Raw genomic sequence first — 57,187 nt, 5'->3', positions numbered from 1 at the left:
TTCCCAGACCAGAACCAAAAACACCACCATTACTGATCGCATAGTACGAATTAACTAACTGACTTCCAGATCCAGAAGCATTACCGAATGGATTCAGAAAAGCAACAAATCGTGCCATCCGATAACCATGAATTAAGCCACTTTCAACCGCCTTTTCAACTAATAGGTAGCACATAATAGGAATAATAAGCAAGACGCTAATCCCAAAACTCCAGCGAAAATCACAGGCAAGAAAAAGAACGGCAACAATCATCACATTAATTGCCATCCCCCCGATATCCGGTTGGAGAACAATTAAGAGCAAGCAAAGAGCAACTACCAGCCAGGGACCACCCCCAGAACTAATAAAGTGATCATTTCGAGCCCGAACCCGTGCCATCCGATCAGAAAGATATAAGATAAAATAAATCTTACAAATTTCCACTGGTTGAATGTTAATCACACCAAGGTTAATCCACCCCTTGGCCCCATTGACCGCATGACTCAGCACAAGAACAAACAAGAGCATCCCAACCATCACAAGTGTTGAATCACGTAAAAAACGTGGCGTTCGGTAATGCCTTAGGGGATAGTTAGCCCCAAAAATTAAGCAGCCGATCCCCATAATTACATAGATCGTTTGCTTAATCAGGTAGGAAGTTGGGTTTCCTCCATTCTGCATTTCAATTGCTGAACTAGCAGAATACACCATGACAATTCCAATCATACATAAAACTAAGTAGGGGACCATTAAATAGTAATCCCAGTAATGAAAGTTCTTTCTGATCTGAGAAATATGAATTTTATGAATATGTTTAACTTTCACTATTGCACCTACCTAATTGAAAAAATCCTCTTTTATTATACACCAAAAAGAAAAATAGTCCTGCAGATGATGTAGAGACTACCAACTGCAGCACTATTCTTAAAATAATATTATTAATTACTTCCGCGAAGCAGCACGACGACGCTTAGCTTCCTTTTCACGAGCATTAGTATTCAAGATCTTCTTCCGCAGACGAATGTTTTCTGGAGTAACTTCACAGTATTCATCTTCATTCAAGAATTCAAGTGATTCTTCAAGGGAGAAGTGAGTAGGTGTCTTGATATGGGCCATTTCATCGGAACCAGCGGCACGAACGTTAGTCAAGTTCTTACCCTTAGTGATGTTAACCGTAATATCATTTTCACGGCTATTTTCACCAACGATCATTCCTTCATAAACTTCAGTACCTGGATCAATCAATAATTGACCACGACTTTCAATTCCCATCATAGCATAGGTAGTTGCCTTACCAGCATTCATGGAAACAAGAGTACCCTTTTGCCGACCAGGGTTCCAGTTTTTAATAACTGGAGCATACTTTTCAAAGGTATGACTCATAATTCCGTAACCACGGGTCATTGTCATAAATTCGGTGGAGTAACCAATCAATCCACGTGATGGTGCTAAGAAGATCAACCGTGTTTGACCATTCTCACCTGGTTCCATATTCTTCATTTCACCCTTCCGCTTAGAAAGGCTATCAATAACTGAACCGGTGTATTCGTCTGGAGTATCAATTTGAACTTCTTCGAATGGTTCGCACATTACACCATCAATTTCACGATAAATAACTTCTGGACGTGATACTGATAATTCATACCCTTCACGACGCAAGGTTTCAATTAAAATTGAAAGGTGCAATTCCCCACGACCTGAAACAGTCCAGGCACCTGGATCATCTGTATCTTCAACCTTTAATGAAACATCAGTCTGCATTTCACGCTTCAACCGGTCTTCAAGTTGACGGGCAGTAACAAACTTACCTTCACGACCAGCAAATGGTGAGTCATTAGTCCGGAAAGTCATCCGTAATGTCGGTGGATCAATCCGTAATGGTGTAATTGCTTCTGGATGTTCTGGATCCGTTACGGTTTCACCAACATTAATGTCTTCCATCCCTGAAACAGCGATCAAGTCACCTGCTTCAGCTTCCTTAATTTCCAACCGCTTCAATCCGAAGAAACCGAATAGCTTAGTAACCCGGAAATTCTTCTTTGAGCCGTCAAGCTTCATTAAGGTAACATTATCACCGACCTTGATCTTGCCACGGAAGACCCGACCAATACCAATTCGACCAACGAAGTCATTGTAATCCAAGATCGCAACTTGGAATTGGAGAGGTTCATCAGAGTTATCAATTGGTGCAGGAATAGTCTTGATAATGGTATCAAACAATGGCTTCATAGTATGTTCTTGAGTAGAAATATCAGAATCATAGCTTGAAGTACCATTCATTGCTGAAGTGTAAACAACAGGGAAGTCAAGTTGATCTTCATCAGCCCCTAATTCAATAAAGAGGTCAAGGACTTCATCAACAACTTCTTCAGGACGGGCCCCCTTACGGTCAACCTTGTTGATAACAACGATTGGTGTAAGGTGTTGTTCAAGAGCCTTCTTCAAAACGAACCGTGTTTGAGGCATAGTTCCTTCAAAGGCATCAACAACCAAAAGAACACCGTCAACCATCTTCATAACCCGTTCAACTTCACCACCGAAGTCAGCGTGTCCTGGAGTATCAAGGATGTTAATTTGGTACTTACCATATTTAACAGCAGTATTCTTCGATAGGATGGTAATACCACGTTCACGTTCAATAGCGTTAGTATCCATTGCCCGATCTTCAATGGAAAAGTGTTCTGGCAAGGTATCTGATTGTTTAAGCATTTCGTTAACTAAGGTAGTCTTACCGTGGTCAACGTGGGCAATAATCGCAATGTTCCGAATGTCGTCACGAGATTTCAAGATTCAATCTTCCTTTCATCTTAACTCTACTCTAACAAGTTCAGTATACACTGTCCCGCGAGTGATTTCATAAAAAAACTGCGACAAATTAGTCACAGCTTCGACAACTATTTAGTAATCTGCCAGATGTCCTGACAAACTTTTTTCGTTGCTACTAATACAGTGTTTGATGATAGCACATTAAGCGGCTGGTCGTCAATTGTTTTCACTAGCAAACCTAGTTCTTCTGCAATCACTCTTCCGGCAGCAATATCCCACGGCTTTAATCTCGATGTATATCCGCCAAGCTGGCCATTTAGCACGTGGATTATTTCAATCCCCGCGCTTCCATACATTCGCAGTCCAGCAGCCTGCTGGGCAATTTCTTGTTGATGACAATTATTCTTAATTAATTGCCAGCCATTAATTGCAATTAAACTATCTGCTAAAGAAGAATTAGCTGGCGTACTTAACCGCTGTTCGTTGACATATGCTCCATGTCCTCGCCAAGCATGGTATAAGCGTTTATTCATCACATCCATAATGTAGCCTAAAGTTGGCGTCCCATCACAATACAAGGCTACCATAATAGCAAAATGATCCCGTTGCTTAACAAAGTTTAATGTTCCATCAATCGGGTCAATAATCCAGACGTTACCATTTAAATCCGGATTGATCTTTTGGTTAAAACTCTCTTCTTCACCAACAATTCGTGCTGATGGGTCAATTTCTAAAAGACGGTTCCTAATCAATCGTTCATTCTGTCGATCAACATTTGTCACTAAATCATTGGCTGACGACTTAGTATCAACCTTAAGCGGTGTGTTCATTAGTCCGATTGTCTGCTCCCGAACACTCCACAAAAGTTCCTGAACTTTCTGATCAAGTCTTTCTAGTATTTCACTATTTATCATCCCGATTCACCCGGATCTTCCCTGCTGCTTTTTCTTTTGTCATTTGCATTACTTGATATAAGGAATAGCCTGAAACATCCTCAAAACGCTTCCCTAACTGCTTTTCATAAGCCTTTGAGTTTGCCACCTGCTTGAATTTCTTGTATTGATCAATAATTGCCTGCCGGTCAATACCAATCTCATACGCATCTTCCACTACCCGAAACATCCCAATCACTGCCTTCATTTCATCAATTGTCCAATCAGGATCAATCGGATAGGAATAATTATTCTCCTTGATTGCCATTAACCATCACACCCTTTCATTACATTATTAACTACTACCATTTATTTTAGCTTTAAACCCACAAAACACGCTACCAAAATGATAGCGTGTTCTGAGGATTATGGATGTTTTCCGACATTCTAAATGTGAGTTGGGAAACCAAGAGCAACATCAGCTGCTTCTTGAATTGGTTCATTCAAAGTTGGGTGTGGGTGAATTGTCAAAGCAACATCTTCAACATTCATTCCACAGTTAACAATTAATGAAAGTTCCCCAGCTAACGTACTTGCTTCTGGGCCAACTACTTGTGCACCAACAACGTTCTTCTTATCCTTAGTGTAGATAAAACGAACAAATCCTTCTGGTTCATCAAGTGAAACGGCACGTGCATTACCAGCAAATGGGAATTGTGCTGTAGCAACTTCGATTCCCTTTTCCTTAGCTTGGTCAGCATTCATACCAACTTCAGCTAATTCTGGGTCTGCAAAGCAAACTGCAGGAACACCAACCCAATCATTAGCGGTATTCTTACCAGCAATTGCACCAGCAGCAGTCTTTCCTTCGAAGAATGCCTTATGTGCTAAAGCGGGACCTGGAACAATGTCACCAATAGCATAGATATGATCAACTGAGGTCTTACCCTGCTTGTCAACAACAACCTTACCATGGTCATCCAACTTAACACTGGTCATTTCAAGACCAAAGTTATCAGTGTTTGGCTTCCGACCTACTGAAACCATGCAGTAGTCAGCCGTCAATGATTGTTCTTTGCCATCTACTTCATAGTTAACGGTAACACTCTTGTCATCCTGTGAAGAACTCTTTGCCATTGCATTTGTAACAATGTCAATTCCTTTCTTCTTCAGGTTCTTTTCAACAACCTTGACCATATCCTTGTCAAAGCCATTCAAAATTGAACCGGTTCCTTCAAGAATTGTTACGTGTGAACCAAGGTCAGCATATGCACCAGCCAATTCAGTACCGATGTAACCACCACCGATAACAACGAATTCTTTTGGAATTTCAGGAAGGTTTAAGCCACCGGTAGAATCAATAACCCGGCCATCAAACTTGAAGCCCCTGATTTCAACTGGACGTGAACCAGTAGCAAGAATTAAGTTATTCCACTTAATTACCCGGCCATTATCATTGTCCATGAATTGCTTAGGACCAGTCTTCATAACCCGAAGTTGTGAGTCATTGTCCATAACAGCTTCACCATCAATGATTTCAACCTTGTGCTTCTTTAAGAGCATCTCAACACCACGGGTCATCCGGTCGACAACCTTGTGTTGCTTCCAATCTTGAGTCTTTGCAAAGTCGATTGAAGCATCGGTCTTTGAAATTCCGTATGTTGAGGAATCCTTTGCTTGTTGCAAACGGTGACCAGCAGCAATTAATGCCTTGGATGGAACACAACCAACATTAAGACATACACCACCGAGTCCTGGTTCACCCTTTTCAATCAAGGTAACCTTTTGACCCAATTCTGAGGCACGAATGGCGGCAACATAACCACCAGGACCTCCACCTACAATAACAGTATCTTTTTGTTCAACATCAGCCATACTAATTAGCCCTCCATCATCAATAATTCTGGATCTTCAAGGAGCTTCTTCAAGTAGTTCAAAGCTTCTGTAGCAAGGGCACCATCAATCAAACGGTGATCAACGGTTAATGACAACTTCATGTTGTGACCAACGACAATTTCACCATCTGCATTAACAACTGGTTCAGTTGCAATTGTTCCCATACCAAGAATGGCTACTTCAGGTTGGTTGATAATTGGTGTGAACCAGCCACCACGCATTGAGCCAATGTTAGAAATGGTAATGCAACCATGAGCCATACTTTCTGGGCTAAGCTTGTTGTCTTCAGCAGCTTGAGCGTTATCAGAAATTTCCTTAGCAATTTCAAACATGCTCTTTGAGTCTGCATTCTTAATGTTAGGGTTGTAAAGGCCGTGATCAGTACTTGTAGCAATACCAATGTTGTAATAGTGCTTTTGAACAAGCTCTTGAGTACTATCATCAATTGAACTGTTGAATTCTGGGTACTTCTTCATCATTGCAATCAAAGCCTTAACAACATAAGGCAAGAATGTTAGGTGAATTCCTTGGTCAGCAGCAACAGCCTTGTACTTCTTCCGGTTAGCCATCATCTTTGAAACTTCAGCATTTGCAAAGACAGTAACCATTGGACTGATATTTGCAGATTCACGCATGTTCTTAGCGATAATTTGACGCATCTTGGACAATGGTTCACGAGTTTCGGCATCTTTGCCAGCACCTTCATAAGGCTTGATAGTGTTACCTGCAGCAGGTGCACTAGCAGCAGGAGTTGCAGTATTAGCAGCAGGAGCTGAAGCGGCAGCACCGTTAAAGTTATCAATATCTTCTTTTAATACTTGACCGTGATTACCACTTGGTTGAACCAATGAAATGTCAACACCCTTGTCACGAGCATATTGACGTACAGATGGCATTGCCATAACAAGCTTATTTGGTTCAGCTAATGGTGCTACTCCACCTTGCTTTGGAGCAGGTGCAGGTTCACTAGAAGCAGCTGGAGTTTCGCTTTCAGCTGGAGCACTTGATTCTTCAGCGGCTGTGTCGTTTGCGCTGTCATCAGCATCTTCGGCGTCTTCACTATCAACGTTTGTGCTTACACCGTCCTTGCCATCATCGATCAATACAAGGTCATTACCCTTTTCAACATGATCGTCTTCCTTTGCTTCGATCTTCTTAATTGTCCCGGCAACAGGAGAAACAAGTTGGGTGGTTGATTTATCTGTTTGAATTTCTACTAATGGGTCACCATCTTTGACTTGGTCGCCTTCCTTAACTAAGAAAGAAGCGATGTCCCCTTCAGTCAAACCTTCACCCATTTCAGGTAGTCTAAATTTATAAGCCATATCGATTTAACTTCCTTTCTTAATCAGTGGTGTATGCACCGTGATTAATAATTAACAGCTTGTGTTGCGGCATCTTCAATGTCATCAGCACCAGGAAGCCATACATTTTCTGCTTGTGGGAATGGGTAAACAGAGTTTGGAGCAGCTACACGAATAACTGGAGCATCCAAGTACATGATGGCACCTTCTGAAATAGCAGAAGCTACTTGTGCACCAACACCGGCCATCTTTTGTGCTTCTTGAACAATTACTACACGGTGAGTCTTCTTGATAGATTCAAAGATAGTATCTGTGTCAAGTGGGTAAAGTGAACGGAGATCGATAATTTCTGCTGAGATATTCTTCTTAGCAAGCTTCTTAGCAGCCTTTTGAGCTTCTGAAACTTCACCACCATAAGCAATGATTGTTACATCGTTACCTTCTTCAACGACATTTGCCTTGTCCAAAGGAACAGTGTACTTGTCATCAGGAACTTCGCCCTTAACTGAACGGTAGAGACGAAGGTTTTCAAGGAAGAGAACTGGGTCATTATTTTCAATAGCAGAAATAACAAGTCCCTTAGCATCATAAGCTGAACTTGGTGTAACAACACGAAGACCTGGAATACCTACAAAGAAGTTTTCAAGATCGTCCCCGTGTAATTCAGCAGTATGAGTACCACCACCGTATGGAGTACGGATAGTGATTGGCATGTTCTTAGTACCATCATATTGGAAACGTACACGTGACATTTGTCCAGCAATTGAGTCCATTGCTTCAAAAGTGAAGCCCATGAATTGAATTTCTGGAACTGGACGCCAACCAGTAGCGGCTAAACCAATTGATAGACCTAAAATACCAGATTCAGCTAATGGTGTACTAAATACACGGTCCTTACCGTACTTTTCTTGTAAGCCGTTAGTAGCACGGAAGACACCACCGTTTTTACCAACATCTTCACCGAAGACCAAGGTCTTTGGATCTTCAGCCAAAGCAATGTCAATACCTTCAGTAATAGCTTTGATATAAGTCTTTTTAGCCATGATTACTTCGACTCCTTTGCTTCGTACTTCTTAATTTGTTCTTTGATATCTGGGGTTGGAACTTCAAAGGTCCGCTTAAGCATATCTGTAACCTTTTCTGGTTCTACAGAGTCAGCTTCCTTCATAGCCTTCTTGAAGTCTTCCTTGCATTCATCAGCATACTTGTTTTCTTCGTCTTCAGACCAGAGACCCTTCTTAGTCAAGTACTTACGAAGCCGAATTAATGGATCCTTGTCGAACCATGGCTTTTCTTCTTCCTTAGTACGGTAACGACTAGGATCGTCACCGGCAGAACTGTGAGCACCAAACCGGTACGTTAAGGTTTCGATTAATACTGGGCCATTGCCGGCAGCAGCGAATTCACGAGCTTCCTTAGCAACTTCATAACATGCCAAGATATCCATTCCATCAACTTGAACACCTGGAATACCAGCTGCAACACCCTTTTGAGCAATGGTTTGAGCATAAGTTTGAAGCTTCCGTGGGTATGAAATTGCCCAGCCGTTGTTTTGAATAATGAATACGGCAGGAGCTTGGAAGGCACCAGCAAAGTTCATTCCTTCGTAGGTGTCACCTTGTGATGAACCACCTTCACCGGTATAAGCATAAGCAACGGCATCTTTTTCACCGTTCTTCTTAATACCAAGAGCACCACCGGCCATTTCAACCATTTGGGCACCAATGATAATTTGTGGACGTAATGCACGAGCGTCAAACATGTTACCTTTGAGGTGACCCTTTGACCAAAGGTACATTTGAGCAACAGTTGCACCGTGTTGAATCAATTGAGGTAAGTCACGATATGCAGGGAATAAGAAGTCATTCTTCTTAAATGCAGCCGCGGTCCCCATTTCTGAGGCCTCTTCACCCCAAGTTGGGGCATAAAATCCTAAACGACCTTGCTTGGAGAAACTCATGGTTTGTTCGTGAAGTGCACGTTCCCAAACCATCTTCTTCATTAAGTCAACTAACAGATCATCACTGAAGTTAGCCATTAAATCCTTGTTAACGACATTCCCATCATTATCGAGAATTTGAACAGGCTTTGCATATGGAGCGCCTTCTTCAGCTTTAATCTTTGCAAAGTCAACAGCTTTGGTATTGGCCATTATAAAACATCCCTTTCCAAATCCAATTAACATCATCGTAAGCGATTACTTACCTTACTTACATTATTTAGTATACCTCTCTTTAAACATAATACAAGCGCTTTCATAGACTTATTTTGATTAATTCGACTAATATTTTCTTAAGTTGTATACGTTTTCAACAAAAATGGTTGTTTGTTCTTTATTTTTTTACTTTTCTTTGTTTTTACCGTTATTTTTATTCAATTTCAGTTTGTGATAAACTACTATTTGTTTGAACAATCAACTTTAAACGATCAATAATGTAGATTAGTTTTTTATTTGGAGGATGATCATTGTGTATTTAATGAAAGATATTGTTCGCGATGGTGACCCTGTCTTACGGAAGCGTGCTGCAAAAGTAACATTTCCACTTTCAGAAGAAGATCAAGAATTTGCCAAGCGTGCTATGGAATATCTTGAAGTGAGCCAGGATCCAGAACTATGTAAAAAATATAAGCTCCGTGCAGGTGTCGGGCTGGCCGCTCCACAAGTTGGTATTTCAAAGCAAATGGCTGCTGTCTTGGTTCCATCCCTAGACGAAGATGACGATCAACCTTCATTCAAAGATGTTATTATTAATCCGGTAATTGTCAGTGAATCTGTGCAATATGGAGCACTCACTGAAGGCGAAGGTTGTCTTTCAGTTGATAAGGATGTTCCCGGATATGTTCCTCGTCATGACCGCATCACTTTACGCTATCAGGATGTTAAGGGTGAGACTCATCAAGTTCGGTTGAAAAATTACCCAGCAATCGTTTGTCAACATGAAATCGATCATCTTCACGGTGTTCTGTTCTACGATCATATTAATAATGATGATCCATTTAAGGCCCCTGATGATACAATCATGATTAGCTAAACTTACTTATAAAAAATGCTCCAGTATTCGGTAACTACTGAACACTGGAGCATCTTTTGGTTATAAGGGACTCGATTTTCGTAAAAGGTTATTTTTTGCTTTTTTGATCATGCTGATCCAACCGGCGAAGATCTGCAATATATTCTCGTGTAGCCTCATTTAAGACATACGCAACATCAATATGCAGAACATTCTCATACGTCCACCAATCGGTTACTTTAAAGACCGTTGAACTTTTCTCAAAGGATTGGATCTGGTTTTGCTTAGCATAGTCAGTTAGTTCTTTTTCAAGATCCGCCCTGCTAAACTGCTTGTCTGTAAGATGGTATTGCATCGGAGTAAAGTGAAACTCAAATGCTAAAACACCTTTCCCCCAAACGTCCGCAACGATTTCGGAAGATAGTGAAAAAGAGTGACCGGTTAGCTGAGTAAGACAATAATTTACTGCCCGATCGGTTATTGATTGGGCCTGATTCTTTAACATTAGTGTTGCACGATTAATCAATAGGCGATGAACGGCAACATAAATAAGAATAACAACAATAACCGCTAAGAGAACTAGCCAAAAGAACGACATAGGCTCATCCCATTTCTTAATTATATTTAACTTAATCATACCATTTTACAATTTTAAGTAACACAGTTGATTAGATGTGCTAAAATAATTTAAGTAACTAAAGTTTAAATAACATAATAAGGAGCATTTTACAGTATGACTTTCAAGGTATACTACCAACCCGATGCAACTAAACGACCGGTTCGTGAAAATACTCAATCATTGTATATTGAAGCTGATTCAGAGGCTCAAGCATTATTATTGGTTGAAGAAAATACTGACTACAACATTGAATTTGTTGAACAATTAGATGACAAAGCTTTGGAATATGAAAAGCAAAATCCAAACTTTAAGATTACTAAGTTCTAATTGCCAATTAAGACAGTCGGGAAGGAAATCTCTCGACTGTCTTTTACTTGATCCTAGGGAGGTCTAATTATGCATTACGAGATAATCCTAAATCCAACTGCAGGAAATGGAAAAGCTCAAAAAACTTGGAACATTCTCCGTCCAGTTATTGAAGGACAGTTAGATTATTCCCTCCACAAAACTGATTATGCTAATCATGAAGCTTTCTTTGCCAAGCGAATTGCTAAAGCCTACCCTCACAATTCGGATACCGTTGTAATTGTGATCGGTGGCGATGGAACCCTTCACAACGTCCTAAATGGATTAATAAAAGCCGGTTCCGCCCTTCCACTATCATATATTCCTGCAGGAACCGGCAATGACTTTGCTCGTGGCTATGGGATCTCGTTAAATCCAGAAAAAGCTCTCCAGCAAATAATTTCCACAGCCAAGGCACGTACCATTACAATTGGTCATTACACCGAGTCGATTAAGAATGAAGAAGGTTATTTTCTCAACAACATTGGAATTGGCTTTGATGCCGCAATTGTTAGCCGAACCAACTCGTCAAAGACTAAAAAGGGGCTCAATAAATTACGGTTAGGGAACTTTTCCTACCTCAGCAAGGCATTCGGTGTTATTTATGATCAGCAGCCGTTCCAACTCACCCTTCAGGAACAAGGTCACCATTATATTTTTGCTAATGCCTTTATTGTAGTAGCAACAAATCACCCATATATTGGTGGCGGCTTTCAAATTGATCGTTCAGCCAGTGTTAATGATGATGCAATCAATATGGTCATTGCTGAACGAAAAAATTGGCTTCTTACCCTTTGGGAGGTTATTCAGTTTGGTCGCGGTAAATTAGCGGAATCACGATTTGCCCACCGTTTTCATGCTAAAGCTCTCCATTATTCCACAACTTCACTGGAATTTGGTCAAATTGATGGCGAAAACATGGGAAATCGGTTTTATGATTTAAATGTTGATACTAGTCATTACCAATTTTGGCAGGAGCCGCACAATTAAATACAATAATCAAAAATGGACCGGGAACTTAATGTCTCAGTCCATTTTACTATTTATTGGTACGTTAATTATCTTTAGGATAGCCTACCAAGTGTAGTTTTCCGTGAATATATTCACCGAGATAAATGTCATTAATACTCTCAAACCCGGCTCTTCTCACCTGTTCAGTAATCCAGTTTTCATCATGATGAATCAATTCCAGAACATCCGTGTTAATTTGACCATCATTAATTAAGGGAAACCGGATATTCTCATCACTATTTTCAATTACCACCAATTGACCATTCTGCTCCAGAATACCGCTTTTAACTTTAGCAATTTCATAAATGCCATGACTTCGCAAGCGGAACATTAACTCATTGGCAGTCATCCCTGCTCGCATACAATTATCCACCAGTAACTGACCATCCTTAATTAATAGTCGCGGACGACCGTCAATAATATTTTGAATTGTCGCGTTATGCTCCTTAGCGTATTTAACGATAAACACAATCAATGTCCAGATTAACAGAACCATGACGAATTGGAGCACTGTAATGTCTTGGTTGTAAATGATCCCACCAATAATTCCCCCAAGAACATAGTTTTGTACTTGGTCGATTGCGGATGTCGGTGCTAAATTTCCTTTTCCTAGAATATTAATCTGGAAAATAAGGCAGATCATCCCTAAAACAAATTTAATCGTAATTAAACCGTAATCCATAACCGTCCCCCCCTCTATTTTTGAATAATTACCCGATGATCAACAACATGTGCCCGAGTAAGCGTATAGTTATCGCCACTTGGACTCAAATTTACCCGATAATCTTTTTTATCGAAGCGGACAATAATTCCATCAGTTAGGGTTGTCGAATTAACAACAACTTTATTTGGACTAATACCATGATCTTTAGCAACTGCGCGTATAAAGGGGCGCATCTGTAATGATTGTGACTGTTGTGAGTATGTCTTTTCCAAATTAGTAACTTGCAATCCCGCAAAAATTAACAAAAGAAGAAAGAAGATAATTCCTAAGTCACGATAACGAGTTTGTAATTGATGGCGAAAATAACGAAAAGAGTTAATTAAAACTAATAATATCAATACCAGAATTACAGCATAGTTCACTAAGCTATTAAACTGCTGTTGGTGCATAAAGTAACTCTCTGTATAAAAAGTCATCAATTCTGCCTCTCTATTTAATATAAACTACAAAAACAACCCAAGACTAGTTCACAGTGAGAATAATCTTAGGTTGTTTTATTTTACCGTCCTTAATGTTTACTTAACTGTACCAGCGAAACTTGGTTTAAAGTATGAGCTTAAGTTATATACAGCAACATTTGTTCCAGGCTTAGCAGCAGCAGCGTATTGGTTGTTCCCCATATAAATTCCTACATGGTATGAGCTTCCTTGGTTTCCCCAGAAGAGAAGGTCTCCCGATTGAGCCTGGTTAACTGGTTTAGTATTAACGTAGCTTTCCATAGCAACGGTGTTATGTGGTAATTGCTTTCCTTCAGCATTTGCATATACGTATTGAACAAACCCTGAGCAATCCATTCCACTTAATGAGTTTCCGCCCCATTGATATGGAACACTGTTAGAACTAGCAATCTTACTTGCTAAACTAACGACTGAACCAGATTGCAAGTTAGCATTAGTTTGACTTGGAGCTTGTTGGCTAGTTGCTTGCTGAGCAACTTGGCTTTGTTGAACTTGTGATTGTTGCGTCGGTTGAGATGCAGCAGAACTAGTAGCTACTTGTTGACTCTGTACTGCAGTTTGGTTAGTTGCGGCTGCCCGTGAAGCTGTACTATAAGCTACTGCTTGAGTACTATTAGCAGAAACAGGTTGTTGACTATTTACCTGTTGATCATCTGCTACAGCAACTGCAGAACTTTGTTGACTCGGAGCAGCAGAATTATAAGCAGCTGCATTTACTGTACTTGTATATGCTGAACCAACCATCTGTGATGATTGCCCTTGTTGATTAACTGCTTGTTGAACTGTGTTTCCCATTGCTTGTGGTTGAGCGGCTCCACTAACAGCTCCTTGAACAACTTGCGGTTGAGACTGTTGAACATTTCCTGTAACGGTAAATGATTGTGGTTGAGCAACTGGGGCAGTACTCGATTGGGCTACTGCTGAATTAACGTTTTCCCCGTTAATTGATAATTGTTGACCAACATAAATCAAGTCTGGATTCTGAATATGATTCCAAGCAACAAGATCATTAAGACTAACGTTAAATTGAACAGCTAGTTCACTTAAAGTATCGCCACTCTTAACCACATAGATACCATTCTTAGCAGCTGAAGCCGACTTAGAAGAAGCTGATGATGATTGAATTGGTGCTAATGATAACTGACCGCTATTCCGAACCGCATTAGCAGAAGAACTCATTGATGCTGGCTGTTCAGCATGATTAGAACTCTTTGCCTTTGCTTCAACAGTATTATTAGCTTGGGTAGTCAGTGCAAAAACACTTAATGCTCCTAGCGTTCCAGCAACTAATCTTGTTGATGAACTATACTTACGTACTTTCTTTACCATACAGAAACATCCTCTCCAAATAAACGAAAAAATAATTGCTAATTACTTAATTGATAAACTCAAATCTTCTTTACCATATCATTTTTTTAGAAATTCTTGTACTAATTTTAACATTTTTAAAGATTTTATTTTTTTATCAAGGAAAAACGGCCTAAAGAAAGTTACAAAAAGATTATTTTGCTTAAATTTTATTAAAGACAGGTCAGGATTGAGACTGTTAATTTCATTTCATTGATAAAATAAAATTAGTTATAGGAGGAAGTGATCGCATGATTTGTATATACTACCACACTAACGATCCTTCAAAACGGAAGGCAGTTAAGTGGCTTACCGCTCACCAACTAACGGTTCATGAACGGAACATCGAAAAACAGCCATTAACTAAAACAGAAATTCTTGAGCTGCTAAGCAAATCGATTAACGGGACTGCCGACTTGATTTCTACCCGTTCTCGAGATACTAAAGCACTTCAGTTAACTTCTGAAACCATAACAATTAACCAGTTAGTAAAAGCAATTCAGAAGAGTCCTCACGTTTTGAAAAATCCAATTATCTGTGATGAGAGCAAGTTAGTAACTGGCTTTGATCAAGAAAAAATGGGAATTTTTATTTCACAACAAGAGCGAAAAGACGAATTGGCAGATCTATTACTGAAGCAGGATATTCAAACAAGTCATTTTGCATTTCCCATCTAAAGCAGATCGTTTTACTATGCAATTATAATTATTATCTTAATGAAAAACGCCAGACTAAGTTAAAGTAATCGTTAGTCCTGGCGTTATCTTTATTACATTCAAAAAAGCAGGAAACTATTAGGAAGAGTAGTAATTCTTAATAGTCTCCTGTTTTTCATTTAATGCTTAAATAATTCATGAATTGATTGGTGATTGTGGACCCGAATAATTGCCTCTTTTAACAATTCCGCTACGGAAAGTCGATGAAGTTTATTAAATTCCTTTTCAGTAGGTAGTTTAATTGTATCGGTTACCCACATTTCTTCAAGCGGCGAGTCCTCTAGTACTTGAGGAGCATTGCCAGACAGAACTGCATGGGTTGCAACCCCGTAAATTCTTTTGGCACCAAATTTTTGTAGTGCCTTAGCGGATAAGCTCATTCGTACACCAGTATCAACAATGTCATCAACGATAATGGCAACTTTATCCTTAACGTCCCCAATAACGTATTCTGGAACTTCTTGACTACTCCGTTCACGAACTTCATCGTTCCGGTTATCAACGATTGCAATTGGTGCTTTAATTTGTTCTGCAAAGCGGCGGGCTAAGCTAACCCCTGCATGATCAGGCGAAACGACAACAATATCGTTACCAAGATCACGTTCCTCTACATACTTAGCAAATAATGGTGTAGCTTGAAGGTGATCAACTGGAATATCAAAGAAACCTTGAACCTGAGCAGCGTGAAGATCGATTGTAATTAGTCGATCGATCTTATCCATTTCAAGTAAATTAGCGATCAACTTGGCAGTGATTGGTTCCCGACTCCGTGCTTTTCGATCCTGCCGTGCATACCCATAGTATGGCATTACAACATTAATCTTGGCTGCACTTGCCCGCCGTAAAGCATCAACCATAATCAATAATTCCATCAAATTAGTATTAACGGGATCAGATACTGACTGGATTATATAGGTTTCACAACCACGAACACTTTCGTCAATCGTTACCTTAATTTCCCCATCTGCAAAATGACTAACTGAAGCCTTACTGAGTGGGAGACCGATCTTATCAGCAACACTCTCCGCAAGAGGCTCATTAGAGTTCAAGGCAAATAGGCGAACATTTTTCGCATCTTTTATTTCAGTCATTGTTATTCTCCTCAAGATAAAATCAACAATACACAGTTATTATCGCAAGTTTTCCTATTTGGTGCAAGTTGAACTATTTTTTAAAATCAGTTGGCCGAACTCCTTCCATCCCGATCATCGGATCGATTTCTCCAGATTTAACCAATGCAGGAGTTAGAATCGTTTGTTTATCTTTAACTAACTTATCCCCCGAGGCGTCCCGATCACTAGTATGTTCTTCAATATTATCCGGTTCAAACTGCCCTTCTGTTCCCTGTTCAAGTGGCGATTCCAGTTTACCGTGATGTTTCCAAACATCAGTCAACCTCTTCACCAAACTAGTTTGTCGATTAACAGATTGACTATTAATGGCCGTAACAAAAGCATATGTCTCCCCAATCATTATTAGCTTATCAGCGGCCCGAGTAATAGCAGTGTAGAGGAGATTTCGCTGTAACATCCTACCAAATTCATGGACTAAGGGTAAAATTACCATCTTAAATTGACTGCCTTGAGATTTATGGATCGAAATACTATATGCCAAACGAATTTGTGACCACTCTAATCGTCCATAATTAACTTCATTCCCGTCAAAGTCAATCGTCATTGTGGCATTCTTTTTTCCCTTGCTACCGCCATTTTCAATTGCAGTAATTCGACCAATATCACCGTTAAAAACGTTATTCTCTGGACTATTAACCAGTTGGAGCACCTTATCACCAACCCGGAAAATCTGTCCCCGAAATTCAATCTCCTGCTTACTAGCGGCTGCCGGATTATAAACTGATTGAGAAAGATCGTTTAGTCGATCAACTCCCGCTGCGCCCCGATACATTGGTGCCAGGATTTGGAGATCATTAGCATCGTAACCGCGCTTTTGACTCATCTCAATAATTTGTTTCACAACCCCTGGTACTTGCCGTGAGTGACACGCAATAAATGAACGGTCCGCCATTTTGACCGTTAAATTACTTGGAATTTTCCCTTCACGAATATCGTGAGCAAGGGGAATAATTGTTGAGTCTGCTGCCTGACGATGAATCTTTTTTAATTCAATCCGTGGTAAGTCAGCGAACTCTAGTAAATCATGGAAAACCTGTCCAGGACCAACTGAAGGCAACTGATCCTTATCACCAACAAAGATAACGTGCATTGATGTCGGTATCGACTGAACCAGAACCTTAAACAACAATGTATCAACCATTGACATTTCGTCCACAATCAATAGTGATCCTTCAAGGTCCTTAGCGTTTAATTCTGTTGGCATTTCACGACCATTCAATCCTAGTAAGCGGTGAATCGTGCTTGCTGGCAAATCGGTTGCCTCACTCATTCGCTTAGCGGCCCGACCAGTTGGTGCAGCAAGCAAAATTGGAAATGCCTTTTCCTTATACTGATTTGGATCAAGTGCAATTTCATGAAGTTCAGCAAAAGCCTCAACGACACCCTTAATAATTGTTGTTTTCCCAGTTCCTGGTCCCCCGGTAAGGAGCATTACCTTGGAAGTTAATGCCGTCTTGATCGCTTCTGTTTGAATTTCATCATATTTGATTCCAGTTTTTACTGGAAGGTTTTCCAGAATTGTCGTAATTTGCTTCCCGTTCTTTGCCTCGTCCTGATTTTGACAAAGTCGATGTAAATTTTCGGCAATTTGCCATTCAGCCTTATACAGACTTGCCGGATAAATCCGTTTATCTTCATACTGAATGGTCCCATTTTTTTCCATTTCAACAATCTGTTGAGTAACCTTAACAGTTGGAATCGGTTGGCCATTAGTATCAGAAAGCAAGCGCATACTTCCCTGAAGCAACGGCTTAGCGCTGGTATAAGTATCGCCACTCATCATTGTTAAATCATCAATTGATTGGATAATGGACGCTGAAATTCGTCGTTGATCATCTGCAGGAATTCCCATTTTAATGGCCACCTGATCCGCCCGCTTGAAACTAATTCCGTCAATATCTTGAACAAGCTGGTATGGATTTTCACTAATAATATGAAGAGTTTCATCCCCATAACGATCAAAAATGGCACTGCTAAGATTACTGCCAAACCCAAGGTCATTTAACCCAATGATAATTTGGTCCATCCCCTGATTAGCGTTCAGGTTCTCAACAAGACTAGTTCGAACTGCTTCACGTAATTTCAAACCATCAAGAATATGCGGATCAGCAGTAATCTTATCAATTGCATGGATGCCTAATTGATCAACAATCTTTTCAGCGGTCTTTTTCCCTACTCCAGGGAACTGCTTGCCAGCGAGGAAATTAATAATTCCCTCTTTACTGGTTGGCTGGTTAGCATGATATGAACTTGCCTGGAATTGGCGACCATATTTAGGGTGATCAATTAATTTACCCTCAAAGCGATATGTTTGATCATCACGGAGATCACCGAAACTCCCCGTAACCGTTATTTCACTTTCATTCCAATCAAAATTAGCATCTTCCACCGAAACTAACAAAACCTTATAAAAAGAATCAGGACTGTCAAAAATGTCTGATTGTACTTGACCAATAAAAAAGGATGGCTCTTCTGGCGCCTCAAATAGGTTAATTTCTTCTGCCATGAAAGTCATCCTTCCTTAAACTTATTATTTATCATTTTGCGGCTTTTGCGTTGCTTGTAATGTCTTTTCAATTTCAGCAATCCGCTTTTCACTCTTTGTGTAGTAATCTAAGTCAAGCTGTCGTGCTTGATTCAAGTAATCCTTGTATGGTTCTCCAAGGACCATTGCTACTAATCCACGGTTAAATTGTGTATCTGCTCGACCAGGGTGGTGCTTTAAAATTGCATCATAGTACGATGCAGCCTGCTTAAATTCACCCAAGGCAAGAAGAGCATCCCCCAGCGCCTGATCAATTTCTGGATCTTCCGGCCGTAATTCATGGGCTGTTAAGCCATAAGCAACGGCCTGCTTATACTGCTTTTTCTTACTGTAGCTTTGGGCGAGCATCAGGTAGGAATCAGCCTTTAATTTCTTATCGTCAATCTTGTTGTAAAGCTTAATCGCTTGATCAACCTTACCAACTTCATAGTATAAGTTTCCAAGACCATAATTTAATAGGTTTTGAGCTTCCTGATCACCCTTAGCCTCAAAAATCCCTAAAGCCTTCATAAATAGTTCTTCAGCTTGGGCATAATCCTGAAGGCGAGTTAACAACGATCCCAAGTCATAATAGTTATTAGCTTTATCAGGATATTCATCAATCGCGGTAATCAGCTTATGTACTAAACGTTCTGTTTGTTTCTTTTGTTCTTCACGGTTAGTCTGTTGTTCAGTCATTTAAATCCACTCTCCTCAGATTGTATCAGTCGGATCAACATTAGCCTTATGCAAGTACGAAGTATCATTCCACTTTTCCAATTCAAAATGTTCAGCATCATCTGTAGTCAGGATAGTAGTGGAAGTATTACTAAGGCCACCACGATCCTTCAGGTGTGCCAGAGGCGTTCCCACAAGAGCATTGATACTAGCATTAAGTGCTGCCCCATGAGAAACAATTAAGATTGACCCATGCGGATCATTTCGGCAAAACTCTTTAATGGCTGCCCCCATACGGTTAATCACCTGCGCAAAGCTTTCACTTTCTACGATAGAACTATCATACTTGTCCGGATGATGGCGGAAATTTTTTAACACATCAGGCCACTTTTTAGCAACCGCATCGAAATGCATTCCCTCCATTTTTCCCAAATTAAATTCTTTTAACCGACTATCAATTGTTAGAGGAACCGGACGATTGAGGTACTGTAATAGTGTCATTGCCGTTACCCGAGCGCGTTTTAACGGGCTGGCATAGACATGATTAATTGGAACATCTTTTAATGATTCCGCAAGCAATTCAATTTCCTTATAGCTTTGATCAAGTAACGGTGAATCGCCGTTAGCTCCTTGGTATCGTGATTCAAGATTCCATTGTGTTTTTCCGTGACGGATTAAGTAAACTTTAGTCATATTATTCGACCTTTTTTCTCTATTTTAACAAAAATTAATCGCCGTGTTCCAAACTTTTCTAAATATGTATAGGGAAGCATACCACCTATATACTAATAACGGTATCTTCCCTACTTTGCATTATTTTTATGTTTTAAACGTATTGGCAAAGGTGATCATGGTTATATGCCCGGTCAATAATCGCACTTCCTAGGCATTCTTCACCATCATAGAAGACGACTGCCTGCCCCGGTGTAATTGCTCGTGCCGGATCATCAAAGGTTACGGTAACCATTTGCTCGTCTTCAGAGATATGAACCGTTACACCGACATCCTTTTGCCGGTAACGGAATTTAGCGGTACAGTGAAAATCATGACCATACCGACTTACCACATCATCAACCCAGTGAATATCACTAGCTTCTAGGTGAGTTGCGTAAAGATGCTCATTTTCATATCCTTGACCAACATAAAGGACATTTTTCTTAATGTCTTTACCAATGACAAACCAAGGAGCATTACTCTTCTTATTACCGCCAAGGCCAAGGCCCCGACGCTGACCAATCGTATAGTACATTAGTCCCATATGTTGGCCGACTACCTTGCCATCAACTGTTTCCATATTTCCTGGTTGCGCTGGGATGTATTGACTCAAAAATTCACGGAAGTGGCCGTCTTCACCAATAAAGCAGATCCCAACAGAATCCTTCTTCTTGGCTGTAGCAAGCCCAGCTTCTTCAGCAATTTGGCGAATCTCTGGCTTGGTATAGTTTGCTAACGGGAACAGGACCTTATCTAATTGCTGGTAATCCAACTGGCTTAAAAAGTAAGTTTGGTCCTTATTCTGGTCCTTTGCCCGCATCAAATGCATCCGTCCATCAGCATCACGCTTTAAATCAGCATAGTGCCCCGTAGCAACGTAATCTGCACCAAGCTGGTTAGCATAATCAATAAATGCCTTAAACTTAATTTCTTTATTACAGATAACATCCGGGTTAGGTGTCCGTCCCTTCTTATATTCAGCAATAAAGTACTTGAAGACGCGATCCCAATACTCCTTTTCAAAGTTAACTGAGTAATAAGGAATACCAATTTTAGTTGCTACCTTAGCAACATCTTTGTAGTCTTCTGTTGCGGTACAAACCCCATTTTCGTCGGTATCATCCCAATTCTTCATAAAGACACCAACAACGTCATATCCCTGACGCTTTAATAGGAGGGCGGTAACTGATGAATCAACCCCGCCGCTCATTCCAACAACCACCCGTGTATGGCTCTTGTCAGACATTATTTAATCACCATCATTTCAAATAGATTCTGGAACAATCTACGATAGAAGGTCGCATGTTACCAGTGTGAACTATTGTATCAAAAGTTGCCAACCACTGCATTAATTTACCCTTTTGTTACTAAAAAAACATTCCGCTTAAGCATTTCTTTTAAAATAAAATGATACTGCTCAACAAACTCCTTAGCACGAGGGTGAGTAAAGATATTAATCTTCCGCATTCCATTTCCGGTAACTGTTTCCATTTTAAACCCAGTCAGATCAGCAGAAATCAGGATCCGGAGCTTAGCAACTGGCTTAAATGGATTGTCAGTATCAACACTTCCAACATACTCAAAATTTCCTCGTTTAGTTTCTTCAAACCCTAAATCAATCAGAGTGTAACGTTTAACTTCTGGACTAAGTGAATATTTATCTGAATCTCCTTGAAGTTGAACTGTTTTTGCAAACTGCATTAGCCTTCAACTCCTTTAATCTTTTTTAGCTTATTAACAATTTCAATAATTGCATCAACCAGGCCATTAACCTCTTCTTCCGTATTTAACGCCCCAAAACTAATCCGAATTGATTCACTAATTCGTGGACTATCCTCACCAAACATCGCAGTTAGTACATGGGAAGGCTCAATACTTCCGGCAGTACATGCAGAACCACCCGAAACGGCATAACCAGCAAGATCGAGGTCGGTTTGCATTACATAGGTTGAAATCCCCTTAAACCATAAATTAAGAACATGGTTAAGGGCATTGGGGTCGAGCTGTCCATTGACCTCAAAATCAACTCCAGCATCCGTTAAACGTTTAACGATTAACTGCTTAAAGTGATAGTAACGTTCTTGACGGTTTTGCTTTTCTTCAGGCGTATCAATGGAAACTGCCTTAGCAAATGCCGCAATAGCTGGAACATTCTCGGTCCCGGCACGGCGCTTTGTCTCCTGATCACCACCGCGAACAAAACTAGGAAAACTAATCCCGTCGCGACGGTATAGAAAGCCAACCATCTTTGGACCATTCAGTTTATGGGCCGAGGTTGACATGAGGTCAATATGATCAGCCTCAACATCAATTGGTAAAAGGCCATAAGCTTGAACGGCATCCGTATGGAACCATGCTTGGTGATCTTTTAAAATTTCACCAATTTCATGAATTGGCATTCGACTACCGACTTCATTATTTCCCATCATGATTGACACAAGAATCGTATCGTCCCGTAAGGCTGCCTTAAAATCCGCTAATGAAATGTTGCCATTCTCATCAACTGGCAGGTAGGTAACATCAAACCCCAATGATTCTAAATAATGTAATGGCTTCAAAATTGCTTCATGTTCAATTGCGGTGGTAATGATATGCTTACCAAGATTCTGTCGCGTTAATGCCGTCTGAATTATTGCGGTATTATCGCTTTCGGTTCCCCCACTAGTAAAGACAATTTCTTCATCTTTAGCGTTAATACTTTGAGCAATTACATGACGACTATTTTCAAGGACTAATTTGGAGTGACGACCGTAAGAATATCCCGTTGAAGCATTTCCCCAGGTATTCTCCGTTTGCTTTATCAGCTCATCAATCACCGGCTTTGTCATTGGTGTTGTTGCTGCATTATCGAAATATACTTCACTCACTCTTCATGTGCCTCCCTATTTATTCAAATCCGCAAAGAGTTGTAATAGCATCTTAGCGGAACGCTTACCAGCATCGATAATAAATTGGTCAAAACTAACTCCGGCATCTTCGTCCCCAGTATCAGACATTGCCCGAACGACAACGTACGGGACATTATGATCGGTCGCAACCTGACCCACAGCTGCCCCTTCCATTTCACTTGATAGTGCATCAGGGAAGTAATGAAGGATCTCTTGGATCGCATCCTTACTAGCAATAAATTGATCCCCAGAAACGATTAGCCCGCGTTTAACGTTTAAGCCGGTCTGTTCACCAGCCTTTTCAATAGCTTGTCCCCACTTTGCAGATGCCTTAAAGCGGGGTTCTTTCCCTGGTAATTGACCATAAGCATAGTCAAATGCCCGGGCATCAACGTCATGATAGGCTGTCTCACTTGAAATGACAACATCGCCAACATGGAGTCCATGGCCAATTCCACCTGCAGATCCAGAATTAATCACTACATCAACCTCAAAATCTGTAATTAAGTGTTCTGTTGTGATTCCAGCTTCAACCTTACCAATGCCGGATTCAACTAAAATAACATTCTGGTTATCAATTTGTCCAGAATAGTATTTTTTACCGCCGATTTCCTTTACCTGTTCATTCTCTAGTGCCGCTGTCAATTCCTTAATTTCTTCTGGCATTGCGCAAATAATTCCAAACTTCATTCTCTTCATCCTTACTTTACAAAAAATAAAATTAAATAAACGATTATAATAGCGACTACTAAGCTAATAATGGCAATATTTAACCGTTTTCGTAGCCGTTGCATCTTCTGCTCACTGGTTAGCTGTTCCTGCTCAATTTTCTGATCAGTACGAGAAAGCTGTTGCTCCTCTTTACTATCATTAGAAATGGTCGTCTGTTGCTGACGATACTGTTGGCGCGTCAGTCGTTCATTATTGTTTTGCGGATCCTTATCCATGATTATTCATCCCTCGCCAATAATAAATTGCCATAATCGTCTTGGCGTCTTCGATTTGTCCTTCATCAATCATCTTTAATGCCTCATCAAGGGTAACCTTCTCTAATACCAATTGCTCATCACGATCTTGAGGCAGTTCATTTTCAACCGGGGTTAAATCTGTCGCTAAGTACAGTGTCATAAATTCATCCATCACCCCGATCGATGTATAGAATGATGAAATTTTCTTGATTGTTCCTGCTTTTAGACGGGTTTCCTCATTCAATTCGCGCTTAGCAGCATGGAGGGCATCACGACTATCACGTGAATCAACCTTTCCTGCAGGGATTTCCAGGGTCGTATTATGAATTGGCGAGCGCCATTGCTTTTCCAAAATCATTTTATGATCTGCAGTTAAGGCCAGGATTGCCACTGCTGGAGCATGATGAACAATTTCACGTTGTGCTTTTAAACCTTTTGGAGTTTCAACCTCTTCAACAGCAACCTTAATTAATTTACCGTCGAAAACATCCTTCTCACTTAATGTTTTTTCTTCAAAGTTCATTTTAATAGCCTCGCTTACTGAGTCGTTGAACATGTGCCGCTTGTGGTCCGCGCTTTCCTTGAACGATAACTAACGCAACCCGTTCTCCAGGAGTTAAAATTCTTAAGCCGTGACCTTCAATTCCCGTATAATGAACGAAAACTTCGCCTTCATGGGGAACAGTGATGAATCCCCAGCCCTTTTCACGATCAAAGCTTTTGACTGTGCCTTGTAACATTAATTTCACCTACAATAAAAAATACCAAGCAACATAAACGTCACTTGGTATTTTACAACGCTAACTAGGTGTTTGTCATTGATGGGCAACTATTTTTCTAAGCCTTCATCAACTGTTTCTGGGAAACTTTCCCGAACTACCTTAGCACAACGAGCACAGAGAGTTGGGTAAGCTGGATCTGATCCAACATCTTCCTTAACCATCCGGCACCGTTGACAGGTTTCTCCTGGGGCAACACTGACCTTGACCGCAACGCCATCATTGTATTGATCAGCATCAGCAGCTGCTTCATCAAGAGAATGAAGGTTAAGCTTTGAAACTCCCAATAATAATTGAACATCCGCATCAAGGCTCTCTAATAGTTCCTTATTGTGTTCATTTACGTAAAGGTCAACTTGCGCTTCTAATGACTTACCAATCATCTTAGCGTTCCGCGCCTCTTCAAGACTCTTCAAGACGTGTGAACGAACTCCCATAAATTCAGACCACTTATCTAAAAGTCCTTCTTCACCATCAAAGTGGCGTACTTCTGGAATTTCAGTCAATTGTACGAATTCTTCCGGTTCGTTCATGTAACTCCAAACTTCTTCAGTTGTGTGAGGCAAGATTGGCGTAAGCAACTTAACCATTGTTAACAAGATGTCATAGAAGACGGTTTGCATTGAACGCCGAGTTTGTGAATTTTCAGGTTCAATGTAGAGAACATCCTTGGCTACATTCATGTAGAAGGCAGACAAATCATTGTTAACAAAGTTAATTAATAACCGATAAGCATCAAGGAAGTCGTAGTTATCAAAATCAGCGCGCATCTTTTCAAGGAAATGATTAAGCTTAACGAGCATGTACTGATCTACGGAATTCAAATACTCGTAGGAAACGGTATTTTCGTTTGCATCGAAATCACTAGTATTAGCAAGCAAGAACCGGAAAGTATTCCGTAACTTACGGTATGCTTCTGAGATCTGTTGGAAGGTTCCCATTGAAACCCGCACATCAGCAGAGGTATCAGCACTCATTACCCAGAGACGAATAATTTCGGCCCCCATTTGTTGGACAACCTTATTCGGATCAATAACGTTTCCTTGGGACTTGCTCATCTTGTTACCACGCTTATCAAGGGTAAATCCTTGGGAAACAATCTCCTTATATGGAGCATGACCAGAACAAACAACACTAGTAATCAAGCTGGAATTGAACCATCCACGATACTGATCAGATCCTTCAAGGTAAAGGTCAGCTGGATAAGTCAAGTAATCCCGCTCAGCTAGAACCCCCTGATGGGAAGAACCGGAGTCAAACCAAACGTCCATAATATCGGTTTCCTTAGTAAACTTACCATGAGGTGAATGTTCGTTAGTGTATCCTTCTGGGAGAAGATCCTTTGCGTCACGTTCAAACCAAACATTAGAACCATATTTTCTAAAGAGATCTGCAACATGATTGATCGTTTCTTCTTCCATGATTGGTGTACCATCTTCAGCGTAGAAGATTGGCAGTGGCACACCCCAAACACGTTGCCGTGAAATTACCCAGTCGCCACGATCCTTAATCATATTACGAAGACGAACTTTCCCCCATTCTGGGTGGTACTTAACATCTTCTAAGGCATCTAAGATATTTTGACGCATCTTTTCAATGGATACGAACCACTGATCCGTTGCCCGGAAAATAATTGGCTTCTTTGTCCGCCAGTCGAATGGATAACTGTGCTTTAATGGTTCTTCAAGAAGAAGAGCATTATTATCTTCAAGTTTTTGTAGTGAAATATCATCAGCCTTTTGGTAGAAGACTCCATCAAAGTCGTCGCCATTTTCCTTTGTCAGGACACCCTGATCATTAATTGGGGCGAAAATTGGCAAGTCATATTTTTTACCAAAGTTGTAGTCATCATCACCATATCCTGGAGCGGTGTGAACAAGTCCAGTACCAGCATCAGCAGTAACGTAATCAGCAACACCAACCAAGAGTTCACGATCAAGGTATGGGTGCTGAGTGGTTAATCCTTCCAGATCCTTACCAGCAACATGCTTAACTACTTGATAATCTTCCCAACCAAGTTTCTCTGCTAAGCCTTCCAAAAGTTCTGTTGCGACAACAAATTGCCGTTCATCATTGGCGGGCTTAACGACTGAGTAGTCAAACTTAGCATTTACTGCTACCGCTTCAGATGCTGGAACAGTCCATGGAGTAGTAGTCCAGACAACTAGGTAGGTATTACTATCAAGGACATCCTTACCATCTTTGACTTGTTCAACAAAGAAGGCTGTTTTAGCAGTAACATCGTGGTATTCAACTTCAGCTTCTGCTAATGCTGATTCGGATGACCATGACCAGTAAACTGGCTTCTTGGCTTGGTATAAGAGCCCCTTCTTAGCAAATTCACCAAAAACATGAATCTGTGCAGCTTCAAATTCCTTATTCAAGGTTAGGTATGGATGATCCCAATCACCGCTTACCCCTAACCGTTTGAAATCCTTTCGTTGCTTATCAACTTGTTCCAAAGCATACTTCCGACAAAGGTCACGGAATTCTGTTAGGCTCATCTTCTTCCGGTCATAACCGGCCTTCGTCAATTGGTGTTCAATCGGCAATCCGTGAGTATCCCAACCAGGAACGTATGGTGACCGGAAACCGCTCATTGACTTGTAACGAACGATAAAGTCCTTGGAAATCTTATTCATGGCGTGACCAATGTGAATGTTCCCATTGGCGTATGGAGGGCCATCGTGAAGAACAAACGTTGGCTTCCCCTCATTTAATTTTTGGCGTAATTCATATACTTTATTTTCTTCCCAAACACTTTCACGTTGCGCTTCAGTGACTGGTAATTTCCCCCGCATTGGGAACTTGGTTTTCCCCAAGTTTAATGTGTCTTTAACTCGCATATGCAATTCTCCTTTCTCAATTAACAATTAATAACTAAAAAAGCTTCATCCCATCACTGGGACGAAGCTTTCCGTGGTACCACCCGTTTTCAGAATATTTAGTTAATCAAATATTCCCTCAACCATTGTTTAACGGTAATGAACCGACCTGACTTAAATATTCAACCAGGTACTCGGGACCGATCAAGTAAAACAATACTACATATTAGCCTCACACCATTCGCTAACTCGCTGAATCATTCTTGTTCTACTAATGTCCTTCAACGTTTTCGTTACTAATTATTACAATTTAATTTAAACAACTAGTTATTATCCGGGAAAACAACAACAGTGTCACCCTCATCTTCACTATTGCTTGATTCGGTAGATGGGGACGCTACAGAATCATTGGTTGTCGTTGATTGTGCCTCACTCTCATCACTTTGCGCTACTGCTGAAGTATCGGCAAATGCTGAAGCAAAGTCAGTAGGTGAGTTAAAGGAAATTGTTTCTGCAGAACTAGCAGGAGCGCTTTCACTTTCTTCTGATTTAACAACAACCTCTGAATCTGGCGTAACGGCCGAATCCGATACAACGTTACTTTCAATTGCAACACTGCCAGAAGTCGTCTCATCCGCAACAGTAGCAGTTGTACTTTCAGATTCAAAATCACTAGTTGTAATTGAGGTTGATTCTACACTTTCACCCGAATTATTGTCAAGACGAGTTCCTAAAATATTTTGAATTTCTCCATATTTATCAATATCATCGTTTGCTAATAACTTATCCCACTCATCGCTCTTAACTACTTCCAATTGGGATTCAAGCATTACTTGCAACCGTTGACGGAAGATCCGCGTTTGTTTCTTTAAGTCACTAGTTTCTGAAGTTAACTTCCGAGTCCCTTCTGCAGTATTTTCAACAATTTGATTAGCCTTTTCGTTAGCTGTTGAAACAATGTCAGTTGCTTGTTTTTGGGCTTCACGCACCATAATATCAGCTTCCCGCTTGGCATTGTTCTTAACTTTATCAGCGGCTTCTTGAGCAACCAGAATTGACTTATTCAGTGAATCCTTTAACTCACTAAAGTATTTCAGCTTACTTTCATCGGCCTTTACCTTTTCTTGTAGCGCCCGATTCTGATCGGTTAATTCCTGAACTGTTTGTCCGACTTCTTTAATAAAGTCATTCACTTCAGTCGGATTATAGCCACGCATCTTAGTATTAAATTGGATTTGATTAATTTCATCTACAGTTAAACTCATCGGTTTTTCCTCCATGTGATCTTAAAATTAAGCGCGAATGATTGATAAAGTAATCCGCTGCTTATTCTTTCTAGTAATGCTCCCAACCTGATCCATTCTTAAACGGCCAGCATGTCTAACAGACAACATATCATGTTCCCGAACTAAATAATCCGGACGTTGCATTTCTTCCCAGTTAATTTGAACAAGGCCATGTTCTAATAACTGCTTTGCCCGATTACGAGAATAGTTAAAGCCAGCTGCAATTATCGCATCAATTCTTAGTGACGAAACAGTCGTTGATAGCTGTTCCCAATCATCTTCAGGAAGAATTAACTCCTCAAGTGGAATCGGCTTCCATTTCACCTTAATCTTACCAACGTGATCAATTCGATCATGAATAAACCGAGCCATCTGATTAGTAACCATCACTTGCCACCGTTTTCCATCAGTAACAATATCGCCAAATGATGCTCGTTCTAACCCTTCACCTAATAATGTTCCCATTATTTGACGATGATGGAGCTCAGCAAATTTTTGTGGATAGTCAACTTCTAAGCCCGTAACAGCAAAGTCAGCTACCTGTGGCTGATAATATGACGGAAAAAAGAGTAACCGCTGCATTTCAGCATTTTGCCAACCACCAAACGATCTCAGTTTAACGTTATCATCACTATTAACAAGCGTTTGTGCGATATATTGCTGACGAGGATTAAGAAACGGCGTTAACACCGGACGATATTGATCATTAGCCTGGACTATCCAGTCACTAATTTGATCGATAATTGGCCCCTCATCGGCACGGAAATGTTGTTTTATGTTTAATTCATCCATTATTTATTAAATCATCATGGTAATTGCTTTTAGCCCATACTGAACAAGGTAAAGAACAAAGATCGCTACAATCGGTGAAAAACTAATTCCTCCTAATGGCGGAATGAAGTCAAACCACCGCATATACGGTTCTACCAACCGATTGACAATCTCTCCCAAACGACTTCCTCTTGCATTTGGAAACCATGATAACAAGCACCAAATGACAATCACCAGGATATAAATATCAATTAGTTGGTAAATTACCCAGGCTAAAAAATTAATAATTGCCATTACAAGCTCCTTTTTCGCTAAATTTTATCCGGATCATTTTTGAGCGTATCCGATAAATTACCAGAAACTTCAAAGTTCTTCGGTGTACAAAGGAATATCTCTTTCCCGATCCGCTTAATATCACCATTAATTGCAAAAACAGTTCCGTTCAAGAAGTCAACAATCCGACTAGCAACTTTGGCGTCCATTTGAGAAAAGTTAACAATTACTGCTCGATCGTTTAATAACTGATCAGCAATTTGTTTAACATCCGCGTACAGTCGTGGCTCATACAACGCAATTTTACTTGAACGCTGGCGAACACTATTCATTGAAACAACCTTATTATCCCCTTGCGGAACAGGAGTCTGTTCATCATAGTATTCTTCTTGGTTATCAGAGTCACCATCACTAAAAAGACTCTTGAAAAGATTATTAGCCATCTCAATTCCTCCTAACCTTTCTAAAATCACGAAATGGGAGATGCCCTAAAATAGTGCCTCTCCCCATCTTTTACCTATTCATTATTGACGACGATTCTTAAAGAATGGTGGTGTTGACAAGTTATCATCGTCATCGTCAGTTGCGGCAGAATCATCATTAAAGACATTAAATTCTGGCTTCTTTACGTGTGAAAATTCATTATCCGTTTGTTCATTTGAATCATTGATTCCCGCAGTTGGATCATTCCAGCCATCAAAAGGATCATCTGATGCACTTTCCTGACTAGGCTTGTTATCATCACTCTTAGGTTCTTCACTTACTGGAGCGACGTGTTGAGCTGAGTGAGCCTTCTTACTCTTCTTTGCATCAATTCCTGTAGCGATTACAGTTACCCGTACTTCATCGCCAAGGGATTCATTCAGTGACATCCCGAATGAAATATCAACATTTGTGCCAGCAGCCTGCTTAATTACATCAGATGCTTCTTGAGCTTCAAACATTGAAAGATCCTTACCCCCAGTGATATCCATTAGGACATGTTGCGCACCAGAAATTGACACTTCAAGAAGTGGTGAGGAGATCGCCTTCTTGGTAGCTTCAGTAGCACGGTTTTCTCCCGTTGCGCTACCAACACCCATTAAGGCAGAACCTTGATTAGACATTAATGTCTTAATATCAGCAAAGTCTAAGTTGATGTATCCAGGAGTAACAATTAAGTCAGAGATCCCTTGAACACCCTGACGAAGGACATTATCTGCTTCCTTGAAGGCTTCCATCATTGGCGTCTTCTTATCAATCATTTCAAGCAAGCGGTTATTAGCAACAATAATCAAGGTATCCACGTTAGCCTTTAATTTTGCTAATCCCTCAGTGGCAAACTTATCCCGTCGCGGTCCTTCAAAAGAGAATGGTCGGGTAACAACACCAACGGTTAATGCACCGCTATCTTTGGCAATTTTAGCAACTACTGGAGCAGCACCAGTTCCGGTACCACCACCCATTCCGGCAGTGATAAACACCATATCTGAACCTTCAAGTGCCTTTTGAATTTGTTCTTCACTTTCCTCAGCAGCTTTATCCCCTACTTCAGGATTAGAACCAGCACCAAGTCCCTTAGTTAACTTTGGTCCTAATTGGATCTTTGTCTGTGCTTGTGAAGCGTTTAGTGCTTGCAGATCGGTATTAGCAACGATAAAGTCAACACCCTGAACCTTTTCAGTAATCATTCGGTTGACAGCGTTACCACCACCGCCACCGACACCAATAACCTTAATCTTAGCTCCAGCAAATTGATTTTCCATTGAATTCTCGTTATCCATTCGACACCCTCCGTTAGTTTATTAATCAAATAAGTTGTTAAAGAGGCTCTTGAACTTGTTACTAAACGAGCCATCTTTCTTTTTCGTATTTTGTTCTCGATCAGCCCGCTTTTGAATTGGTCTGCTATTACTATTAACAGCACTCTCACTTTGGGGTTGATGATGATCATTACTATTTTCTGCCGTTGTCTTGCCAAAATCAGCTTCTTGAACGACTTGCTTAATTAATTGATCAATCCCAGACAGCCGATCTTCATAAAGGCCAAGTGCGTAACTAATAGCAAAGCGTGGGTGACGAATTCCCATCTGTTCAGGGACAAAGACTTTTACGTTACCCGAAAAGTATTGCTTAGCTAGTGATCTAATACCTGGTAGGGCAGCAACACCACCAATTAAAATCACTCCACCTGGTAACTCAGGGGCGTTAATTCGTTCCAATTGACGTGCAACCCGGTTAAAGATTTGCCGAATCCGAGCTTCAATAACCTCTGAAAGGTAGCGTTCACTATATTGAACCGGCTTATCTTGACCAACAACGTCAACATCAATCTGCACATCATCATCTGCTTGGGTACTATCCGCAAAGCCATGATCACGCTTTAATTGCTCAGCATTTTTTAGTGAAGTGTTTAAAACGGTTGAAATATCCTTAGTGATATACTGTCCACCTTCTGGATCAACGTAACTGTACTTTAATTGGTGATCATGGATAATACTCGTTGTTGTTTGACCACCACCAAGGTCAATTACGATTGTCCCAAAGTCTTGCTCACCATCATTAAGCAGGTTAAATCCTGTTGCAATTGGTGCAACAACAAAATCACGAACGGTGTAACCAGCCTTTTGGATCGCTTTTTTGGCATTATGGATAATCGTTTTTGGTCCAGTATAGAGAGTTCCCTTCATTTCGAGACGAACTCCAACCATTCCACGGGGATCTTTAATCCCATCAAAGCCATCAACTGTGAACTCTGTTGGCACTAGATCAATTACCGTTCTTTCAGGCGGGATACTTTGTGTTAACGCTTCTCGTGCTAAATTCAAGACATCTTGATCAACAATTTCACGTGATTGACCATTATTGGCAATAGTAATCATCCCGTGAACCCGTTGCATCTGTAAATAATTTGCTGGCAAGCCAACAATAACTTGATTAATGTCTATATTGGACTTCTCCTCAGCCTGAGCAATCGCATTTGAAATTGCACGAGCAGTCTTATCAATATCAACTATTACACCACGACTCATACCTGCCGCTGGCTCAACACCGACACCAATGACCTTAATTTGCCCCTTAACATTTTCACATACTAATGCTTTTATCGAGGTGGTTCCAATATCTAACCCAACATAAACCTCAGAATTATCCATTGAGAGGAACCTCCTAAATTTTTTACACTAAAATAATATTTTAATTTATTAGTCTAATTTAGATTTTACCATAGTTAATCACTTGTAAAAAAAGATCTTCGCAAGTTTTTTTAATAAATTCATTTATCTTTTGAACCATAGTCATAAGAATATGCTCCAACTCGCAAATCGACAACCCCTTGTCCCTTCATTTTAGTGAGGATTGATGGATAATATTTTAGCTTATCCCCAACATTCGTTAAATTGGCTTTAACCGTATTGCCATCCTTCATATACAAAATAATTTGGTGGGGAGACTCCTTAGTCGGTTGGTACTCTATTGAAGAAATCCCGTGATAGATAACCGGCTTTAATTTTCCAAGTTGTTGTCCCAGAATTTTCAACTGCTCACGATCTTTTTCAAATCCTTTAAAGTCAATATTAGTATTTTGTGCTGTTGTTAATTGGAGTTGACCATTCGTTAAAACAGCATATTTCTGCTTACCGATTCGACCTTCACCTAGCAAGTGATTTTCCGTAATTGCTACATGAACACTCTGGGGGCCACGAAGATTAATCCTTAACGACCTAATTTGCGGGTCCCTTATTTTAGCTTCACGCTCTAAATGGCGCTGTGCTAGAAATGCTGTCCAAATCAATCTGCCTCGCCAAATGGTAGTTGCTTTTTCGACCCGTTCATTCGACAATTCATTATTTCCACTTATCGTAATATCAGTAATTTTACTTAAAGGAGAAATAATATAAATCATTATCAGCAAAATGATCCCGAAAATCCATGCCAAGACACTAATTCTTTTTTTACTAGAGTTCCGACGCTGCTTCTTGATTCCAACAACCTTATTGCTTATTGGTTGATGTTCTCTTGCTTGCGCAGAATTATTCTGCTCCTCTAAACGTGCTAGTCGTTGTGAGTAACGACGGTGCTCCGGAATAAAATTGTCTCTCGTCATTTTACTCACCACTAATGTTCATTCATCGCCTTATGAAGTACCTCAATTAACTCATCAGCAGCTTGTGGGTGACCAATCTTACGGGAAGCATCAGCCATTTTGGCACGAAGATCTTTATTTTCCATAATTTTATCTGCTTGAAGCAATAATGCCCTACTATCTAACTTATCCTCAGTAATCATTACCGCTGCGTTCTTTCGTACTAGTGATTGGGCATTCTTCACCTGGTGATTAGCAGTTACATATGGGCTAGGAATCAAGATTGTTGGAACTCCCAATGCAGTTACCTCCGCAATTGTTGTTGCTCCAGCACGAGAAACTAAGGCAGCTACTTTAGGCATCTTAGCAGGCATATCCTTAATATACGGAACTACCTTAACATTCTTGCCAATCTTTACTCCCTGAAGTTGCTTTTTAACATTATCATAGCGTTTTTGACCAGTCGCAAAGATTACTTGGTATGGACGCTTGCTAAGTTCTGGAATTGCCTCAACTACTGTTGTATTAATCTTTGGCGCACCCTGGCTACCACCGAAGACCATTAATGTTGGAACATCGTCCTTCAATCCATATTCTTGCCAGGAAAAAGTACTTGCAGTCTGAGAAGCAACCTGCTGAGCACGTGGGTTACCGGTCATCGTTACTTTTTCTTCGGGGAATTGGTTCCTAGCGGCTTCAAAAGCAATTGCAATCTGATCAACATACCGACTTAAGAACTTATTTGTTACTCCCACAACACTATTTTGTTCATGAATAACGGTTGGAATATGTTGCTTAGCTGCAGCATATAGTACAGCACCACTAACGTAACCCCCCGTTCCCAAAACAACATCGGGTTTAAAGTCACGAATAATTTTCTTTGCGTGGTGAACAGAGCGTAAAAACAGATAAACCGTTTTAAAATTTTCAAGCGAAAGCGACCGCTTGAACCCTTGCATGTGCATAGTTTCAAGTTTGATTCCTGCATCAGGAACAATTTTATTTTCGAGACCGCGAGTGGTTCCCACGTAAAGAACCTCGGTATCCGATTCGACCTGCTTTAAGCGTTCAATTAGGGCTAGTGCTGGATAGATATGTCCACCAGTACCACCTCCAGAAACAAGTAACCGCATTATTTTCCCTCCTCTGTCTTAATTAGGCTATCAACCGCTTCAATAAACTTATCACCACGAACTTCAAAGCTTGGGAACTGATCCCAACTGGCATTAGCGGGTGAAAGAAGAATGACGTCTCCTAGATCACTAACCTTCCAGGCGGCTGGAACAGCAGTAATGGCATTTTCACTTTCAATAATGGTTGAAATACCAGCTTGTTCAGCGGCGGCTTTCATCTTATCCTTACACTGACCAAATACAATTATTGCTTTAACGTGCTTTTTGAAATACGGTACCAGTCGTTCAAAGGTATATCCACGATCAAGGCCACCAGCAAGCAAGATTACTGGTTGTTCAAATCCTTGAAGAGCGACCTCGGTTGCTTCGATGTCAGTTGATTTAGAATCATTGTAGAACCGTCGTCCTTGATAATCAGTTACGTACTGAAGCCGATGACGAACCCCGCTAAAGCTTGTCAGGACATCAACAATATCCTGATTAATTACACCACTCAACTTAGCAGCAGCAATTGCGGCTAAGGCATTCTCAATATTCTGTGGACCGATGAGGCGAATGTCTTTAGCATCCATAATGTATTCACCACGCCAATAGATCTTCCCATCTTCTTCATAAGAGCCATCATGACTCTTATTCTGACGTGAGAAAGGAACAATTGTTGCTTGTGAACGACGAGCAATTTGTTGCCACTCATCACGATCCCAGTTCATTATGAGGTAATCAGCACTTGTTTGATTTCGCGTAATATTTAATTTAGCGTTAATATAATTTTCTCGAGTTTTATGGTAATCAAGGTGATTAGAAAAAATATTAGTAATAATTGCAATATGAGGACGAATTGTTGGTGTCCCTAACAATTGAAAGCTGGAAAGTTCTGTTACCAACGTATCTTCCGGACCTAATTCAGCCGCAACTTTGCTGAAAGAGACACCAATGTTACCAGCATATTCTACCCGGTGAGCATTACTCTTAGCAATCATTAACTGCGTCAAAGTTGTTGTTGTCGTTTTCCCATTACTTCCCGTAACACTAACAAGATGGCCTTCAAAGACTTCCCATCCCAGTTCTGCCTCAGTAATAATCGGGGTCTTTTTCTCAACGAATTTAGCAACTAATGGATTATCATAGGGAATTCCCGGGTTCTTTACAATAACATCAAAATCTTCTTCCGCAAGACTAAGTGGGTTAGAACCAGTAATTACCTTAATCCCTTCATTTTTTAAGTTTTCAACTACTGCCGGATCCTTAGGAGTTGCTTGATCGTTAGCAACCACGTTTGCACCCAGTTTCTTTAACAAGTGAGCAGCGTTAAGACCGCTAATTCCGAACCCCATTACAAGAACTTTTTTATTATTATATGTTGTTACTTTTTTCATTTTTCTAGCCACCTGGTTAAAGTTAAATATTAAAGATTAAAATACTTGCCACTGCAATAATTGAAGCAATTAAGCCAACACCCCAAAAGACGATGTCGATTTTCCACTCACTCCAGCCACAAAGTTCAAAATGGTGGTGGATTGGCGTCATTTTAAAGATCCGCTTCCCGGTAAGTTTAAATGAGGCAACCTGCATAATTACACTAGCAGTTTCGCAAACATAAACGATCCCAATTACCAACAGTGACCATTCGTGATGAAGTAATAATGAAACAGCAGCTAAAGAAGCACCAATCGCTAGCGATCCCATGTCACCCATAAAAATTTTAGCAGGCTTATGGTTGTACGGGAAGAAGCCACAAAGCGTCCCGATCATTGCTAAACAGAAAAGAGCAATTTCGGCATAGCCTGGTTGGTTGATGTTAACCAACGCAATAATTAAGTAGGCAAGGAATGAAATAATGGATAAGCCACTGACTAAGCCATCTAACCCGTCAGTTAAGTTAACAGCATTTGAGAAACCAACAATCCAAAAGATGATGAAGAGCCCGTACCACCAGCCAACTTGACTAGTTCCAAAGCCCATTTGGAATCCTTCATGCTGATAAATTACCGTAAAGACCATTGCAGCAATTACTTGACATAAGGCTTTTTGCCATGCCTTAAATCCTTCATTTTGGTGGTGGAAGATCTTAATGCTATCATCCCACATTCCGATCAAGCCATAAACAACAAGAATGAAGAGGAGTGCCCACATGGTATTAGTCAGCATTCCTAAGAAACCACCAACAACTAAAATGGTAATTACGGCAGAAATAATAAATAAGAGTCCTCCCATTGTAGGGGTTCCGGCCTTCTTAGCATGCCACTTTGGCCCTTCTTTTCGAATTTGCTGCCCTTCTTTTTTTGCTCGAAAATAGCGAATTAACGAAGGCATTAATAGAAAAGTAATTAAAAACGAACAAACTAAGGTTACAACAATACTAATAAAATTCATATTTTCCTCCTAGATTAATGCCGAGAAGAATACTCGACAGTCAGTGTTGATGACTTCTTCACACTATCATTAGCTTTGATACTCTGCTTTGTAACGTAACCAGAGCCCTTTTCCTTTAACTTAATCCCCATCATTTGAGTAAGCTTTTGAACATCATCGGAACTCCAATTACTAATGTCAGGCATCTTATATTCTCCCCCGGTGTCTAAAATAATTCGTTGATTAATTAGGGAAGATTGACCGCTAACAATTGATTGATGCTTGACACATTGCCCTGACCCAATAACAACCGGGACAAGGTGCTTTTTATTAAGCCGATCACTTGCGGCCTGTGGTGATTGGTTAATCAGATCTGGAACCTTAACAATTCCGGAATTCTTTTGTTTAGTACTCTTTTGCCGACTAAGAATAAACTTCATTGTTGGGTTAAAGACTTCCGCAATCATCTTAGTTGCCGGTTTACTTAAATTATGCGGTTTTCGTAACGTGACATACATTACATAGCGCGGATTATTGGCAGGTGCAATTCCAACGAACGAGTATAGGTAACTACTATCACTATTACCATATCCTCCAGCACCACCAATTTGCGCGGTTGCCGTTTTCCCCGCAATTTTATAACCATCAATTTGATAATCATGACCAAGGCCTTTTTGGTCATAAATAACTCCCTCCATCATCTTAACGACTTTTTTAGAAGTTGAAGCCTTGATTGGTTGGCCAACCTTCTTCGGAGTTACCTTTTGAATTGTTTTTCCCTGATTATTAGTTACCTTATCAATAATGTACGGCTTCATCATCTTACCATTATTAGCAATTGCACTAAAGCCCTGCATCATTTGCATTACATTTACAGTAATCCCTTGACCAAATGCAGTGTTGGCTTGTTGAAGGATCCCCTTAAAAGCGCTATAACCGCTAACTTCATTATTCATCCCTTCAACATTTACCTTATTAAACATTCCAAAGCGGGTTAAATACTTCTTCCAAGTCTTGGCCCCCATATTTTGTTCGACATGAGCGAAACCAACGTTACTTGATAAGTCAAAAGCATCCTTATACGAAATTACTCCCCACCCAGATGTTTGCCAATCAGTAACCTTCCCCCCACCAATCTGCCAGGTTCCAGAATTAAAGGTTGCGTTCGGGTCAAAGTGCCCAGAATCAATTGCTGCACTTAGGGCAAATGTCTTCATTGTTGATCCCGGTTCGTACACATCCTGAACTAGCATATTCCGCCAAACAGGATCTTTTTTTGAACGAAGTGTTGGTCGCTGAGATGCAGCAATGATTTTACCGGTCTTGGCATCCATAACTACCGCAGTCATTGACTCTGCTTTTGATTCCTTAAATACCCGAGTCATTTTGTTTTCCATAATATGCTGAACCTTAGCATCAAGGGTTGTATAAATATTATCCCCATTGACCGCCTTTTTTACTACCCGGTTACTATTAGCTAAGCTATAGCCGTAGACATCCTTTTTATCTTGGCGAAGGCCATTCTTTCCGGTTAACTTTTTATTAAAATAGCTTTCAAGACCGACCTGACCAACTAATGTCATTTGTCCTGTTTGCTTATTGGTTATTTTAGGTGTGGCCATCCCAATTATCTGCGATGCAAATTCTCCCTCTGGATATGACCGCGCCGGTGTTGCAATAAAACCGATCCCGGGAAGCTTTTCTGCTTTAATCTGCTGCATCTTAGCAACTGATAAGTTAGCACCAGCGCTTCCAAATTCAACCTGATAAGACTGCCCCTTTTTAGAGAGCGTCTTAAGGATTTCTGATTCAGGCATTTTAATGTACTTAGCGAGGATCCTTGCTGTCCGTTTTTTATTTTTCACGTATAGCGGTTTGCCATCCGCTGAACGCTGACTCTTATCTAAGACAGCATAAAGGGTGTACCTACTGGTATCTGTTGCTAAAACCGAACCATGCTGATCATATATATTCCCCCGCTTCGCAAGAATGGTTCTTCTCTGGGTATAGATTTGTTCAGCTTGAGAACGCAGATTAACGTGTTGAACATCCTTTGTAATTGCAATATAAGCAAAACGAACGATAAATAACGTAAACATTGCAACCACTATTATGAAGAGCCACTTACCAAAAGTTTCTCTGTTGCCATTATTTCCGTTATTTTTCGTTCGTTGAGTCATCTTATTCATTATTTATTAACGTTCCTTACGTTTGAATTATGATCCACTAATCCATACTTCTTAGCAGCTGATCGCAGTTGAGACTGACTCGTCATTTCAGCAATTGCTTGCCGATGACTAGCATTATCATTTTTTGCTTGATATACCTTTGTTTGTAAGTCTTGTAATTGATGCTGACGAGTATTGATTGTGTTTTTAGTTGATAGAAGTGAAATTGTTAAACATAAGGTTACAATACTACAAACAGCGACTAACCCGCGTTCAAAGTTTGACCAGGTAACCGTCTTAACAGCAGGGCCCAATTGCTGGCGAGCTTGAACACCAGGATCAGTTGTCCTCGGCTGATCACGCGAAATCCTTTTTGCAGTATTTGAAACCATCTCAATCACTTTCCTTTTTACATTCTTACTTCTTTATTCTTTCAATTATCCGTAACTTAGCACTATGAGCACGGTGATTATTAGCTAATTCTTCTTGACTAGGGAGGATTGGCTTCTTATTAATTAATTTAAATTTAGGTTGCATTTCTGGCGGAATTACTGGTAGTCCTGGTGGTAATTCATCAGCTAATGAGACCTGTTCATGGAACATTGTTTTTACTAACCGGTCTTCTAATGATTGAAAAGTTATCACACTAATTCGACCGCCAACATTAAGCAATTCTAGTGCTTGTTCCAATGAATCTTCTAACGCTCCCAATTCGTCGTTAACCGCAATTCTAATTGCCTGAAAAGTCTTTTTTGCTGGATGACCGCCGTGCCGACGCGCAGCTGCCGGAATAGCTTCCTTTATCACTTCAACAAGTTCAAAAGTTGTTTTGATTGGCTCATTCTCTCGACGTCGTTCTATCTTGCGTGCAATTTGTTTAGCAAACCGTTCTTCGCCATAACGGTAAAGAATCTTGACTAGCTTTTCATATGGCCATTCATTAACAACATTCATTGCAGAAAGCGCCTGCTGTTGATTCATCCGCATGTCTAACGGTGCATCCAGTTTATAACTAAAGCCCCGTTGCGCATCGTCAAATTGTGGTGACGATACTCCCAGATCATAGACAACTCCATCAACGCTCTTAATACCATTTTTCAACAGTGCCGTTCTTAAATTACGGAAATTATCCTCAATTAGGATTGAACGACCATCATTAATGAACTTCTTCAAGTGCTGTTGGTTATATTTGATTGCTGTCTGATCCTGATCGAACGAATACAGGTGACCAGTTGTTAACTGGTTAAGGATTGCCGAACTATGGCCCCCGCCACCTAAAGTAGCATCAACATAGGTTCCATCTGGGCGGATATTTAAACCAGCAACAGCTTCATTTAATAATACTGTCACATGTTTGAACTCTGTCATCAAAAATCCCCCATTAAAAATCGATATTTAGATCTTCAGCAATCTGGTCAAAATCATCTTCAGTAGATTCAGTAAACTGCTCCCACTTTTCTGCACTCCAAATTTCAAGCCGATTAGCAACCCCTACCACAACACACTTCTTTTGCAACTTAGCATGTTGACAAAGAGTATCCGGTAAGTTAATTCGTCCTTGCTTATCAAACTCGCAATCCGTTGCAGCCGAGTAAAGAAAACGAACGAAAGCCCGGGCATCACGTTTTGTTAACGGTAATGCCTTCAGCTTTTCCTGAAGTTGTTCCCATTCGTTAAGCGGGTAACCAAATAGGCACCCATCTAAGCCACGAGTGACAATAAAGTGAGTGCCTAATAGTTCACGAAATTTTGCAGGGATGATCAGTCGGCCCTTGCTGTCGATCGAATGTGTATATTCGCCCATAAACATTGGCCTTTACCTCCCCACAACCACTTTATAGGTAAAGTCTACCACAATCCCCCACTTTCCACCATATCATTTCAAAAATTATAGTTAATAATAAAAAAGTTAGTGAAAAGCCGTTTCTTGTTAAAAATAGCTCTTCACTAACTAGTGATTAACATTATTAATATTATACTAATGGTAAATTCTGACAGAACAACGATCCGACGAAGAAAATCGCTGCCAAGATTACCGATAATCGCCAAAATACCGGCCAATAACGACGGTAAATAAATTCGCCATAGTGAACCGTTTGAACAACAATTAAAAGGAGTGCAGCAATCATCCAAATTGCAATCGGGTACGCAATCCAGTAAAGACTGGCAATATTATACACACTTAGCAACCATAAAATAATTGTCCAAACAACCGGACTATGAACATGACGACGCCGACGAGCAAAGTGAAAGACCTTGCCAATTAAATTCTCAACAAACCAAATAACAACAAGTAACATTAATTGAAGAAATGCGATTCGATAATCCATAACTGGTTCTGACTACTCCCGATTAATTTCTAATAATAGTGTATCACAGCATACTAAGAAGTTTGAAATCACCTTACAAAATGATGTAGACTATTACTATTATAAATTCATCTATGAAGGGCGGTAAAAGGATGCAACACAAAAAGAAAACACGTTTTCAAAAGATTACGATGGTTGCTATCTGGCTTATGTTAATTGCAATGCTTGGTTCACTAATTTTCGGTGCCATTGCTTCATTAGGCGTAATGTAGTTAAATTAAGCAAATAATAAAATAAGGAGTTCAGAGATTTTTCCGGTTTCTGAACTCCTTATTTTATTATTCAAATTAAGATTACACCTATTCATCCTCGTCTTGGTCTTTTTGCTTAAAAACTTCCCGAGGTTTAGAACCATTAGCTGGCCCGATGTATCCCCGTTGCTCCATATCATCAATGATCCTAGCAGCCCGATTATAACCAATTCGGAATCTTCGTTGGATTAGCGAAGTTGAAGCTTTTTGTTGGTCCACAACAAACTTCAACGCTTCAGGGAAAAGCTCGTCTTCATCCTCGGTCTTTTCTTCCTGGGCAATTTCATTATCGGTAACAACCATCTTCTGATCATATTCCGCTGGCCGTTCCTTTTTAATAAAGTCCACCACCGCTTCAACATCCTGATCAGAAATAAATGCTCCTTGTACCCGAACCGGCTTATTTTGATCAATCGGCTCAAAAAGCATGTCACCCCTACCGAGTAATTTTTCCGCTCCGTTAGTATCAATTATTGTCCGTGAATCAATCCCACTAGAAACCGCAAAGGCAATCCGCGATGGCACATTTGCTTTAATTAACCCGGTAATAACATCAACTGAAGGCCGTTGAGTAGCAAGAATCATATGAATACCAGCAGCCCGTCCCATTTGCGCGATTCGAACAATTGCATCTTCAACATCATGGGAAACGGTCATCATCAGGTCGGCTAATTCATCAACAATTACCAGAATTAACGGAAGCGCTGGTTGTTCCGTTGCCTCTTCTTGGACATTATTATCGCGAACTAACTGGTTATAGCCTTTCAAATTACGGACACCAAACTTGGCAAATAGTTCGTACCGGCGTTCCATCTCAGCCACCACTTTACCTAGCGCCCGTGCAGCCTTCTTAGGCTCAGAAACCACCGGACTAAGCAAATGAGGAATGCCATTATAAACACTCAACTCTACTTTTTTCGGATCAATCATTAAAAACTTTACCTGGTGTGGCTTAGCTTTTAATAAAATGCTCGTAATGATGTCATTAATTGCAACTGACTTCCCACTACCAGTAGCACCAGCAATTAACAGGTGCGGCATTTTGGTTAAATCAGCCATCATTACATCACCCGTAACGGTTCTCCCCAAGGGAACATTCATCGGATGATCATCGTGAGGCATTGACTCAATCATGTCCCGGAAGCCAACAGTTGCAACTTGTTGGTTAGGGACTTCAATCCCAATCAGCGACTTTCCTGGGATTGGTGCTTCAATTCGAATGTCTTTAGCAGCAAGAGCTAATGCTAAGTCATCAGCTAGGTGAGTGATTCGGCTAACCTTAACACCAACCGCCGGGCGTAACTCATATTTTGTTACCGACGGGCCAAGATTAACATTTTCAACCGTTGCCTCAACACCAAACGATTTTAAGGTATCTTGGAGCTTCTGGGTATTCTTTTTAATTGCATGTAAATCATCCCCCTGATCCGTCTGGGGAATCTTAGTTAACAGGTCAAGCGGCGGTAATTGGTAGTCGGCGTCTTCTTTTTCAGTTGTCGTTGCTAATTGCAAATCATCACTCGCAGAATCTTGTTGTTCAGTCACCGTTGGTTTAACCGTCGATTCTTCATTACTCGTATTAGCAACGGTGATTCGCGGTTCAACCTGAGAGGAACTCATTTGCTGGGGTGAGCTGGCTGGAGCTGATTCATTAACAACTGGTTTAGAGTTTGCCTTTTTAGCTAAGCTAACGTTCTTTTTCGCCGATGTCCGTCTTATATGAGGACGTTTAGGAAGCCGTTGTTTAAACTGGTGAACAGCTGCTGGAACCTTTTTTAACTGCTGACCAAAGCTAGTTAAAAACTGATCCCAGGGAATCGCAAAGAAGATCACAATTCCAGCAATAATCATTAACCAAGCTAAAATTGCTGTTCCCTGCTGGCCAATTAAGTAATTGCTTCCACTATAAAGCAATGCCCCAATCATTCCACCACCAATGTTCGTTGAATTACTGGTTTGAAAGAAAACCTTGCTCAAATTATTCCAGGTAACAGCAAGGAAATTAGCATGAAGATTTAAGTGATTAAACATTAAATAGTGAAGCCAGATCAAAGCTCCAGAATAGGCAACAATAAATCCCCAGATCCACCGCTGATTATACTTTGGCTGATGACCAAACAAGGTTAGTGATATTCCAGAAATAAGAGCAAGGATCATTACTACTGGGTAAGATTTGCCCACTAAGACACTAAAGATCCCGACTAGTAGCTGACCAATAACTCCCAGATTAAATAACCCAATCAGCATTAAGAACGCAAGAACTAGCCCCACTAAATTAGCTACAATCTTTGCTTGTCCCTTTTTGCTTGCTGAACGACGGCGACCGGTTCCCGATCGTTTTTTCCTTGCCATAATAGAATTTCCCCACTTACTTTAACTTATCAAAATGGTATTTATGCACCCGAGCGAGGTTTGGAAAACTTTGCTGACGAAGTGCTTCATAAATGACAATGGCTGCACTATTCGAGAGATTTAATGCCCGAATATTATTGTCATTTTGTGGAATTCGGATAGCATTTTCTGGGTACCGCCGCATAAATTCTTCAGGTAGCCCAGTTGTTTCTTTACCAAATAAGAAATAATGATCACCGTCAGCTGTATAATCCACATCAGTATAATCACGACTCGCAAACTTCGATACAAGATAAAGCTTACTAATGTCAGGAACAGTCGAAACAAATTCCCGTAAATCATCGTGGTAGGTAATCTTGACCTTATCCCAATAATCTAATCCTGCACGTTTCATGTGTTTATCATCCGTTGAAAAGCCAAGCGGTTTAATTAAATGTAATTCTGTATTCGTCCCTGCACATGTTCGGGCGATATTCCCAGTATTAGCAGGAAATAATGGTTCAAATAGTACAATATGGTTTGTCATTATAATTCTCCTTAGGCAAATAAAAAAAGCAGGGTCTCGGTGTTGGCACGGCGAAACGCTGCTTTAATGAAGTACTCCTTGGCAATTACCAACGAATCTGTTCGATGTCAATTGCCAAACGATTTCTCATAAGATAATTTACCACCTTTAAATCGAATTGGCAATACCCTTAATTACTTTTTTTGGCTACCAATAAACTAACATCAACAGTAATTGAAGTAAGGTTTTCTAATTCATCCCCAGTAGGCTGGTGAACATCCCTGCCCCAACTCATTGGCGTCATCTTAATCATATCAGTAACTAGCTCATGAGGAAGATTAAATTGATAACAGATTGGAATCTGTTTTGCATCTGGATAATGCTGCTTAAATAGTTTCAAAACTTTACCATTGTCATAATGATAATGTTGATCCTGATTTCCATATAGTAAATGACGCAATTCCAAGAGATAATCGGCATTGGGAATTACCTTCATTAAACGACCATTCTTTTTTAAAACCCGGTTAAATTCACGGTAATCTGAAGGTGAAAAAAGTTCCAAAACTGTATCGAAAGATTGATCAGCAAAGGGTAACTGCCGTAAATCCGCTACACAAAAGAAAGCATCAATGTCAAGCTGAGTTGCTAAGGTAATTCCCGGTTTTGAAATATCAAAGCCAACATAGAAATCTTGGTGATGACGAAACGCAGCTAGCTGGGCTAATGGGGTTCCTTCACCCGTTCCTACATCCAAAATGGACTGTGGGGATGTCGGCAGTAGCGAATTAACCTTTTCAATAATCGGTTTAAATAGTCCTGCTTCAAGTAGTCTTCTTCGTGATAAGAACATTAGCCGATCATATTCCGTTGTCCCCTGAGTATTCAAAAAGTGAAGATAACCATGACGATTAAAATCAATTGTATGGCCCTCTGCACACACTAAAGTATTTCCGGTTAGCTTGATATAACCCTGGTGACAAATGGGACACCGAAACGTATTCAGGTGATTCTGAACTAATTTTTCAGCACGTTCGATCTTTTTCATTTGATTTCTCCTATTTTTTTACTATTTACAGTGTACCATAGCTAGTATTAAGCTTAACGAATTGCTATCATAGAGGTAAGCATTTTCAAAGGAGGCAGTTTAATTGACTGAACAATTTTTAATCGGTACATATACCAAGAAAGATAGTAAGGGTGTCTACAAGGTAACCTTAGATCCCCAAAAAGAAGAAATTACCAAGGTTGAATTAGCAATCCCTTCACAAAAGCCAGCGTACTTACAGGTTGGTTCAGACAAGCGGGTTTATGCAGTTAAGCAAATTGATGATCAAGGCGGTGTTGCATCATACTCCCTTAAAGATGACAATGCCAAAATGCTAAGTAAGGTTTTGGCCGCTGGAGCTCCTCCTGCATATGTTGGTCTTGATGAAAAGCGCCACTTACTTTACAGTGCTAATTACCACACTGCAAAAGTTGATGTCTTTAAGATTAATGATGACGGAACACTAACACAAACTGACTCGGTCCTTCACCAAGGAGCTACTGGTCCACAACCTGAACAGGACAGTCCTCACGTTCACTTTGCAGATTTAACCCCTGATCAACGTCTAGTTGTTTGTGATTTAGGGATGGATTTGGTCGTTGTTTACGATGTTTCTGCTGATGGGAAATTGACTGCAGTTTCCCGCTATAAGTCAGAGGATGGCTTTGGTTCACGCCATATTGCATTCCACCCTAATGGTAAGTATGCTTACCTTCTCGGTGAATTAAGCAGTAAGCTTGAGGTTCTTCAGTATAATGCTACTGATGGAACTTTCAGCCATGTTCAAACCATTAAAACAATTCCCGATGATTGGACTGCTCATAACGGAGCTGCCGCAATTCGTCTTTCCAAGGATGGCAAGTTTATTTACACTTCAAACCGTGGGGAAAACACCATTGCGGTTTTCGAAGTACAACCTGACTTTACGGTTAAGCACATCCAATCCATCTCAACTGAAGGTGATTTCCCTCGTGACTTCAACCTTAGCTCTGATGAATCATTCTTATTAGCTTCTAACCAAAACAGTGATAACTTGACCCTTTACAAGCGTGATCCAGATACCGGAAAGCTGGTCTTATTACAAAAAGACGTAGCATGTCCTGAACCTGTTTGTGTTCAACGCTTCTAAATTTATTAAGTAACCAAAATGACCACTACAGTTTGTTAATTATCTAAACTGTAATGGTCATTTTTAGTTTAAATTGAGTCAATTAAATTCTGCATATCTTCCGGTACAGGAGCCTGAACCTCTATCCACTGTTGCTTAAAGGGACTATAAAATTTCATCCAGTAACAATGAAGTGCTTGGCGAGAAATTATTTGTTTACCACCATACATTTCATCACCAATCAATGGATGACCTAAGTACTGAAAATGGACGCGAATTTGGTGGGTTCTTCCGGTATGTAGACGAATACGTAATAGCGACATTTGAACTGTTGATTTTTCTAGCCAATATTCCGTAACTGATGGCTTTCCAGTAGGAATTACCGTTCGCGAAACGAATTTTTCGGGATCCCGATCAATTGGTGCATCAATATAACCATGAGGAGTATTGATTTGCCCGCCAACAACTGCATAGTAATTTTTCTTTACTTGGTGTCTTTTTAACTGCTGATCCATAACCGCGTGGGCAAAACGATGCTTGGGGAAAACTACCAAGCCACTTGTGTCCTTATCCAACCGTGTAGCAACGTGAATTACTAAATTCTCATAACCTTGACGTTCATAATAATTCCGAACCCGGTTAACTAAACTATCAGCAACCGTAACATGATGCGCCGGAACTGTTGCCACTCCTGCAGGCTTATTAAGGATTAAAAAGTCGCGATCCTCATAAACAATATCAATAGGGAGATCACTAGGAATAACATTATCATTCGGCTTCTCAGGAGGTAAGATCAGTGAAAAATGATCACCAGGATTAACAAGATCAACAGTCCACCGATCCTCACCGTTAATCTGCATTTTTCCTCCATGATAAACTGCAACCTTAATTAGACTTGCACTGACCCCTTCATGCTTTAAGGCAGCGCGAAGCCTCCGTGGCTGATTTCCTGTATATTGCCATTCGAATTTCATTATTTTGCGCCACCAATAAACGAATCTTTAACCCGGTGCCAGAAGTTATTGTGACGGTATTGGGCAAAGTTAATTCGCTTTTTAGCAACCTGATAAGTAATTTCTACTAATTTACGTTCCCCAACTGATGGTTTTAAACGAACCTGATCCCGATCACAAGTCATCACGTGCCCATTAAGATCTTTTAAGCGGAGCATCAACTTTGACTCAGAACCAAAAATAATTGGCGAGCCCAATGTTCTAAATACCCGATTATTTAAGGATGCCATTTCTGCTAGCTGAAAACCCACAATTTGGGGATCCATAATTGCACCACCAACAGACTTGTTATAAGCAGTCGAACCTGTTGGTGTGGAAATGCACAGCCCGTCACCCCGAAATGTTTCAAAAAGTTCATTATTAATGAAAACATCACAAACCATTGTCTTCGTAATATTTCGAACAGTTGATTCATTCAATGCTGTATAGTGATCAATCGAACCGTCAGAGTAAATAGCATGCATATCAAGCAGTGGGTACGAAACAGACTGGCCGCTATCATTAACCAGACTTTCAACTAGATCATCCATCTCATAATTTCGCCAGTCAGTATAGAAGCCAAGGTGGCCCGTGTGGATTCCAACGAACCGAATCTTATCTAGTAAAGCTTCATAGTGATGAAATGCTGACAGTAAGGTTCCATCCCCACCAATAGTGATAACCACGTTGGGTGCATTTTGATCAAGCACTAACCCGGCTTTGCTCATTTCTGCCTTAAGTAACTTACTGATTCGTTGTGACTCTGCTGTTTCATTGTTATAAATTGCGACTCGCATATAATCTCCTTATCTGTCTGGAATGTTCTGATCACCTGGTGTTCGATTCGAGAACATCGTTTGTGCTTCTTGGATTTCTTCGCGAATTTCTGACATTTCATTATCAAGTTTAAATGCAGCTTCTGCAGCTCGTTGCAACCGCGCAGATAATTCTTCCGGAAATTCACCTTGATACTTATAGTTTAATGAGTGTTCAATTGTTGCCCAAAAGTTCATTGCTAGTGTCCGCACCTGGATTTCAGCAAGAATCTTTTTCTCACCGGAAATCAATTGAACCGGATACTCAATTACAATATGGTAGGAACGATACCCGCTCGGTTTAGCATTACTAATATAGTCACGCTCTTCAAGGATTGTCATATCACTCCGTTGACGAAGCAGATCAACTACTTGGTAAATATCTTCAACGAACTGGCACATAATCCGTAATCCAGCAATATCCTGCATGTCCTGTTCAAGTCGGTCTTCCTGAACGTGCCGCCTGATCATTTTCTCTTTAATGCTATCAACTGGTTTTACTCGCCCAGTAACAAACTCGATCGGCGAATGCTGCGTTTCATCCTGATATTGTTTACGGATACCTCTTAATTTAACTTTTAATTCATTAACAGCTTGTTGGTAAGGTAGTAGAAAGTGTTGCCAATCTTCAACCATATAAAACCCTCCCATTAAAGTTCGCATTTAATTCTAGCACAATCATTCCTTAAACAGCATAAAACTGATTCATAAATCATAATTCTTTACAAATTTAGCTTTTTTGGCAAAAATAAATTTGTTTAGAAAACTTGTCAAATTAGTGTTAAACGAGGGGGAGCATTTAATGCTAGAAATTTATTTATTTGTCAATCCACTAGGGAGTCGTTGCTTTCGGTGCGAACACGATGTTCTTAAAATCGACCATCAACTCAACACCAAAGTTAATTATCGCTTTATTCCATTTTTTAATATGGCAACCATTCAACAAACTATTGAAGCTTACCATTTAAATCAGCACAGTTTAGCTGTTCGTCAAAACGTTTCTCAGACGATCTACCAAGTAATTCTTGATTATATGGCGGCCTCTTTTCAGGGGAAAAAACGGGGACGGCAATTTCTTTTATTACTTCAAAACGCCTTAATCAGAGAAAATATTAACTATAATAATGATCTGGTAAAGAATGTTGCTTTACAATCTAACCTTGACCTAGAAATGTTCATGGAAGATCGAGATTCGTCTCTAGCAAAGAAAACCTTTCGTCAGGAGCAACAGGTCGCAAAAAGTCTAGGAGTTAAGGAAGCTGCAACTGCGGTCGTTTTTGATTCGAACCAATCACAATATGGTTTTTTACTCAATAACTTTGATTACGATACACTTATTACCGCCTACCAAAATAAGCAGTTAGAAGACGAACTATCGGTAACTAACTTTGTTAAAAATTACCAATCACATCCCCAAACAAGAACCGTCCAAAAATAATAAAGCTAAGGAATGGCCCTCAAAGTTCAAGCGAGAACTTTGGGGGCCATTTTATTATTAGTATTTTAAGCGAGCGTTCATAAACCCATAATTAACGAGTTTCCCGAGCAATTTCATTGATTCCTGGTAGGATACTTCTGCCATCTGTCCGTTAACCTTACTTAAAAATTCAGCGATATCATCTTTAGTTAAGAATTCTCGATCCGCTTGGTGCTGTAATGCCAACGTCTGCGTCATGACTTGCTCTGAAAAATCTTCAATCATTGGCTCCACCTTTTGGTAATGTTGATCGGTAATCGCCATTATAGTGTGATTTAGCCAGTAAATATCCTGAATATTAAAGGTAGTTTTCGTATCACAATAATGTTGTGGTGTTTCCTGAATATTTGTATAAAACGGAACAACTGCATTGATTGTATTAGGACCAAAGGCAAGCCACTGAACCCCACTAATTTGTGGATCAACATTATTCCTAATTTGAAGAATATGAAGCTCAAGATTCCGGTTTAAGGCAATTGAACGAAATGGTGCATTCTCATTAGTGTATGGATCATAATTAGTACCTTGATAATGAGAACTCATTAGCTCTTTAATCTCTTGAATCGTAATTTTACGTTGTGGGTAATTAATAAATGGCAGCATTTGATCTGTCGGTTGGTTTCCCCGATCACCGCTTAGGCAACGTTGAACGTACCATGCTCGGGGATTATTGTAGCGAGTATCGCGGACCGTGCTACTGCCAAAAATCAAGCGCAAATTATAATCATTTGGTTCTGGATTGAGGTGGTTACGATCTATTAATTCTTTTAAATCTGTAGAACATAATGTATTATTTGCTGAAAAATCAAAGTGGGTAATGTTCAAGCGGTTTGGTGCAATTACATATGCATCGTCAGGAATCCTAACCGCAGCCCAATGATGGCCGCCGATTGTTTCTAAATACCAAACCTCTTCTTGATCGCCAAATGCCATTCCATTTGCTTCATAGGTTCCGTACTTTTCTAAGAGTTGACCAACCCGTTCGACAGCCTGCTTAGCAGTTCTAACATAAGGCAAAACGAGGGTTAGGAAGTCTTCTTCACCAATCCCATCTTCATTATTATACGGGTCAAGACTAAGGATTCGTGGATTGCTAGTAATTGTTTCAGTTGCCGTCATTGAAACATTAGCAGAATTAATCCCATTCGCCCCGAAAATTCCAGCACTACTGTCCGCATCAGGAGTAGCCGTATAACGTAATGGGTTAGTCGGAAGATCAATCGTAAACTTTGTTGTTTTGCTTTCATAATGGCGTGGTTGCTTTTCCGGCGTAACTACTACAAATCGCTGTGGATCAAAGTTATTCGAATAGTCTTCAACGCGGCAAACAATTGTTGAGCCATCAATGGTTGCCTTTTTCCCTGCAAGAAATGTTGTACAAGTGTGATATTTCATCTAGGTCATCCCCGATTTGTTTTTTCTTCTATTATTTCATACTTTATTAATCCCCACTAATGATTTTATTAAATTAATCGTTGAATTTCTTGGTATTGCTTTATAAGTGATCTTTGATAGCTTGGGTGTCTGATTAAAATAACTGTCTGCCCATTTATCATAATATTGCCACTTTTTAGTAATTGTTTAGTAAATACTCTTAGGTAATCATTAATGATCTTTGATGAAGAAAGACAGGGAAATTTCACCCATTCAGTTAAATCTACCTCTTTTAATAAATGGAGCCATGATTTCAAACTAAAACTAGTAAAAAGCGGGACATTATTTAATCTTTTTACAACCAAACATCGCCAATATATTTCTGGATGGTTAGTAACTTGAATTCCTATAATTTTTTGGTGACAGATAACTGGCAATCCTCCGGTAAATTCCTTAATACACGGATTAGTTCCTTGGAGTAAAGAAAGCCGATGAAGAATATGATAATCATGGGTTACTCCTTTTAAACTAAGTGGTTGTTCTTTAATGGCTAGTTTAATTAACCTGAGTATTTTAGCCTTAGTATCCCAAAAAATAATTGTATACTGCTGATTAACTAACTGGACAAACTTTTGTGTTTGCCGCTGATTTAACTTCCGCTTATATGGTGAACCCAAAAACCAATAACACTTTATCCCAATACTTTGATAACCAAGAGTTCGTTTTTGCAGAGCAGTTAGAGGTAATGGACTACATTGAAATTCAATTACGATTCGTTGCCCACCTACTCTAAGGAAAACATCTGCCCGTTGTTCTAACTGGGGAATATAAACCTCAAGTTCTGCTTGCCATCCCTTTTTTCGTGCCCATTCAAAGATTTGTTGTTTCCCCAGGAGGTGTTCATAACTTTCGCCTTCCCGTAGAACACATCTACTATTTACCTGATGAGCAAAATGAGCAATCCTACTCTGACCTTGCTTAAGGATAAGGTGATCCCCACACTCCGGACAACAATAGTTTTTTTCCGGACAAGCATCAGCCGCGTTTATAAATTGACCGTTTAACTTTGCTACTAACAACTTTTCCGCCTCCCTTATATACAAGACGGCAAAAGTTATTAATTGCATCAAAAAACATCCCTGAATTTTAGGTAATTCTCGGGATGCTTCTTTTACGACTCTTTAGTTAAAATAATGTTGAATTAAATGTAAGGCAGAGATTTCCATTAGCTTTTTTGAATGCTCTGCTAAATAATCAGATGCCAGATTAGTTGCGTTTCCATATTCATATGCTAATGCAATCTGGTTCTTTATCTCTTCATCCGTATTCTCATCAGTAATGAGGTATTGCAAAGTTAAATAATATTGATCATTGTACTTGTATAGTTCACTAACGACATTATCGTCCGCAGCAACTTTTGCATATTGAACCAGATCTTCAAACTGATCAAACCTAACGACAACCAGCTTTGTCAACGTGTCTGAATCATTTGTTGATATTGGGTAATCATCAGCTTTCAGTGTCTCATCCGACTCATTAGTTGGTGATTCTTCTTTCCGGCGCTGAGCAATACTCTGTCGAAGGTAATCTGTAATCGCGTCATTTCGATCATCACCCATCGCATTAACTTGATCATTCTTACTGATAAAAAGCTCTAGACCATTCCCTGTTGGCATTACCTGGAAAGTTACTGAATCATTATCTTGAAATTGGTGAGTAGAATCGACTTCCTTTAAAATACTATAGAAGAAATCTTGGATCTGTTTATGATCACTTAACAAATCAAGAATCTTTATTCCCCGTTCCTCAAGATCATTCGAGTCGACTAAAACACGAATTGTATTTTCATTAATGCGCTCCATTTCCATAAAAAGCACCTCCTTCGACTCGACACCTATATTACTACTATTCTAACTAATTTATCACAAAAGTAAAGGAAGAAAAAACGCAATATAAGACTTGTCCAAGTCAATACATTGCGTCTATTTAATACCTTATTCTCTAATTTTAAATCATATTAGCTTTTCGTTCAGCTTCAGCTAATTCTAATTCCCGAACCTGCCGAGGAAGAAAACGACGAATCTCATCTTCATTATAACCAACCTGAAGCCGTTTCTCATCAACAATAATTGGTCGCCGTAATAATCCTGGATTCTTGCTAATCATTTTATACAATTGCTTCATCGGCAACTCATTCAAATCGACATTTAACTTTGAATAAGCTTTAGAACGCTTAGAAATAATATCTTCCGTACCATCCTCTGTCATTCGTAAAATGTTCTTGATTTCACCTATATTAAGCGGTTCAGAAAAAATATTCCGTTCTTTAAAAGGAATCCCATTTTCTTGTAGCCATGCTTTTGCCTTGCGACATGAAGTACAACTTGGAGACGTGTAAAGTGTAATCATTAAATAAGAAGCCTCCTTCTAGAGCTAATTCTTTATAATAAACTCACCACTATGGTTCTAATTATACAATGTTTTTTATATTATTAAAAGTGGTATCGTAGTTTAGTTATTTTTTGTAAGTAAAATTATAACATGTGACAGTAACATTTCAACCCCTTTTACCGCTTAATTAAATATTTTTTCAATAAAACTTTGTTCTAAATTGAAGTTAGATTTGTAGTCAATTAACCGATAATTGGTAATTAACAGAAATAAAGTATTATAATAAATTTATACAATTAAAAGGAGGAACTGCCATGTTATCAAAATTAAGTTTAACGTTTGGATCACGGCAAATCTTACAAGATATTATTAACAAGTATCCAGACAGAAAATTTAAGCTCATGCAGGCTTCAGTTCACAGCAATAATTTAGCACTATTTGATTTTTCTAATGAACCAACCATTTTTAAGTCTCCCGTTGAATATACAGTGTTAGGAGAACGATTAAATAGTAATTATCGAGGAATTCTTTACTATCAATCATTCCAAGTGGATAATGATCATCAAAAGGTCCTCTTTAACACCCTTAGTAAGATGGTTGATGATCCATCCCCATTAATTAATGGGCAGGCTTTTCTCCAAGTTAACAACAAAGATGAAAGCACCACATTAGTTCTCCTTACTGCATTAAATGATTTTGATGATTTAATGGCCTGGAAGGAAACTGAAGACTTCGAGCAGTTAGCCAGCTTTACTACCCGCGATCCTAATAATACATACTATGATGAAGTATATCGCCCATTAATGTAATTGAATTAAATAACTGATAAATCACAAAATAATAACTAGGTAATTACTCCTTAGCTTAGATATTATTTTGTGATTTTTTGTATCTTAAATAACATTATTAGTTTTCTCAAATGGGCGTTAATATTCTTTTGCGTTTTTCACAATATCGATTATTTTATTGAGGTACACTTTAACCTTAACTGAAATATGAGTGACCATAACTATCAAATAACTTCTTTGTCAATCTGTCCTCCTTTGCTGTAAATTAATCTATGGAAAACAAATTCAAGTAAGTTAAAAAGGAATCATCTTATTAAGGTGATTCCTTTAGAGCAACTTTATAATATAAAATTGAAACTGCTGATCGCTACTACTTAAATATAAGTCAAAATAAAAAAAGCCAAGTAATAAACTTGACTTACTATAGCGGTCCGTACGAGACTCGAACTCGTGATCTCATCCGTGACAGGGATGCGTCCTAAACCAACTAGACCAACGGACCAACAATTGCGGGGGCTGGATTTGAACCAACGACCTCCGGGTTATGAGCCCGACGAGCTACCAGGCTGCTCTACCCCGCGATAATAAAAAAATGACCCGTGCGGGATTTGAACCCACGATACCAGCGTGAAAGGCTGGTGTCTTAACCACTTGACTAACGGGTCAAAATAACGGAGAAGGAGGGATTCGAACCCTCGCACCGCTCTCGCGATCTACACCCTTAGCAGGGGCGCCTCTTCAGCCACTTGAGTACTTCTCCAAAATGGGCCTAAATGGACTTGAACCATCGACCTCACGCTTATCAGGCGTGCGCTCTAAACCAGCTGAGCTATAGGCCCATATAAAAGCGGGTAACGAGAATCGAACTCGCGACAACAGCTTGGAAGGCTGTGGTTTTACCACTGAACTATACCCGCATAATATTCAATTAAATGGCGCGGGACGGAATCGAACCGCCGACACACGGAGCTTCAATCCGTTGCTCTACCAACTGAGCTACCGAGCCAAAAACGGTCCGTACGAGACTCGAACTCGTGATCTCATCCGTGACAGGGATGCGTCCTAAACCAACTAGACCAACGGACCAACAATTGCGGGGGCTGGATTTGAACCAACGACCTCCGGGTTATGAGCCCGACGAGCTACCAGGCTGCTCTACCCCGCGATAATAAAGGAGGATGAGGGATTCGAACCCTCGCGTCGCTCTCACGGCCTAGCGGTTTTCAAGACCGCCCCCTTCAGCCACTTGGGTAATCCTCCATAATGTAAATAATAACAATCCATCACAGATAGTTGATGGACCTTGTAGGACTCGAACCTACGACCGGGCGGTTATGAGCCGCTTGCTCTAACCAACTGAGCTAAAGGTCCAAAACAGCCAGTCAATCGCGGCGGGGGGAATCGAACCCTCGACCTCCCGGGTATGAACCGGACGCTCTAGCCAGCTGAGCTACACCGCGAAAACCTAATAGATTAAATATTAGAATCAAATCGGGAAAACAGGATTCGAACCTGCGACCCCCTGGTCCCAAACCAGGTGCTCTACCAAGCTGAGCTATTTCCCGAAAAAATGCACCCAGAAGGAGTCGAACCTTCAACCTTCTGATTCGTAGTCAGACACTCTATCCAATTGCGCTATGGGTGCATAAGAAGTGCCGAGGACCGGGATCGAACCGGTACGGTTATCACTAACCGCGGGATTTTAAGTCCCGTGCGTCTGCCAATTCCGCCACCCCGGCATTATAGAATTGACAAAGCGGAAGACGGGATTCGAACCCGCGACCCCCACCATGGCAAGGTGATGTTCTACCACTGAACTACTTCCGCATATATAAGTGCCGACTAGAGGATTCGAACCTCCGACCCTCTGTTTACAAGACAGATGCTCTGCCAACTGAGCTAAGTCGGCGTACACTTTTTTTATTATACCAAACCGTTACCTATTTGGCAATGAGCCGTGGCGGTCTCGAACCGCCGACCCTCTGATTAAAAGTCAGATGCTCTACCAACTGAGCTAACGGCTCATGAGCTTAATGCTCAATGGAGGATACAGGGCTCGAACCTGTGACCTCCTGCTTGTAAGGCAGATGCTCTCCCAACTGAGCTAATCCTCCAT

Annotated in this window: 56 protein-coding genes, 19 tRNA genes, 1 pseudogene and 1 other annotated feature (1 of these 77 cut by a window edge); of the genes and pseudogenes, 8 read left to right on the top strand and 68 right to left on the bottom strand. The window is 40.2% G+C overall.

All coding sequences use genetic code 11. The annotated features are described in order from the left end of the window. From MR181_RS07255 to pdhA, 8 genes are all read right to left on the bottom strand, one after another. Positions 1-805 carry the 5' portion of an FtsW/RodA/SpoVE family cell cycle protein gene (locus tag MR181_RS07255; protein ID WP_369807495.1) on the bottom strand. The gene continues 404 nt to the left of window position 1, outside the view, so the window shows 805 of its 1,209 coding nt (coding positions 1-805); the start codon lies at positions 803-805; its stop codon lies beyond the left edge, outside the window. A gap of 117 nt (positions 806-922) precedes the next feature. Then, complete coding sequence (typA, locus tag MR181_RS07250) at positions 923-2,767, bottom strand: translational GTPase TypA (RefSeq protein WP_102169059.1); 1,845 nt, start codon at positions 2,765-2,767, stop codon at positions 923-925. Between the two features lie 107 nt (positions 2,768-2,874). Then, entirely contained in the window at positions 2,875-3,660 is a 786-nt protein-coding gene (locus MR181_RS07245; protein ID WP_242336541.1) for an inositol monophosphatase family protein, read from the bottom strand. After that, positions 3,650-3,946 (bottom strand): UPF0223 family protein, encoded by a 297-nt coding sequence (locus MR181_RS07240; protein WP_242336538.1) that lies wholly within the window; start codon positions 3,944-3,946, stop codon positions 3,650-3,652. The genes MR181_RS07245 and MR181_RS07240 overlap by 11 nt, the downstream gene beginning before the upstream one ends. 119 nt (positions 3,947-4,065) lie before the next feature. Next, positions 4,066-5,493, bottom strand: coding sequence for a dihydrolipoyl dehydrogenase (gene lpdA, locus MR181_RS07235; RefSeq protein ID WP_191912595.1), 1,428 nt, complete (start codon positions 5,491-5,493; stop codon positions 4,066-4,068). 5 nt (positions 5,494-5,498) lie between these two features. Continuing rightward, positions 5,499-6,839, bottom strand: coding sequence for a 2-oxo acid dehydrogenase subunit E2 (locus MR181_RS07230; RefSeq protein WP_242336535.1), 1,341 nt, complete (start codon positions 6,837-6,839; stop codon positions 5,499-5,501). 44 nt (positions 6,840-6,883) lie between these two features. Then, on the bottom strand, positions 6,884-7,861 hold the full coding sequence (locus MR181_RS07225; RefSeq protein WP_102169054.1) for an alpha-ketoacid dehydrogenase subunit beta: 978 nt from the start codon (positions 7,859-7,861) through the stop codon (positions 6,884-6,886). Positions 7,862-7,863: 2 nt separating this feature from the next. Beyond that, entirely contained in the window at positions 7,864-8,970 is a 1,107-nt protein-coding gene (pdhA, locus tag MR181_RS07220; RefSeq protein ID WP_178695394.1) for a pyruvate dehydrogenase (acetyl-transferring) E1 component subunit alpha, read from the bottom strand. 316 nt (positions 8,971-9,286) lie between these two features. Here pdhA and def point away from each other — a divergent pair, with 316 nt between their 5' ends. Further along, entirely contained in the window at positions 9,287-9,850 is a 564-nt protein-coding gene (gene def / locus MR181_RS07215) for a peptide deformylase (protein WP_242336532.1), read from the top strand. An 88-nt stretch (positions 9,851-9,938) separates the two neighbouring features. Here def and MR181_RS07210 read toward each other — a convergent pair whose 3' ends face one another. After that, positions 9,939-10,427: a hypothetical protein gene (locus MR181_RS07210; protein ID WP_242336529.1), complete on the bottom strand. Its 489-nt coding sequence runs from the start codon at positions 10,425-10,427 to the stop codon at positions 9,939-9,941. 135 nt (positions 10,428-10,562) lie between these two features. On the opposite strand from MR181_RS07210, the gene MR181_RS07205 reads away from it, so the two are divergent. Further along, positions 10,563-10,775, top strand: coding sequence for a DNA-directed RNA polymerase subunit epsilon (locus MR181_RS07205; protein WP_003716860.1), 213 nt, complete (start codon positions 10,563-10,565; stop codon positions 10,773-10,775). A gap of 69 nt (positions 10,776-10,844) precedes the next feature. Next, positions 10,845-11,783 carry a diacylglycerol/lipid kinase family protein gene (locus MR181_RS07200; protein WP_242336526.1) on the top strand — a complete coding sequence of 313 codons (939 nt, stop codon included), beginning with the start codon at positions 10,845-10,847 and terminating at the stop codon, positions 11,781-11,783. 64 nt (positions 11,784-11,847) lie between these two features. Here MR181_RS07200 and MR181_RS07195 read toward each other — a convergent pair whose 3' ends face one another. From MR181_RS07195 to MR181_RS07185, 3 genes are all read right to left on the bottom strand, one after another. Then, entirely contained in the window at positions 11,848-12,486 is a 639-nt protein-coding gene (locus MR181_RS07195) for a DUF421 domain-containing protein (protein WP_242336523.1), read from the bottom strand. A gap of 14 nt (positions 12,487-12,500) precedes the next feature. Continuing rightward, positions 12,501-12,944: a DUF3290 family protein gene (locus tag MR181_RS07190; RefSeq protein WP_191911568.1), complete on the bottom strand. Its 444-nt coding sequence runs from the start codon at positions 12,942-12,944 to the stop codon at positions 12,501-12,503. A 99-nt stretch (positions 12,945-13,043) separates the two neighbouring features. Continuing rightward, positions 13,044-14,315, bottom strand: a complete 1,272-nt coding sequence (locus tag MR181_RS07185; RefSeq protein WP_242336520.1) for a C40 family peptidase — start codon at positions 14,313-14,315, stop codon at positions 13,044-13,046. Between the two features lie 269 nt (positions 14,316-14,584). On the opposite strand from MR181_RS07185, the gene MR181_RS07180 reads away from it, so the two are divergent. Further along, the gene (locus MR181_RS07180) at positions 14,585-15,010 is read left to right on the top strand and encodes a Spx/MgsR family RNA polymerase-binding regulatory protein (RefSeq protein WP_191911570.1); all 426 of its coding nucleotides are present in this window, start codon (positions 14,585-14,587) and stop codon (positions 15,008-15,010) included. Between the two features lie 158 nt (positions 15,011-15,168). On the opposite strand, the gene MR181_RS07175 is transcribed toward MR181_RS07180, so the two are convergent. The 27 genes and pseudogenes from MR181_RS07175 to MR181_RS07045 form a co-directional block, all read right to left on the bottom strand. Next, positions 15,169-16,140 (bottom strand): ribose-phosphate diphosphokinase, encoded by a 972-nt coding sequence (locus MR181_RS07175; protein WP_191911571.1) that lies wholly within the window; start codon positions 16,138-16,140, stop codon positions 15,169-15,171. A 73-nt stretch (positions 16,141-16,213) separates the two neighbouring features. Further along, on the bottom strand, positions 16,214-18,688 hold the full coding sequence (gene recD2 / locus MR181_RS07170; RefSeq protein WP_242336517.1) for an SF1B family DNA helicase RecD2: 2,475 nt from the start codon (positions 18,686-18,688) through the stop codon (positions 16,214-16,216). Between the two features lie 24 nt (positions 18,689-18,712). Further along, positions 18,713-19,405: a tetratricopeptide repeat protein gene (locus MR181_RS07165; protein ID WP_242336514.1), complete on the bottom strand. Its 693-nt coding sequence runs from the start codon at positions 19,403-19,405 to the stop codon at positions 18,713-18,715. 15 nt (positions 19,406-19,420) lie between these two features. Next, the gene (locus tag MR181_RS07160; RefSeq protein ID WP_191911574.1) at positions 19,421-20,077 is read right to left on the bottom strand and encodes a histidine phosphatase family protein; all 657 of its coding nucleotides are present in this window, start codon (positions 20,075-20,077) and stop codon (positions 19,421-19,423) included. A 133-nt stretch (positions 20,078-20,210) separates the two neighbouring features. Beyond that, positions 20,211-21,344: a tRNA 2-thiouridine(34) synthase MnmA gene (mnmA, locus tag MR181_RS07155; RefSeq protein ID WP_102169041.1), complete on the bottom strand. Its 1,134-nt coding sequence runs from the start codon at positions 21,342-21,344 to the stop codon at positions 20,211-20,213. A gap of 107 nt (positions 21,345-21,451) precedes the next feature. Beyond that, positions 21,452-21,799 carry a DUF1831 domain-containing protein gene (locus MR181_RS07150; protein ID WP_191911575.1) on the bottom strand — a complete coding sequence of 116 codons (348 nt, stop codon included), beginning with the start codon at positions 21,797-21,799 and terminating at the stop codon, positions 21,452-21,454. Further along, positions 21,799-22,965, bottom strand: a complete 1,167-nt coding sequence (locus MR181_RS07145; RefSeq protein ID WP_242336511.1) for a cysteine desulfurase family protein — start codon at positions 22,963-22,965, stop codon at positions 21,799-21,801. Before MR181_RS07145 ends, MR181_RS07150 begins: the two co-directional genes overlap by 1 nt. Before the next feature lie 15 nt (positions 22,966-22,980). Next, positions 22,981-23,676 carry a 5'-methylthioadenosine/adenosylhomocysteine nucleosidase gene (locus MR181_RS07140; protein ID WP_191911577.1) on the bottom strand — a complete coding sequence of 232 codons (696 nt, stop codon included), beginning with the start codon at positions 23,674-23,676 and terminating at the stop codon, positions 22,981-22,983. Positions 23,677-23,687: 11 nt separating this feature from the next. After that, entirely contained in the window at positions 23,688-23,933 is a 246-nt protein-coding gene (locus MR181_RS07135) for a hypothetical protein (RefSeq protein ID WP_191911578.1), read from the bottom strand. Continuing rightward, the gene (locus MR181_RS07130; protein WP_191911579.1) at positions 23,926-24,477 is read right to left on the bottom strand and encodes an NUDIX hydrolase; all 552 of its coding nucleotides are present in this window, start codon (positions 24,475-24,477) and stop codon (positions 23,926-23,928) included. The genes MR181_RS07135 and MR181_RS07130 overlap by 8 nt, the downstream gene beginning before the upstream one ends. Position 24,478: 1 nt before the next feature. Continuing rightward, on the bottom strand, positions 24,479-24,694 hold the full coding sequence (locus MR181_RS07125) for a cold-shock protein (protein ID WP_242336508.1): 216 nt from the start codon (positions 24,692-24,694) through the stop codon (positions 24,479-24,481). Between the two features lie 89 nt (positions 24,695-24,783). After that, the gene (ileS, locus tag MR181_RS07120) at positions 24,784-27,579 is read right to left on the bottom strand and encodes an isoleucine--tRNA ligase (protein WP_242336504.1); all 2,796 of its coding nucleotides are present in this window, start codon (positions 27,577-27,579) and stop codon (positions 24,784-24,786) included. A gap of 54 nt (positions 27,580-27,633) precedes the next feature. Next, positions 27,634-27,852, bottom strand: a binding site (T-box leader). A 382-nt stretch (positions 27,853-28,234) separates the two neighbouring features. Next, positions 28,235-28,823 (bottom strand): annotated as a pseudogene (locus MR181_RS07115) (DivIVA domain-containing protein); the annotation flags it as partial. Between the two features lie 27 nt (positions 28,824-28,850). Next, positions 28,851-29,636, bottom strand: a complete 786-nt coding sequence (locus MR181_RS07110) for a YlmH family RNA-binding protein (RefSeq protein WP_191911583.1) — start codon at positions 29,634-29,636, stop codon at positions 28,851-28,853. 6 nt (positions 29,637-29,642) lie between these two features. Beyond that, the gene (locus MR181_RS07105; protein ID WP_178695423.1) at positions 29,643-29,903 is read right to left on the bottom strand and encodes a YggT family protein; all 261 of its coding nucleotides are present in this window, start codon (positions 29,901-29,903) and stop codon (positions 29,643-29,645) included. 23 nt (positions 29,904-29,926) lie between these two features. Then, the gene (locus MR181_RS07100) at positions 29,927-30,331 is read right to left on the bottom strand and encodes a cell division protein SepF (protein WP_191911584.1); all 405 of its coding nucleotides are present in this window, start codon (positions 30,329-30,331) and stop codon (positions 29,927-29,929) included. 81 nt (positions 30,332-30,412) lie between these two features. After that, complete coding sequence (ftsZ, locus tag MR181_RS07095; RefSeq protein ID WP_191911585.1) at positions 30,413-31,651, bottom strand: cell division protein FtsZ; 1,239 nt, start codon at positions 31,649-31,651, stop codon at positions 30,413-30,415. A 21-nt stretch (positions 31,652-31,672) separates the two neighbouring features. Continuing rightward, the gene (gene ftsA / locus MR181_RS07090) at positions 31,673-33,022 is read right to left on the bottom strand and encodes a cell division protein FtsA (protein WP_191911586.1); all 1,350 of its coding nucleotides are present in this window, start codon (positions 33,020-33,022) and stop codon (positions 31,673-31,675) included. A gap of 119 nt (positions 33,023-33,141) precedes the next feature. Then, a complete protein-coding gene (locus MR181_RS07085) occupies positions 33,142-33,972 on the bottom strand; it encodes a cell division protein FtsQ/DivIB (RefSeq protein WP_242336501.1) in 831 nt (276 codons plus the stop codon). An 11-nt stretch (positions 33,973-33,983) separates the two neighbouring features. Beyond that, complete coding sequence (gene murG, locus MR181_RS07080; protein WP_242336498.1) at positions 33,984-35,084, bottom strand: undecaprenyldiphospho-muramoylpentapeptide beta-N-acetylglucosaminyltransferase; 1,101 nt, start codon at positions 35,082-35,084, stop codon at positions 33,984-33,986. Next, positions 35,084-36,460, bottom strand: coding sequence for a UDP-N-acetylmuramoyl-L-alanine--D-glutamate ligase (murD, locus tag MR181_RS07075; RefSeq protein ID WP_242336495.1), 1,377 nt, complete (start codon positions 36,458-36,460; stop codon positions 35,084-35,086). Before murD ends, murG begins: the two co-directional genes overlap by 1 nt. A 22-nt stretch (positions 36,461-36,482) precedes the next feature. Next, positions 36,483-37,457 carry a phospho-N-acetylmuramoyl-pentapeptide-transferase gene (mraY, locus tag MR181_RS07070; RefSeq protein WP_242336492.1) on the bottom strand — a complete coding sequence of 325 codons (975 nt, stop codon included), beginning with the start codon at positions 37,455-37,457 and terminating at the stop codon, positions 36,483-36,485. Positions 37,458-37,471: 14 nt separating this feature from the next. Further along, on the bottom strand, positions 37,472-39,625 hold the full coding sequence (locus MR181_RS07065; RefSeq protein ID WP_242336489.1) for a penicillin-binding protein: 2,154 nt from the start codon (positions 39,623-39,625) through the stop codon (positions 37,472-37,474). Next, a complete protein-coding gene (gene ftsL2 / locus MR181_RS07060; protein ID WP_242336486.1) occupies positions 39,625-39,996 on the bottom strand; it encodes a cell division protein FtsL in 372 nt (123 codons plus the stop codon). Before ftsL2 ends, MR181_RS07065 begins: the two co-directional genes overlap by 1 nt. A gap of 25 nt (positions 39,997-40,021) precedes the next feature. Beyond that, a complete protein-coding gene (gene rsmH / locus MR181_RS07055; protein WP_191911593.1) occupies positions 40,022-40,972 on the bottom strand; it encodes a 16S rRNA (cytosine(1402)-N(4))-methyltransferase RsmH in 951 nt (316 codons plus the stop codon). A gap of 13 nt (positions 40,973-40,985) precedes the next feature. After that, complete coding sequence (gene mraZ / locus MR181_RS07050) at positions 40,986-41,414, bottom strand: division/cell wall cluster transcriptional repressor MraZ (protein WP_191911594.1); 429 nt, start codon at positions 41,412-41,414, stop codon at positions 40,986-40,988. A 163-nt stretch (positions 41,415-41,577) separates the two neighbouring features. Further along, complete coding sequence (locus MR181_RS07045) at positions 41,578-41,934, bottom strand: DUF3397 family protein (protein WP_242336482.1); 357 nt, start codon at positions 41,932-41,934, stop codon at positions 41,578-41,580. 131 nt (positions 41,935-42,065) lie between these two features. On the opposite strand from MR181_RS07045, the gene MR181_RS07040 reads away from it, so the two are divergent. Then, positions 42,066-42,185, top strand: a complete 120-nt coding sequence (locus MR181_RS07040; RefSeq protein WP_102169019.1) for a DUF4044 domain-containing protein — start codon at positions 42,066-42,068, stop codon at positions 42,183-42,185. An 87-nt stretch (positions 42,186-42,272) separates the two neighbouring features. Here the strand turns inward: MR181_RS07040 and MR181_RS07035 are convergent, their stop codons facing one another. From MR181_RS07035 to MR181_RS07025, 3 genes are all read right to left on the bottom strand, one after another. Further along, positions 42,273-44,576, bottom strand: a complete 2,304-nt coding sequence (locus MR181_RS07035; RefSeq protein ID WP_242336479.1) for an FtsK/SpoIIIE family DNA translocase — start codon at positions 44,574-44,576, stop codon at positions 42,273-42,275. Positions 44,577-44,592: 16 nt separating this feature from the next. Next, positions 44,593-45,102 carry a tRNA (uridine(34)/cytosine(34)/5-carboxymethylaminomethyluridine(34)-2'-O)-methyltransferase TrmL gene (gene trmL / locus MR181_RS07030; protein ID WP_003716825.1) on the bottom strand — a complete coding sequence of 170 codons (510 nt, stop codon included), beginning with the start codon at positions 45,100-45,102 and terminating at the stop codon, positions 44,593-44,595. Positions 45,103-45,271: 169 nt separating this feature from the next. Further along, entirely contained in the window at positions 45,272-46,126 is an 855-nt protein-coding gene (locus MR181_RS07025; protein ID WP_242336476.1) for a methyltransferase domain-containing protein, read from the bottom strand. Positions 46,127-46,229: 103 nt separating this feature from the next. Here MR181_RS07025 and MR181_RS07020 point away from each other — a divergent pair, with 103 nt between their 5' ends. Next, positions 46,230-47,255: a lactonase family protein gene (locus MR181_RS07020; RefSeq protein WP_242336473.1), complete on the top strand. Its 1,026-nt coding sequence runs from the start codon at positions 46,230-46,232 to the stop codon at positions 47,253-47,255. Between the two features lie 68 nt (positions 47,256-47,323). Here MR181_RS07020 and MR181_RS07015 read toward each other — a convergent pair whose 3' ends face one another. From MR181_RS07015 to yjbM, 3 genes are read right to left on the bottom strand one after another with little or no spacing between them, the layout of a single operon-like run. Next, positions 47,324-48,208 carry an RluA family pseudouridine synthase gene (locus MR181_RS07015; RefSeq protein WP_242336470.1) on the bottom strand — a complete coding sequence of 295 codons (885 nt, stop codon included), beginning with the start codon at positions 48,206-48,208 and terminating at the stop codon, positions 47,324-47,326. Continuing rightward, positions 48,208-49,023 (bottom strand): NAD kinase, encoded by an 816-nt coding sequence (locus tag MR181_RS07010; RefSeq protein WP_003716820.1) that lies wholly within the window; start codon positions 49,021-49,023, stop codon positions 48,208-48,210. The genes MR181_RS07015 and MR181_RS07010 overlap by 1 nt, the downstream gene beginning before the upstream one ends. Positions 49,024-49,032: 9 nt before the next feature. Continuing rightward, positions 49,033-49,677 carry a GTP diphosphokinase gene (gene yjbM, locus MR181_RS07005; RefSeq protein ID WP_040531036.1) on the bottom strand — a complete coding sequence of 215 codons (645 nt, stop codon included), beginning with the start codon at positions 49,675-49,677 and terminating at the stop codon, positions 49,033-49,035. Positions 49,678-49,843: 166 nt separating this feature from the next. Here yjbM and MR181_RS07000 point away from each other — a divergent pair, with 166 nt between their 5' ends. Beyond that, the gene (locus MR181_RS07000) at positions 49,844-50,479 is read left to right on the top strand and encodes a DsbA family protein (protein ID WP_242336467.1); all 636 of its coding nucleotides are present in this window, start codon (positions 49,844-49,846) and stop codon (positions 50,477-50,479) included. Positions 50,480-50,536: 57 nt separating this feature from the next. Here MR181_RS07000 and MR181_RS06995 read toward each other — a convergent pair whose 3' ends face one another. The 4 genes from MR181_RS06995 to spxA form a co-directional block, all read right to left on the bottom strand. Then, entirely contained in the window at positions 50,537-51,913 is a 1,377-nt protein-coding gene (locus MR181_RS06995; RefSeq protein ID WP_242336464.1) for a C69 family dipeptidase, read from the bottom strand. Positions 51,914-51,981: 68 nt separating this feature from the next. Further along, positions 51,982-52,971, bottom strand: coding sequence for a competence protein CoiA (locus MR181_RS06990; RefSeq protein ID WP_242336462.1), 990 nt, complete (start codon positions 52,969-52,971; stop codon positions 51,982-51,984). Between the two features lie 102 nt (positions 52,972-53,073). Beyond that, on the bottom strand, positions 53,074-53,760 hold the full coding sequence (locus tag MR181_RS06985; RefSeq protein ID WP_242336458.1) for an adaptor protein MecA: 687 nt from the start codon (positions 53,758-53,760) through the stop codon (positions 53,074-53,076). Between the two features lie 139 nt (positions 53,761-53,899). Then, positions 53,900-54,301 carry a transcriptional regulator SpxA gene (spxA, locus tag MR181_RS06980; RefSeq protein ID WP_242336455.1) on the bottom strand — a complete coding sequence of 134 codons (402 nt, stop codon included), beginning with the start codon at positions 54,299-54,301 and terminating at the stop codon, positions 53,900-53,902. A gap of 296 nt (positions 54,302-54,597) precedes the next feature. On the opposite strand from spxA, the gene MR181_RS06975 reads away from it, so the two are divergent. Beyond that, positions 54,598-55,092 carry a hypothetical protein gene (locus MR181_RS06975; protein WP_242336451.1) on the top strand — a complete coding sequence of 165 codons (495 nt, stop codon included), beginning with the start codon at positions 54,598-54,600 and terminating at the stop codon, positions 55,090-55,092. A gap of 406 nt (positions 55,093-55,498) precedes the next feature. On the opposite strand, the gene MR181_RS06970 is transcribed toward MR181_RS06975, so the two are convergent. From MR181_RS06970 to MR181_RS06880, 19 genes are all read right to left on the bottom strand, one after another. Continuing rightward, positions 55,499-55,573: transfer RNA gene (locus MR181_RS06970), tRNA-Asp, on the bottom strand. A 5-nt stretch (positions 55,574-55,578) separates the two neighbouring features. Then, positions 55,579-55,652: transfer RNA gene (locus MR181_RS06965), tRNA-Met, on the bottom strand. A 12-nt stretch (positions 55,653-55,664) separates the two neighbouring features. After that, positions 55,665-55,736, bottom strand: a tRNA-Glu gene (locus tag MR181_RS06960). A gap of 7 nt (positions 55,737-55,743) precedes the next feature. Further along, positions 55,744-55,831: transfer RNA gene (locus tag MR181_RS06955), tRNA-Ser, on the bottom strand. 4 nt (positions 55,832-55,835) lie between these two features. Beyond that, positions 55,836-55,910 (bottom strand) — tRNA-Ile (locus tag MR181_RS06950). A 7-nt stretch (positions 55,911-55,917) separates the two neighbouring features. Continuing rightward, a tRNA-Gly gene (locus MR181_RS06945) sits at positions 55,918-55,988 on the bottom strand. Positions 55,989-56,004: 16 nt separating this feature from the next. Continuing rightward, positions 56,005-56,077: transfer RNA gene (locus MR181_RS06940), tRNA-Phe, on the bottom strand. 5 nt (positions 56,078-56,082) lie between these two features. Further along, positions 56,083-56,157: transfer RNA gene (locus MR181_RS06935), tRNA-Asp, on the bottom strand. Positions 56,158-56,162: 5 nt separating this feature from the next. Further along, positions 56,163-56,236: transfer RNA gene (locus tag MR181_RS06930), tRNA-Met, on the bottom strand. 7 nt (positions 56,237-56,243) lie between these two features. Next, positions 56,244-56,331: transfer RNA gene (locus MR181_RS06925), tRNA-Ser, on the bottom strand. Positions 56,332-56,368: 37 nt separating this feature from the next. Then, positions 56,369-56,442, bottom strand: a tRNA-Ile gene (locus MR181_RS06920). A 15-nt stretch (positions 56,443-56,457) separates the two neighbouring features. Beyond that, positions 56,458-56,531: transfer RNA gene (locus MR181_RS06915), tRNA-Met, on the bottom strand. Between the two features lie 31 nt (positions 56,532-56,562). Next, positions 56,563-56,636 (bottom strand) — tRNA-Pro (locus MR181_RS06910). Between the two features lie 6 nt (positions 56,637-56,642). After that, positions 56,643-56,716: transfer RNA gene (locus MR181_RS06905), tRNA-Arg, on the bottom strand. Positions 56,717-56,724: 8 nt separating this feature from the next. After that, positions 56,725-56,810, bottom strand: a tRNA-Leu gene (locus tag MR181_RS06900). A 16-nt stretch (positions 56,811-56,826) separates the two neighbouring features. Continuing rightward, positions 56,827-56,898, bottom strand: a tRNA-Gly gene (locus tag MR181_RS06895). 9 nt (positions 56,899-56,907) lie between these two features. Beyond that, a tRNA-Thr gene (locus MR181_RS06890) sits at positions 56,908-56,980 on the bottom strand. 42 nt (positions 56,981-57,022) lie between these two features. After that, a tRNA-Lys gene (locus tag MR181_RS06885) sits at positions 57,023-57,095 on the bottom strand. Positions 57,096-57,112: 17 nt separating this feature from the next. After that, a tRNA-Val gene (locus tag MR181_RS06880) sits at positions 57,113-57,185 on the bottom strand. Positions 57,186-57,187 lie beyond the last annotated feature (2 nt).

Origin of the sequence: Limosilactobacillus urinaemulieris, from assembly GCF_932750685.1 — a bacterium.
In the GTDB taxonomy this organism is placed as follows: Bacteria; Bacillota; Bacilli; order Lactobacillales; family Lactobacillaceae; genus Limosilactobacillus; species Limosilactobacillus urinaemulieris.
The sequence above is the reverse complement of the archived record's forward strand: the minus strand, read 5'-3'. Positions and strand labels throughout refer to the sequence as shown.

What these genes read in the sequence shown, in the direction of transcription:
- MR181_RS07200 (WP_242336526.1), top strand. Translation starts at nt 10,845, where the DNA reads ATGCATTACGAGATAATCCTAAATCCAACTGCAGGAAATGGAAAAGCT.
- MR181_RS07195 (WP_242336523.1), bottom strand. Translation starts at nt 12,486, where the DNA reads ATGGATTACGGTTTAATTACGATTAAATTTGTTTTAGGGATGATCTGC.
- lpdA (WP_191912595.1), bottom strand. Translation starts at nt 5,493, where the DNA reads ATGGCTGATGTTGAACAAAAAGATACTGTTATTGTAGGTGGAGGTCCT.
- MR181_RS07085 (WP_242336501.1), bottom strand. Translation starts at nt 33,972, where the DNA reads ATGACGAGAGACAATTTTATTCCGGAGCACCGTCGTTACTCACAACGA.
- MR181_RS07065 (WP_242336489.1), bottom strand. Translation starts at nt 39,625, where the DNA reads ATGAATAAGATGACTCAACGAACGAAAAATAACGGAAATAATGGCAAC.
- trmL (WP_003716825.1), bottom strand. Translation starts at nt 45,102, where the DNA reads ATGACAAACCATATTGTACTATTTGAACCATTATTTCCTGCTAATACT.
- MR181_RS07230 (WP_242336535.1), bottom strand. Translation starts at nt 6,839, where the DNA reads ATGGCTTATAAATTTAGACTACCTGAAATGGGTGAAGGTTTGACTGAA.
- MR181_RS07035 (WP_242336479.1), bottom strand. Translation starts at nt 44,576, where the DNA reads ATGGCAAGGAAAAAACGATCGGGAACCGGTCGCCGTCGTTCAGCAAGC.
- mraZ (WP_191911594.1), bottom strand. Translation starts at nt 41,414, where the DNA reads ATGTTTATGGGCGAATATACACATTCGATCGACAGCAAGGGCCGACTG.
- MR181_RS07130 (WP_191911579.1), bottom strand. Translation starts at nt 24,477, where the DNA reads ATGAACTTTGAAGAAAAAACATTAAGTGAGAAGGATGTTTTCGACGGT.
- MR181_RS07240 (WP_242336538.1), bottom strand. Translation starts at nt 3,946, where the DNA reads ATGGCAATCAAGGAGAATAATTATTCCTATCCGATTGATCCTGATTGG.
- spxA (WP_242336455.1), bottom strand. Translation starts at nt 54,301, where the DNA reads ATGATTACACTTTACACGTCTCCAAGTTGTACTTCATGTCGCAAGGCA.
- mraY (WP_242336492.1), bottom strand. Translation starts at nt 37,457, where the DNA reads ATGAATTTTATTAGTATTGTTGTAACCTTAGTTTGTTCGTTTTTAATT.
- MR181_RS07045 (WP_242336482.1), bottom strand. Translation starts at nt 41,934, where the DNA reads ATGGATTATCGAATCGCATTTCTTCAATTAATGTTACTTGTTGTTATT.
- MR181_RS06985 (WP_242336458.1), bottom strand. Translation starts at nt 53,760, where the DNA reads ATGGAAATGGAGCGCATTAATGAAAATACAATTCGTGTTTTAGTCGAC.
- mnmA (WP_102169041.1), bottom strand. Translation starts at nt 21,344, where the DNA reads ATGTCTGACAAGAGCCATACACGGGTGGTTGTTGGAATGAGCGGCGGG.
- MR181_RS07110 (WP_191911583.1), bottom strand. Translation starts at nt 29,636, where the DNA reads ATGGATGAATTAAACATAAAACAACATTTCCGTGCCGATGAGGGGCCA.
- MR181_RS07125 (WP_242336508.1), bottom strand. Translation starts at nt 24,694, where the DNA reads ATGTTACAAGGCACAGTCAAAAGCTTTGATCGTGAAAAGGGCTGGGGA.
- ileS (WP_242336504.1), bottom strand. Translation starts at nt 27,579, where the DNA reads ATGCGAGTTAAAGACACATTAAACTTGGGGAAAACCAAGTTCCCAATG.
- yjbM (WP_040531036.1), bottom strand. Translation starts at nt 49,677, where the DNA reads ATGGTTGAAGATTGGCAACACTTTCTACTACCTTACCAACAAGCTGTT.
- MR181_RS07245 (WP_242336541.1), bottom strand. Translation starts at nt 3,660, where the DNA reads ATGATAAATAGTGAAATACTAGAAAGACTTGATCAGAAAGTTCAGGAA.
- ftsL2 (WP_242336486.1), bottom strand. Translation starts at nt 39,996, where the DNA reads ATGGTTTCAAATACTGCAAAAAGGATTTCGCGTGATCAGCCGAGGACA.
- MR181_RS07040 (WP_102169019.1), top strand. Translation starts at nt 42,066, where the DNA reads ATGCAACACAAAAAGAAAACACGTTTTCAAAAGATTACGATGGTTGCT.
- MR181_RS06975 (WP_242336451.1), top strand. Translation starts at nt 54,598, where the DNA reads ATGTTATCAAAATTAAGTTTAACGTTTGGATCACGGCAAATCTTACAA.
- MR181_RS07000 (WP_242336467.1), top strand. Translation starts at nt 49,844, where the DNA reads ATGCTAGAAATTTATTTATTTGTCAATCCACTAGGGAGTCGTTGCTTT.
- MR181_RS07190 (WP_191911568.1), bottom strand. Translation starts at nt 12,944, where the DNA reads ATGACTTTTTATACAGAGAGTTACTTTATGCACCAACAGCAGTTTAAT.
- murG (WP_242336498.1), bottom strand. Translation starts at nt 35,084, where the DNA reads ATGCGGTTACTTGTTTCTGGAGGTGGTACTGGTGGACATATCTATCCA.
- MR181_RS07210 (WP_242336529.1), bottom strand. Translation starts at nt 10,427, where the DNA reads ATGTCGTTCTTTTGGCTAGTTCTCTTAGCGGTTATTGTTGTTATTCTT.
- MR181_RS07150 (WP_191911575.1), bottom strand. Translation starts at nt 21,799, where the DNA reads ATGCAGTTTGCAAAAACAGTTCAACTTCAAGGAGATTCAGATAAATAT.
- ftsA (WP_191911586.1), bottom strand. Translation starts at nt 33,022, where the DNA reads ATGGATAATTCTGAGGTTTATGTTGGGTTAGATATTGGAACCACCTCG.
- MR181_RS07180 (WP_191911570.1), top strand. Translation starts at nt 14,585, where the DNA reads ATGATTTGTATATACTACCACACTAACGATCCTTCAAAACGGAAGGCA.
- MR181_RS07185 (WP_242336520.1), bottom strand. Translation starts at nt 14,315, where the DNA reads ATGGTAAAGAAAGTACGTAAGTATAGTTCATCAACAAGATTAGTTGCT.
- ftsZ (WP_191911585.1), bottom strand. Translation starts at nt 31,651, where the DNA reads ATGGATAACGAGAATTCAATGGAAAATCAATTTGCTGGAGCTAAGATT.
- MR181_RS07135 (WP_191911578.1), bottom strand. Translation starts at nt 23,933, where the DNA reads ATGGATAAGGATCCGCAAAACAATAATGAACGACTGACGCGCCAACAG.
- MR181_RS07160 (WP_191911574.1), bottom strand. Translation starts at nt 20,077, where the DNA reads ATGACTAAAGTTTACTTAATCCGTCACGGAAAAACACAATGGAATCTT.
- MR181_RS07165 (WP_242336514.1), bottom strand. Translation starts at nt 19,405, where the DNA reads ATGACTGAACAACAGACTAACCGTGAAGAACAAAAGAAACAAACAGAA.
- rsmH (WP_191911593.1), bottom strand. Translation starts at nt 40,972, where the DNA reads ATGACAGAGTTCAAACATGTGACAGTATTATTAAATGAAGCTGTTGCT.
- MR181_RS07205 (WP_003716860.1), top strand. Translation starts at nt 10,563, where the DNA reads ATGACTTTCAAGGTATACTACCAACCCGATGCAACTAAACGACCGGTT.
- MR181_RS06995 (WP_242336464.1), bottom strand. Translation starts at nt 51,913, where the DNA reads ATGAAATATCACACTTGTACAACATTTCTTGCAGGGAAAAAGGCAACC.
- recD2 (WP_242336517.1), bottom strand. Translation starts at nt 18,688, where the DNA reads ATGGCAGAAGAAATTAACCTATTTGAGGCGCCAGAAGAGCCATCCTTT.
- murD (WP_242336495.1), bottom strand. Translation starts at nt 36,460, where the DNA reads ATGAAAAAAGTAACAACATATAATAATAAAAAAGTTCTTGTAATGGGG.
- MR181_RS07025 (WP_242336476.1), bottom strand. Translation starts at nt 46,126, where the DNA reads ATGAAAAAGATCGAACGTGCTGAAAAATTAGTTCAGAATCACCTGAAT.
- MR181_RS07010 (WP_003716820.1), bottom strand. Translation starts at nt 49,023, where the DNA reads ATGCGAGTCGCAATTTATAACAATGAAACAGCAGAGTCACAACGAATC.
- MR181_RS07015 (WP_242336470.1), bottom strand. Translation starts at nt 48,208, where the DNA reads ATGAAATTCGAATGGCAATATACAGGAAATCAGCCACGGAGGCTTCGC.
- MR181_RS07225 (WP_102169054.1), bottom strand. Translation starts at nt 7,861, where the DNA reads ATGGCTAAAAAGACTTATATCAAAGCTATTACTGAAGGTATTGACATT.
- MR181_RS07175 (WP_191911571.1), bottom strand. Translation starts at nt 16,140, where the DNA reads ATGACTGAAATAAAAGATGCGAAAAATGTTCGCCTATTTGCCTTGAAC.
- MR181_RS07140 (WP_191911577.1), bottom strand. Translation starts at nt 23,676, where the DNA reads ATGAAGTTTGGAATTATTTGCGCAATGCCAGAAGAAATTAAGGAATTG.
- pdhA (WP_178695394.1), bottom strand. Translation starts at nt 8,970, where the DNA reads ATGGCCAATACCAAAGCTGTTGACTTTGCAAAGATTAAAGCTGAAGAA.
- MR181_RS07100 (WP_191911584.1), bottom strand. Translation starts at nt 30,331, where the DNA reads ATGGCTAATAATCTTTTCAAGAGTCTTTTTAGTGATGGTGACTCTGAT.